The following is a 57,671-nucleotide window of genomic DNA, read 5'->3' as shown; positions in this document are numbered from 1 at the left end:
ATTTAAATCTAAGATATAACAACCAAGCCGTTATGATTAGAGCAAGACATAAAGAAAATAGATAAAACTTTTTCATTTGTGGTGTTAAATACCAAGGGTAAGCTACGTTTATTTCTGCAAAAGCATGGATATCACTCCATTGCCCTAGGCTGTTGGTTCCTTTTATGATTAATTTATATGTACCTGATTGTAATCCTGTTAATGTTAATTGATTCCCATACACATCATTCCAGTCGCCATTATTTATTTGGTATTTGAATTTTTTGGGTTTACCCGAACGAAAGTCTAAACTTGCTAAACTAAAAGATATTACATCGTTTTCGGAGTTAACATTAATGTTTTTATTTGTTAAAGATGTTTGTCCTGAAATAGTGATTTCACTTATAGACACACGTGCATTGTATTTTTTTATATCGGTTAATGGTACTTCTAGCATCCCCCCATAATGAGGTATATAAACATTATCTTTGTGTTTTATAGGGCTATCGGTAAAGGTATATTGTTCAGTGTTTGGCACCAATGAAATAGTGTTATCTTTAGTGTTTATACGATACAACCCTTGCTGAGCAGGAGCCCAAATTTCATTGTTTATTACTGATATCATAGAAAAATCAATACCAACGCCTAATCTAGATAATATATCTCCGTGAAAATTCAATACAAATAAACCATCTCCCTTTGTTGCCGCGTAAACTTTATTATTCAGTACGGCAAATGAAATAACCTTACTTGTACCGGGTAAGTCAATATGTTGATTAACTTTTGTGTAACGATTATATATATCAATGCCTTTAGCTGTTGCTAACCATATTTTATGGTTATCAAGGGTCATAATGTCTATTATTTCAGAGCTACTTATTCCGTTATCTACATCAATATGTTCGATAATGTGTTTAGTTAATAAGTTATAAATATAAAAGCCATCATAATTAGTTGCTATATAAAGTAGGTTTTGATTTTTGGTTATTTTTAATAGCAACTTGTTATTGTGAATAAAATCTACTTTTTTTACTTCTTTATCTAAAAGGTTATAAACCCATAAGCCGTCAAAAGTTGCTATGTATAAATCATCGTTAATCGCTAATAAATCCATTGTTTTTTTAGCTAAAGGAGTTAAAAATGAATTGATTTCTGATGATAATGTTGAGCGTTTATTGTTGAAAACATGAATGCCATCGCCATAACTACCAATCAAAATATCATTATTAAATAAAACGCTTTCGTTTGCGTTAGTGGCCACATTATAGATTTTTGGATGATTTTTTATGGGCGAAGGTGATATAGTTTTGATCCCTTTATTACTACTTATCCATAAGGTATTTGCAGAGTCTTGCATGATGTCTTTAGCAATTAACTGTTCTATATCAGGATAATCATGTTCCATTTTAGTTAAATTATTAGCAGATAATTTTACAATGTTGCCTGCTTTATTAAGTAAAATAAAGTTACCGTCATTAGTTTTAGTACTTATTAATAATTTGTCGTTGTTTGGTATTATTTGACGATAGCCACTATCATCAATATATAAAATGTTATTTTTGGTTATAACTAAAATACCGTTTTCATTGGTCGATACTTGGTAAATATTTTCATTAACAATGGGGGAAAATGTGTTGTTTTCGTATTTAAATAATCCATCTCGACCTGCGGCATATAAATTTTTTGTTGTTTTTTCAAAATAAGCAATATCTATATCTTCAGCAATAAGGTTTGTTGATTTAGTTGATGGGGTATATTGATAAATATCTTTCGGAATATTTAAATAATACTTTCCTTTAAAAATGATAGCATTGTAAATGGTTTTTGAAGGAAGGTTGATTTCTACTTGAGATGTTTTCCTTGTTGTTGGATTAAACTTCCATAATTGATGTGATTCAGTAGAAACAATAAAATTGTCGCCTTCGGAAGTTATGTCATGTATCCAAGTAAAGGGAATATTCCATTGAGCACTTTGGCTTGAAAAGCTAATAATATTAACGCCGTCAAAACGAGATAGTCCTGCTTGCCCCCCAAACCAAATAAAACCATTATTGTCTTGAAGTATATTCTGAGGTTTTACATAAGACGATAGCGGATTTATAGATGATGCGGATATGCTTGAAGAAATAAATGTAAATATCAGGAATATAAGCGGCAAAATAGTATGCCACTTAGTAAACAATGATTTATAAGATGTTTTTCGGTGAGCTGGAAATGTGGTCTTTTCTACCGCAAACCACAAAAACTTTAGGCACCAAATTGGTATCAATAGGTCTTTGTACCAACATATAGGTTGGTTTTCTTGGATCTGAAGGGCGTTCTTTATTCGCCCATGCATGGCGTATTTTATCGGCATGTTCTTTGCCATATTTTGTTTCAAACCCTGTGGCGAGTATCTCTACGCCAAAGTCATCCATAATCATCATCGTGTTGTTATGGTAGCCACTTGTTGAGTCAAAATCTATATCTACAGTTAATATTTTATTATTAGGCAATACTAAATTTGCACGTAAGTTAGCAATTACAGCGCGATCTCTATGGGCTTTTAAATTTGAGTTATTCGGTTTTTCTTTTAAATCGAAAGTTAAGTTAATATCTTCTGCTATTTTTAATTTTTCTTCTATATGGCTCATTGTTATTCCTTGTATAAGTCATTTTAATTGTTTTTATTTTAGTGCTTACTATTTGCTATATATTTGGGACTATGGGATTTCAATCTACAACCAAGGTCAAAATAAAAATATACACACCTAGTATAGAAAAGATATTTATATGTGCTCATATATATCGTCTATTTTTTGTAAATTTGATTACGATTTAATTATCGTATATACAGCTAAGGTTCGTTAAAATAAAACCATATGAAGAACTAAAGAAAGTAATGATGAAAAACTTTGATTGTGTTGTTGTTGGTGGTGGAATGGTTGGTGCAGCTAGTGCTTTAACATTAGCGAACTTAGGATTAAATATTGCGATAGTTGAAGTTAAACCTTGCGAAGCGTTTCAACCTAAATCACCTTTTGATTTAAGAGTGTCAGCCATTTCTGCTGCAACTCAACAATTGCTTGAACAACTCGATGTTTGGAATTTATTATCGAAAAAAAGGATGTGCCCATATTCTAGATTAGGAGTATGGGAAAGTGAATTGTCTTATACTGAGTTTGATTCACAAACGATTAAGCAGCCTATTTTAGGGCATATTGTTGAAAACAGGTTAATTCAACTTTCGTTGTGGGAAGTTATACAAAATCAGCATAATATAACCACATTTTGTCCTAATACACTGTTATCGTTTGAACAATACGAGAATGAAGTGATTATCGAACTTAAAGGGCATACTATCTCGTCAAAGTTACTTATTGCTGCTGATGGTGCTAACAGTAAGGTGAGAACTTTAGCTAACATAGGGGTAACGGGCTGGGATTACGGTCAATCAGCTATGCTTATAAATGTTGAAACGGAACTTTTACAACAAAATATCACTTGGCAGCAATTTTATGAAACTGGGCCTGTAGCTATGTTACCTCTTAGTGGAGAGAGTGAGCTTGGCGGCTACGCTTCTTTGGTTTGGTATCATCGAAAAAATGAAATTAAGCGCTTATCTTCTCTAAGTAATCATCAACTTGAATTAGAAGTCATGAAGCATTTCCCTGAACGATTAGGGGAAATAAAGGTTATCGATAAAGGTGCATTTTCTTTAACACGTAAGCACGCCAATACTTATCAAAAAAATAGAGTGATTTTACTTGGGGATGCAGCTCATACTATAAATCCCATGGCAGGGCAGGGAGTTAATATTGGATTTAAAGATGTTAAAGCACTCCAACATGTCATTGCGGAAGCAATAGGTAACGGAGAGGCATGGTTTGATGTGGATGTACTATCCCGTTACGAGAAACAAAGAAGAACCGATAATCTATTAATGATGACAGCTATGGATGCTTTATACGTTTCTTTCAGTCATCCTTCTATTATTGCTAAAGCAGCTCGTAATTTAGGACTCTTTATAGCGAATAAATCGGGAGCTATTAAAAATAAAGCATTAGCGTATGCATGTGGATTGTAGATTTTTAATTTATAAAATAAAGGGAGAGAAAAAATAAATAGATTTTAATGATTTTCGAGCGTGTATATATTATTACATGGTACGGGGTGAGAGACTTGAACTCTCACATCTTGCGATACTGGAACCTAAATCCAGCGCGTCTACCAATTCCGCCAACCCCGCGCATAATATAATCTTTTTGGAAATATTAAGTTGTTCTAGAACTTGAGAAGTGGCAGGGGTAAGAGGATTTGAACCTCTGAATGACGGGATCAAAACCCGCTGCCTTACCGCTTGGCTATACCCCTGCAGAAAAACTCAAATGTAAATTACATGCAACCATTCTATTAGATGAAATATATAAAGAATTTTCAAAGAAAGTGGCAGGGGTAAGAGGATTTGAACCTCTGAATGACGGGATCAAAACCCGCTGCCTTACCGCTTGGCTATACCCCTGCAATGTAACTTACTTTGCAACTAACGTTGCTTTGAAATGGTACGGGGTGAGAGACTTGAACTCTCACATCTTGCGATACTGGAACCTAAATCCAGCGCGTCTACCAATTCCGCCAACCCCGCATTTCAAAAATGGTGGCTACACCGGGACTCGAACCTGGGACCCCATCATTATGAGTGATGTGCTCTAACCAACTGAGCTATGTAGCCTTACCAACCTGCCTGTAAGCAAGTGGCGCGTATTATGCAAATCTCGTTGACCTACGTCAACCGTTTTTTTATAAAAAAAGAGACTTTTTGACTGTTTGAACAAACAGTGTTCGATTTGCCGTTAAACTGTTCACTCTGTCTACTTATATGTAAACATTTTTTTAATTCTACGTTTGAAAAATATACTAATTTATAATCAGAGTCTTAGCATGGCAATATGAGGGATATTGTCTTCTAAATAGATATCTGAAATACGATTAAAGCCATAAGCTTGATAATAGTTTTCTAAATGCGCCTGAGCTGATATTTTTATACTTTCTCCGGGGAAATTTTCTTCACACGCCTTTAGTGCTTTTTTCATTAATAGATGCCCTAGCTTTTGCCCTCGGTATTCGGGAGCAATAACAACTCTACCTATACTTATATAATCGGTATAAGTGGTGTCTTTCGGTAAAATACGTAAATAAGCGGCTATTACATTGTTGTTATGTTTAATTTCATTAAGAGAATAGGCAAAAAGGTGGACAGTGTCTGAGTGTCTATCATGTTCATCAAGATCAGGGTAATAGCAGGCTTGTTCAACAACAAAAATATCAATACGTAATTTTAAAATATCGTATAACTCATTTGTTGTCAGCGATGTGAATGGTTTTGTGAACCATAATAATTGTTGTGGCATAATTTGTAACCTGAGCTTATTAATATTTAATCGTTATGCTTTTAATCATAATTTGCGCAATGTATTAAATAAAGTATTAAGCTAACGTAATTAAACAGCGCAATAAAAAAGGCACTAAAAAGTGCCTTTCATTAAATAACAAATAGTGTTGATTATTTATTATGTCTTTTTTGTAATATTTCCATGACTTCAGAAAGCTCTACATTTTGATCTTTTAACAGTACAAGCGTGTGATAAAACAAGTCAGCGCATTCACCTAAAAACTCTTCTTTAGTTTCAGCAAGAGCGGCTATTACTACTTCAACACCTTCTTCCCCCACTTTTTGAGCAACTTTATTTGTACCGCGAGATAATAATTTTGCTGTGTAGCTTTCTTCAATAGGATCGTTAGCTCGTTTATCAACAAAGCGTTCTAAGTGGCTTAAAAAGTTTTGTTGGCTAAGTTTCTCTTCAGGAAAACAAGACGTTGTATTTAAATGACAAGTAGGTCCATTAGGATTTGCAGCAATGAGTAAACAGTCTTTATCACAATCAGCTAATACTTGCTTAACGTCTAAGGTGTTGTTTGAGCTTTCGCCTTTCATCCATAAGCGTTGTTTAGAACGGCTAAAGAAAGTGGCTTTACCTGATTTTAACGTTGCCTCTAAGGCTTCTTGATTCATAAAACCTTGCATTAATACAGCGCCGGTTGCAGCGTCTTGAATAATTGCAGGTAATAGGTTATCCATTTTATCCCAAGCAAGTTCTTGGCTATTTTCTAAAGTAACTAACATGTTTTTTCCTCACAAAGTCGGATCTCAACTTTATTTTGTTTGAGCATCTCTTTTAATTCAGAGATAGGGATAATACCTTTATGGAAAACACTAGCAGCTAGCGCACCATCAACATCAGCTTGTTGAAATACATCGCTAAAATGCACCATTTCACCAGCACCGCCAGAAGCGATTAAAGGTACGTTACAAACAGCGCGTGCTTGCTCAAGTTGTTTTATGTCGTAACCTTTACGCACACCATCTTGGTTCATGCAGTTTAAAACAATTTCACCAGCACCTAGTTCTTGAACTTTTTTGATCCATTCAAAAGTAGTCCATGAGGTTTTTTGTGTACGCGTTTCGTCACCTGTAAATTGGTAAACCTGATACTCACCAGTTTCTTCATTAAAAAAACTGTCGATGCCTACCACAACACATTGTTGACCAAACTGATCAGCAAGGCGTGAAATTAAGCTAGGATCCATTAAGGCAGGAGAGTTAATACTAATTTTATCAGCACCCATTTTTAATATTTGCTGTGCGTCTTCTTCGGTTTTTATACCACCGGCAACACAAAAAGGAATATCGATAACTTGTGCAATACGGGTGACCCAGCTTTTGTCTACAACACGACCGTCAGAACTGGCGGTAATATCGTAAAACACGAGTTCGTCAGCACCTGCTTTTGCGTATTGTTCAGCTAGGGGAACAATATTACCGATAATTTCATGGTTACGGAATTTTACGCCTTTAACTACTTTACCGTCTTTAACATCAAGACAAGGGATTATACGTTTGGCTAACATGGTTTCACCATTTTTTTTAACTATTTGATTTGTAATTTTTAAGCATTTTTAGATCTATTAATATTTAGAGTTAATGTAAACAACGCTATTGATTGTTGTAAAATAAATAAATATTTAAATTAAAGGATCTACTTGCATAAGTATTTGTAGAAATAATGAGAAATACAGTAATTCTTGGGCGTAAATATACAGCATTTTTTCACTACAGTTAACATAAAAAATATGTTTGATAGCTATTAGCTATATATGATACTTGATATATAGCTATAGTGTATTAATCGACCTTAACCGTTGAAGCAATAGGTATTATATCTTAAGGATAGACTATTCTCTTTTAAGTCGTAAGGCAGTGTACTTAATTTTTTTATTTTAAAAATAATAAATCAATTATTATTCGATCAGGTGTATCAATTTATTCTAAATGCTGGTTCCAGCATAATTCATTTGGGTGTTTTTTGTTGAACTACTTGCGTTTTGTTTAGTACCCAAATCAATATTACATATATTAATGCTATAGCGATGAAGGCCCACTGCCAATTTAATAAAGCAAAGATTAGTGAACCGATACCAATACCTAGTATACCTCCAAGCTTTATTGCGCTATGACTAATACCAACTTGTTTACCTATATTTCTTATACCACCTAATGCGCTTAGTTGAGCTGATAATAAAGGAAGAATTGCCGCTAAGCATACCCCCCAACCAAAACGTATAGCGAGTGCTGGATAAAAGCTATAAATTTGACTTTGTAATAACATGAGTATTAAAGCTATGAGGCAAACAACTTGTAAAAAATATTGTTTATGTTTCCTTTTTTTTAGTCTATCAAAGTAGAGACCGCTATAAGGAGCAGCAATTAAAATACCAAAACCTGTTGCAGCATATAGAATACCTATCATTAAACTTCCTTGCCCTAAAACAGACTCTCCGTATAAAGCATAAAAGCTTTGTGGAAACCGTTTTGCAAGTTGGGCTAGACAAATACTTGCTAGTAATATAGCAGGTGACCACAAACTATTAGATAGATCTATTTTGGGATGATTACTTTTATTTTTTTTATATATCTCTTCTTTGTTATCTGTTGGTAAAAAATAATATAAAACTACAAAAAGTACACCAAATATAAGAGTTGAACGTTCAAACAAAGTTGTCATTGGTAAGTGCTCTAACCAATAACCTCCAGCTAAAGGTCCAATTAATGAACCTGCTGCAGTCGCACCTTGTATCCTGCTAAAAATTTTTCCTCTATGTTTAATAGGGCTCACTTTAGCTGAATAACTTTGCGTCGCAGCAATGGTCCCTGCGGTAAATCCTTGAATTAATCTAATGAATAAAATCAGTATAGGGTCTTGAATCCAAACAAGTAATAATTGGCAAAAACCTAATGCAAATAACGCACGTAATAGCATAAGTTTGTGCCCGTATTTATCACCAATCCCCCCAAAAAAAGGTGCGCTTAGCATGGCTGCCAATAAAGGTAAAATATAAGCTAACCCCCCTAATATACTAGCCCATTGTTCGGTAATACTTCCTAAATATGTTTGATTTAACTGTTTAAAATAAAGCGGCCAAAAAGGACCGCTCATCTCCATTGTTGCCACGGTAAGTAATTGTATTAAAAATAAAAAAGATAATCTCTTACGCCAATGTTGCAATAGCATTATTATACCTTTTCTAAGGGATTATCGGTTGAGTAATATATATAGCTGTCAGATGACTGTAAACGCATTCGCATTAAAGCTTTCATTGGCCAAGGATCATTTAAAAGGGCATGTTTTTCTTGCTCTAACCATTGATGATCTAATTGATTAGTGAGAGATGATACTATGCTGTTTATTGACTCTTTTACTATTCTCCAAGCTTGGGCTTCTGCTTGTTTAGACTCCAGTTGATAATGATTAATTAATGATTTTATATATTCGCCCAATTGACTAATTAACATCGCATGAACCAATCGATTTCGTGCTTGTGCTGGATCTTTTGTTTGTAGTCTATTGTCGTGGTGAAATTCTAGAGGTAATCCTATGGTATTAAACTGAGGTAAGTAAATTCTAAATGCACCAAAATCTCTAGTTAAACAACGTTTTATATTACCTTGTTGATTACACACTAATACAGTATTTTGCTGGTGTACTTCTAATCCAATTCCTGTATGTAAATAGAATGCTAGTGGCCCATGGCACAATACCTTACTGTATTGTGCTAATTGTTTCATAGCCGCAGACCAATCTTCATTTCCTTGATGTTGTAATATACTTAGCCATAATGGTTTTCCTTGTATATCAGGAGCTAACAAACTTGCTGCAGGTAGCATTATTTCATCAGGCTTAGCTGAATTACATGCATTTTGACGGCAAATATAAGATAAATGACTAGCTAATTGATCATTAGGTTGAGTCGGTGATTGATAATGGAGTCCTATATCTTCAGGCTGTAGGGAAAAGTATTCTTCAACTTGTGGTAATTTATTTAATAGCTGTTTCATTAAACTAGAAAACCTAGGTCCCATATGAGCAGAACGTACCGATAATAAACGTTTAGCACTGGTCATTTTTATTGCTACAGGTACCTTTAAACAAGGAGCACGGTTTGATAATGGTAACATGCTTCTAAAACTTAATGTAGGTAGCGTTTTAATGGTAATATTTTCAAATAGTACGAGTGTTTTTTGCTGAAGTTCGTTATTAAATAATGTAGGCAAAGAATATTTTGCTTGCCACGGGTGAATAGGAATAGGTAAGTAGTTTTGCGCGTTAAGTCCAGTTTTTTTTAATTCTTCTTGCCATATTTTCATTTGAGAAGGAAAATATTCATGCCAGTAAATACGAATATCTGTTGGGCTTATAGCTTCACCTTTAATCATACTATCGGTAGATACATGATCTGTTTTTAGTGCTCCTAGTATTAGATTTACATTGGCATTAAAGTCGGGTGAATAAGATAAAATTTGCGATAAATCTAAATCAGGCTTACTACGATCTGTAGGGTGTGATGGATGTCCAACTGCAGCCCATTGCTCTAAAAATGAATAAGCTTGAGAGATATTGAGTTGTGATAAATAATGCCATAAATTTTTATTTTTTTGATTCTTTGCATCTAACTCTTTGCCCCATACTAAGCGATAGGCTAAAGCTAGGGCTGTATTAAACCAAGTTTGCTGTAGATCTTGCCTAAATTCTTTGAACTTTATCGAATTAAATAACTTACTGAGAGGCGCGATTAATTCGATGCAAGAAATTACCTTCTCTTGAGTGAAAGTGATTACTTGTTCCAAGCTCATTACTTCTCCGCTTGAAAAACATTTTAAGCCATCAATACGCCAAACCCTTTTATCTTGTGGTCCAGTACCATGCCAAATAAGAAGATTGCCCTGTAATTCCATTATCTGTTCACGTAATAAAGCATTTATTAGCTTGTGAATAACTTGTTGATGAGCAATATGAAATTGAGTCATCACTAATGAGGGCTGTAATGCTTTTTTTATTAATGCTTCTTGCTGCTCTGTCTCTTCTAAAAAAGAGATAAATGTTTCTTGGTGTTGCGTTAAAGAGCTTGCACTATAATTTATAGATAACATTTTACTTCCTTATGCTATCGCATGTTTAATAACATTTAATAAAGAGTTATCAGTTAATGGTGCAATAATTGGGTTAATTAAAGGAATATATTCAGCATGCTTATCTGCCTGCTTTTGTACTCTAATTAATAAATTCCCTTTATTGGGCAAATACTGTCCATTCAGTAAATGACTAATCTTTTCTTTAGCATCAGAGCTAGGGTATGTTTTTAAATAATGACTGAGAATATCTCCTAATTTAGCCCATAGTTGTTTTGTTAAAACAGGATCTCCTCCTGATATATAAAAAACGCATTGGCAAAGATTATTCACGAAAAGGCAGTAAGACACTCTATTCCAGCCTTTTTCAGCCGAATAATATACGGCATTATGAGCTGTACTTGATAGCTGACTGACATCCTGTTTTATTTTATGATCTTTAACTAATTTAGTTCCTTCCATATCTCGCATAAATATTTGAGTGGGAAAATGCTCTTTAAAACCAATGAGTACATTTTGTAAATGTGGTTCAAAAACTAATCCACGTTCAAAGTAAGAAAATAATACCGTATGTGTTAACTGCTTTGTGTAAGCACCAAACCATAACAATGCTGCTTGATGAAAGCTCTTATCAGTGTTTCTGGCATATTGGGCAACTAAACTACGAGCACGATTAGGTCCAAAAGGGTTCTCAGAAAATAAAGCTCCTGCTACTTTAGGTTGATATAAATCTAATTGAGACTTGGTAAAGCTTTCACGAAAAATCATAGCAAATGCTTCTTGTATGATTTTATTATCGTCAGCATTTTTTAATTTTAAATCAACAGTAATGTATGCGGGTTCTTGTAATAGCTTAGAGTTTGGGAAGTTCTGTTTTAGTGCTGTTTCTTTAGTTAAAATATTACTTAGCGTAAGGGCGGTATCTAGTTCATAAATTGCATTTTTACGTAGACAGTTAGTAAGTCTTATATGTAAGGAAGCTTTATAAAAATAGCGACTACTCGGGCTATATAAAGTTCGTACTGAAGAGGTTGCATAAAAAAACTTTCCTAAACAACCTAAGTCTTTTATTACTTCTTTTTTAATGAGTTCTGACACCTGAGGTAGTCGCTTTATGTATTGCGCTTGCCATGGATGACAAGGAATTATTTGCTCATTATTACTTAGTTTTAATGTTAATCCTTTTGGCAAATCATCATTAATAATCGTTTTAGCGCAAATATCAGATAAGCCTTTTTGCTGAATAAACTCAAGTGGAATGGCAAAGTAATGAAGCTGAAAGCCAGTACCAAACTCAGGTGAATACTGTCTTAATTGAGTGTCTGAAAAACCTAATCTTGCTTTAGGGGCAGGATGAAAAGCATGGCCTAATGCCATTTGTTGTTCGCTGCTTAAATAATCTTGGCTTACCGATGTCATACGTTGGCATGTTGGTGCGGAACTTAATAGTGTGAATAAAAATTCTCGACTGTTAGTTATTTGGTCTACTAGCTCCTGATTAAAGGGTTGTTTAAAATCAATACATAATTCTTTGATCAGTATTGAAATAATTTTATTACTTGTCGTTTTTTTAGGTAATTCCCCAAGGTAGCAATCTGATAAGTAACGTAAATTAATTTGTGGTTGATTATTATCGACTAATAATAAAATTTTTTTCTGCTGTACAGGTAAGTTAATAGTGAGCGTATATCCTGCACATTGATTCCATTGCTGATGCAATGATAATGGCCAGTTATTTTTCTGTGGGTTTTGGGTGAAAGTTAGTAGATTTTTTGGTTTGGCATATTCTCGTAAATAACAATTTAAAAAGCTTTGTAGAGTAAATTGATCTGCTCTTTCTGAAGCTGATGCTAAATGTGCAATAGGCATAAAATGATCCTTATAAATGATTTACTAAAGTGATGACTAGTAATAAAGCGTCCAATAAATTTATTGCTCAATCCTTAAATGATAATGATTATCATTTGTTTTTGGTTTTATTTCAAGGGTAATTTAAAATAAAAAAATATTGAAATTGATATTGGTAATCATTATCATTCGCGTTTGTTTTTATCGTTGAATTTTTAAGGATATATTTCAATGGAGTTTTTAAATTACTCTTTATTAGCTATTGCTATAAGTACCAGTTTTTCAGCAGCTGCCAATAGCATGGAAGCATTATCGGATGATAATGTTGAGCGAATGATTGTTACGGGCAGTCGTATGCAAGAAAATATTGATGAAGTACCAGCTTCTATTTCAATTATTGATAGTAAAACTATTAGCCAAGATTTATTAACTACAGCTGAATTACAGACTATGCTTGCTCTTCATGTTCCTGGTATGGGAGCTGATACAGGGACTAATAGTAATTCGGGGCAGTCATTACGAGGACGTAATGTTTTAATAATGATTGATGGAGTACCTCAGTCAACGCCTTTACGTAATGGTAAGCTAGGTATTCGCTCATTAGATCCAAGTGTTATCGAACGTATTGAAGTAGTTAAAGGTGCAACATCTATCTACGGTAATGGAGCTGCTGGTGGAGTTATTAATTATATAACTAAACAAGCAACTAGTGATAAAGCTTTATCTGGCAGGGTAGCAGTTAATAGCAATTTTTCAGCGGTGAAGCTTGAAGATAGCGTTGGCCGTCGGTTAGATGTAGCAATAGACGGCACTGTTGGGAAACTTGATTATGTTGTTAGTCTTGTTAGTGATGAAAATGGTGTAATACGTGATGCTGAAGGCGATGCTTTAGGCTTACAATATGGTTTATCAAATTTTAGATCTGACAACTTATTTACCAAATTTAATTATTATATTGATAGCTCCCGTTCGGTCCAGTTTACCTATAATTATTTTGAAGGCCAGCAGCACTCTGATTATATTGCGGTTGATAGTAATCTTAATACAGGCATTAAAAGCCAAGCAATTAAAAATGTAAACAACCTTGACGTGGATGGTGATCCTCAAGGTCCGCGTGGTAATCATAATGTAAAACTACAGTACCGTGATATGGAGCTAACAAATAACACCGATTTTACTGCGGATGCTTATTGGCAGCGTATTGAAAATGTATTTTTTTATTCGACCAAATTTAAAGATGAAAATTTAGGTTTAGTTGGCGGTCAGTCGATGATCACTTCGGAGAAAAAAGGTTTACGCCTTAACTTTAATAGTGTTTTTGATTTTAATAATGTTGAAGCAAAACTTATTTATGGTGCTGATATCTTAAATGATCTCACAGCGCAGCCGTTAGTTGATGGCAGAATGTGGACCCCTGAAATGGATATGAGTAACATTGCAGGATACGTACAAGCAAAGCTAATATTTTCTGATAACTGGGTTCTTAAAGCTGGAGTACGTCAAGAGTCTATAGAAATTGATGTTGATGATTTTAGTACTTTAATGATTTGTAAAGAAGGTAAGCAATGTACAGTACCTGTAGCAGTTACAGGAGGAATGCTTGATTATGACGCAACAACTTATAATATTGGCTTACGTTATAGCAATAATGAATATTTCAGCCCGTTCATTAGTTATTCTGAAGGATTCGATATTGCCAATATAGGCAGTTTATTACGTAATGCTAAATTTAATGAGCTAAGCGGATTGGATACTGAAGCCTCTATCGTTAAAAACTCTGAAATAGGTTTTAGTAGTATTTTTGATAATGTTCGTTTAGAAATGGCTGCATTTTATTCTACAAATAACTACGGCGGTAATTTAGTGGCAGACGAAGCTACTGAAACTTATGTTTTAGAGCGAGCGTCACAAAAAGTTTGGGGATATGAGATAGCCGTTGATGTTGATTTTACTGAACAGCTTGATGCTGGCATAAGCTATAGTTGGTCTGAAGGTAAAAACAAAGAAACGGATAGTTACCTTGATGCGGGTTCTATTAATCCACCCAAAATTACGCTTTACGCTAATTATCAGGCGAGTGAAAATTTACGTTTAGCGATTAATTATATTAGTGTACAAAGTCGAGATCGTTTCGAACCTAAAGATGGAAAATATAGTGGAAAGACAGCCCCTGTATCTTCATATAATGTGGTAAATACATCAGTCAGTTATGTAGCGAGTAAGGCCGTGAAATTATCTGTTGGTATAGAAAACTTATTTAATAGTGATTATTACCCACACGCGAGTCAGTCTCATGCTTTAGACGGGTGGAATGTGAAAGGTAAAGGGCGTACAGCTAATATTGGTTTGTCTTACAGTTTTTAATAAGTTAGCTATTAAAAAAATGGACTCTGTAAATAGAGTCCATTTTATTTTGAATAAACAAGCACCGTAATATTATTGTTTAGGCCAACAAGCTATTGCTTCTTCCAATGTAAACTTACCTTCAAGTAATGAACGACCTAAAATTACGCCGCTAACACCTGTTGGGATTAAGGCTTTAATATCGTCTAATGAACCAATGCCGCCGGATGCTTGCCAATCAAGTTCAGGGTATTGTGCACATAATTCAGTGTACATAGTAACGTTTGAACCCGATAGCGTACCGTCTTTACTTATGTCAGTACAAAGTACGTGTTTTAAGCCTGCGTCTTGATAGTGCTCTAATAACTCTTCTAAGTTAACGCCACTGTCTTTTATCCAGCCATGAGTAGGTAAGGTTTTATTAGCGTTTTCATCAATTTTAACATCAAGTGCTAAAACGATTTTTTCGCCGCCAAATTCCTGTATCCATTGTGCAACAAGTTCAGGTTGTTTAATGGCTAACGAGCCGATAACTACGCGGTCAGCGCCTACCGCTAAAAGTTGTTCAACATCTTCTTTACAACGAACACCGCCACCCACTTGAATGGTCATAGTGTCGTGATTGACTAATGTTTTAAGTAGCGTTAGCTGGCGTTTAGTTGAATCTTTAGCGCCGTCTAAGTCAACAAAGTGCATTACGGTTGCACCTGCTTGTGCGTATAAATCTTGACGTTCTTTTGCTGTATAGTCGTAATTTGTTTTTTGTTCGTAATCGCCTTGATAAAGTCGAACTACTTGACCATTTATAAGGTCTATTGCTGGGATCATCATGGCTTACATCTCCAAAAAGTTTTTAATAATTTTACTACCGGCATTACCTGAACGTTCAGGGTGAAATTGACAACCAATAAAGTTGTCTTTAGCAATCGCGGCTGAAAACTCAGTGCCGTATTGGCAAGTAGCCGCAGTAAATTCACCTACAGGTACAGCAAAACTATGTACAAAGTAAAAGTATTCGCCCGTGTTAATACCTTGAAAAACAGGGTGCTCGATTACCGAAGTTAAGGTATTCCAACCCATATGAGGCAAGCGTAAGCCATTAGCTGCAAGTGGTTTTACTTGTGTGGGTATTAGGTTTAAGCAATCAATTATTTCTAACTCGCCAGAAAAATCTCCTTCATGAGAGCTTTCTGTCATTAATTGCATACCTAAACAAAAACCTAAAACAGGTTGAGTTAAGCTTTGAATCGTAGGGGCTAGATTTTTTTTATGGATGTTAGCCATTGCATGTTTAGCATTACCAACACCGGGTAAAATTACTTTATCAGCAGATTTTATAATTTCAACATCATCTGTAATGAGCGCTTTTAAACCTATGCGCTCAACAGCAAATTGTACTGAAGATAAGTTGGCACAACTGGTATCAACAATAACGTTTAGTTTTGAATTACTGCTCGACATTACAATGACCCTTTTGAGCTAGGTAAAACATCGCCTTTTACTTCAATTGCTTGACGTAATGCGCGGCCAAATACTTTAAATAAACTTTCTACTTGATGATGACAGTTACCGTCGCTTGTTGATAAATGTAACGTAACAGCCATAGCTTGTGATAACGAATGGAAGAAGTGATGTACCATTTGTGTAGACATACCACCTACCATTTCGGTGCTAAAGTTTGCGTTAAACTCTAACCAAGGGCGACCTGAAATATCTAAGCTACATTCTGCACGGCATTCGTCCATAGGTAATACAAAACCAAAACGGCCAATACCGCGTTTATCACCTAGCGCTTCTTTTAAAGCTTGGCCTAAAGCAAGGCCAGTATCTTCAACGCTATGATGATCATCAATATGGTAATCACCATCTACTTTAACAATCATTGAAAATCCCGCATGGGTAGATATTTGATCTAACATGTGGTCAAAAAAGCCAAGGCCAGTATTAATGTCTGAAGCGCCTACTTTATCTAAGTTTATTTCAATATTAATGTCGGTTTCTTTAGTGGTACGAGTTACTTTAGAAGTACGTGCTTTAACAAGTAACTGCTCAGCAATGTCGTTCCAATTTAGGGTTTCAGGATTATATTGAATACCTGTAATCCCCATATTTTCAGCTAATTGAATGTCAGTAATTCTGTCACCAATAACAAAAGAGTTAGCAAAGTTAACTTTACCTTGTTGTAAGTACTCGCTTACCAATCCTAGCTTAGGTTTACGGCAAGAGCAGTTGTCTGAATCAAAGTGAGGACATAATAAAACGTCATCAAAAATAACACCTTGAGAAGCGAAAATATCCATCATCTTGTTATGAGGTAAATCAAAGTCGCTTTGTGGGTAGCTGTCGGTACCTAAGCCATCTTGGTTTGATACCATTACTAAGCGATAACCTTTGCTTTGTAATTTTAGTAAAACAGGAATTACATTAGGTTCAAAAACAAGCTTTTCTAAGGTATCTACTTGTTTGTCGCTGATCGGTTCTTCAATTAAGGTGCCATCGCGATCAATAAATAATATGTTTTGCTGTGCCATTTTATTTCTCTGTAGTTTGCTTGTTTAAGATTTTAAGTTAGAAAATGCTGTTTCAATAACTTGTTTTAATGAAGCTAATTCTGACTTACTGCCAATACTAATACGTAAACAATCGGCTAGTTGCGGTTGTTTAGATTGATCTCTAATTAATATGTTTTCTGCTAAAAGTGCTTCAAAAACAAAAGCTTTATGAGGTGTTTTAAATAACACAAAGTTTGCATCCGTTGGAAAAACTTGAGTACACCATTGTTGTGCTTTTAACCAAGTAGACAGTTCTTTAGCAAGCGTGTTGGTAGATTTAACACGTTCGGTCATTACCGTTAAGTTATCACCTTTTAACGCTTTACTTGCTATTTCTGCAACAGGTGCTGAAATAGGGTAAGGCGCAATGACTTTACTTAACATCGCAATAACATCACTATTTGCTAAAGTAAATCCGCAGCGTAAACCAGCTAATGCAAAAGCTTTAGATAAGGTTCTTAAAACAATTAAATTATCGTACTGAGGTAACCAGCTAGCAACCGATTTATCTGCACTAAATTCGATATAAGCTTCATCAACAACTACCATAGCGGTGTCTTTAAATAGCTCAAGTACTTCTTTAATTTGTGCGTGAGGTAATAAATTACCTGTAGGATTGCCCGGCGAACATAAAAACACAACTTTTGCATTACCCACTTGTTGCTTTAGCGCGTTAATATCTAATTCGTTGATACCTGTTTCACTTTGCAAAGGTACTTTAACAATGCCAGCACCGTGATTTTCAGCACTAATGGCATACATACCATATGTTGGTGGGCAAATAAGAATGTTGTCTTCATACGCTTTACAAAACGTACGAATAATTAATTCAATACCTTCATCTGCACCACGTGTTGCAAGTATATTGCTTTTAGGCTGTTGGCTATATTCACTGTAGGCGTTTATTAATGAGTCAGGTTGAAAGTCAGGGTAACGATTTATACAGTCAGCGCTGATCTCATAATTTCCTAATCCTGCAGCTTCGTTAGCGTTTAACCAAATTTTATTGTTAAACTCACCATTGCCAGCATGTAAGCGACGAGCTGACTCATAGGGGAGCATGTCTACCAGTTCAGCTCTAGCGAGCTTGTTTACTATTGAGGGTACGGTTGAATTAGAATTACTCATATTACTTTGCATCCTCTAAACGAATAGTGACAGCACGTTGGTGAGCATCTAATCCTTCAGCATCAGTAAGTTCGATAATACATTCAGCTAAACTTGCTAAACCAGAGCGTGTAATTTCTTGTACAGTAAAACGTCGTGAAAAATCGGCTAAAGATAAGCTGCTTACCACTTTTGAATAACCATAAGTAGGTAATACGTGGTTTGTACCACTTGCATAATCACCAGCAGATTCTGGTGTAAAAGCACCTACAAAAATAGAACCTGCATTACGTAACTTACTTACTAAGCTACTCGCGTTATCGGTTTGTATAATTAAATGTTCTGGACCATATTCGTTCGATACTTCAATGGCTTGTTCAATAGACGTTGTTAAAATTAAACGACAGTGTTCAAGAGCGGCGGTAGCTATATTGCAACGGCTTAATAAAGCCACTTGCTTTTGTAATTCAACATCTACAGCGGTTAATAAACTTTCGCTGTTTGACACTAAAATAACTTGGCTGTCTGGACCGTGCTCTGCTTGAGATAATAGATCTGATGCGATGAAAGCAGGGTTACTGTTTTCGTCACCAATCACTAATACTTCAGAAGGGCCAGCAGGCATATCAATGGCAAAACCAGCGACTTGTTGAGACAGCTGCTTTTTAGCTTCAGTTACAAATTTATTGCCTGGGCCAAACACTTTATTCACCGACTTAATGGTTTCAGTACCAAAAGCTAACGCGGCACAAGCTTGTGCGCCACCCACTGTGTATATTTCGGTAATGCCACATAAATTTGCAGCAGCTAAAATTTCGTTAGCTAATTTGCCATCTTTGTCTGGTGGGCATACTAATACTGATCTTTTACAACCGGCAATTTGTGATGGTACACCTAGCATTAATACCGTTGAAGGTAATGGCGCACTGCCTGCTGGTATATATAAACCAACACTTTCAATGGCTTCAGACTTTAAAACACAGTTAACGCCGGGTGTTGTTTCAACGGCAATATCTTGATGCTTTTGTGCTTCGTGAAAACGTTTAATTTGACCATAAGCCGTTTCAATCGCTTTTAAGCGTTTTGGTGAAAGTGCTTTTACAGCGGCTTCTACTTGCTCTTGAGAAACGGTTAAGGTTTTTAATGCAATACCATCGAACTTTTCAGTTAAATCGTATAATGCTTTATCACCTTGTGTTTTTACCAAGTCAAGAATGCTCGCTACTTGCGCTGATAGCGTGGCACTATCAGCAATAGCAGGGCGTGCTAACGTGTCTTGTTTAGCTTTTTCGTCGAGTAACGACCAATTAACTATAGGGTATTTCATTGTTTAGCCCATCATCTTTTCAATTGGCATTACAAGAATTGAGTGACAACCTAAATCTTTTAATTTTTCCATAGTTTCCCAGAAAAATGTTTCTGTAGCAACAACGTGTACGGCAACCATGTCTTCACGGCCCGCTAAAGGTAAAATTGTTGGTGTTTCAGTTCCCGGCATTAAAGTGCTTACTTCAGCAATTTTGTCTTTAGGTGCGTGTAGCATAATGTATTTGCTTTCTTTGGCTTTCATTACGCCGTGTATACGTGGCAATAAGGTATCTAAAATAGCTTGCTTTTCTGGGTTTAAGGTATCTGCACGTTGTATTAATGAGGCTTTTGAACGAAATACTTCAGCAACTTCTTTTAATCCGTTGGCTTCTAAAGTAGCGCCTGTTGACACTAAATCACAAATACCGTCAGCTAAACCTACACGAGGAGCCACTTCTACCGAACCTTTTAATAAACAAAACTCAACGTTTATGTTATTTTCTTTGGCAAAACGAGTTAATAATTGTGGGTAGGTTGTTGCAAATCGTAAACCGTCTAAACATTTAAGGCCGGTATATTCAAACTCTTCAGGCATAGCGATAGAAAAACGACAGCCACCAAAATCTAATGGTGTTGTACGAATGTATTCATTTTTGCTACCAATTAAAGCGCGTGCTAATTCTTCTTCTTCAAGCGTGTTGTCGCCAACAATACCTAAATCACATACGCCATCCATAATTAACCCAGGAATATCGCTGCTTCTTACACGCATAATATCAATAGGCATATTAGCAACATGAGCGAGTAATCTTCTATCTGTAACGTTGATTTTTAAACCACAACGTTTAAATAGAGCTTGTGTATCGTCGCTAAGACGACCTGATTTTTGCATTGCTATGCGTAAACGTGTTTCAGTTGTCATGCTTAATGTCCTATTAATTTTAAAATTTTAAATTTGATCATTCTTGTTTCGTTAAGCTGATAGAGCTAAACGTAAAAACCCCCGAGAGAGATGACTCTTTCGGGGGTTTTAGAAAATTCTATATTTCGATTACCACTGAAAGGTCACAGCCCCTCAGCGAATAAACCTGAGCAGCTAATCCGTATGGTGATGATGATGTAAGTTCAGGTTTAAATTCATTATTTTCTCGTTTTGGAAAACGTGTCGTTTTCTGTTTAATATTCATTACGTAGAAATTTCAGTACAGAAATATTTTTAATCTGTTTAATGGAGCGTACAATACTGTTTATTTGCTTTTAGGGCAAGTATTTCTTAACTATTTAATATGAAATATTGATCTAAGATAGTAAAGGTTTTCTCTTACAAGCCGATAATAGAGCTATTAGTATTTAATGTTAAATTGCGGAGGGCAGCATGATGGATATTTTTACCACTCAGTTGAGGCGTGTTGTTCAAACGCCAATAAAACCCGCAAACTCTAAAGTTAAGGGACCAGCTAAAGAACCAGCAACAGCTGAATTAACAGAAGATTTTGATCACCTAGAACAGCATGCTGAATATGTAGAGAGTGATTTAGAAAAAGAGCAAGCTAAGCAAAAGCAAGCAGATAAGCTTAAAAAAAATGATGCTGAAGAAGAAATGCCTGATAGCGTTGATTCTAAGCAGGATGAAGATAAACCTCCACATTTAGATATATATGTGTGATTAAGTATGTCTCCGCGGTGATTTTTACTTCAACGCTATTTTTTCTCCTTCATTTCCTTATAATAGAACGCAATTAACTTAATCTAAAAGAATCCTGCTGTAGATGACTCCTGTTGAGCATGCTTTTTCTGAAAATGGCGCATTAGCTAGCGCTATTTCAGGCTTTTCACCACGCCAAGCCCAAACTGATATGGCCATTGAAGTGGCTAATTCAATTAAAAATAAGTCATCGTTAATTGTGGAGGCTGGAACAGGTACAGGTAAAACCTTTGCTTATTTAATTCCTGCACTCATTGCTAATAAAGAAGCAGCAGTGAAAGAAGAACCTCAAAAAAAAATCATTGTTTCTACAGGGACTAAAAACCTGCAAGAACAGTTATTTCATAAAGATTTACCTCTTATTAAAAAGTCTCTTGCGACTCAGGCACAAGTTGCTTTGTTGAAAGGTCGCGCTAACTATTTATGTATTTATCGACTTGATCAATATAAAGAATCGCGAGGGCAGTTAGATGCCGAAAGTTTAGCTGATTTTGTAAAAGTAAGAGAATGGGCAAATGTTACTCATACGGGGGATACGGGCGAACTGGTTAATGTTATTGAAAACTCTCCGGTATTTCCTTTTGTTACCAGCACTGTCGATAATTGTTTAGCAAAAGATTGTCCTAATATTGAAGACTGTTATTTGGTAAAAGCACGACAGAAAGCGATTGATGCTGATTTGGTTGTGGTGAATCATCATTTGTTTTTTGCTGACATGGCATTAAAAGATAGCGGCTTTGGTGAGCTAATTCCTAAAGCTGATATTATGATTTTTGATGAAGCCCATCAAATAGCCGATATTGCGAGTGAGTATTTTGGTGAGGCATTTTCAACTCGCCAATTATTAGACTTATGTACCGATGTTATTCAGGTTTATAAAACCAGCTTAACGGATGTTAAACAATTAGGAAAAGCGGCTGAAAAGCTATTAAAAACAAGCCAAGAATTTAGACTGTTATTTAATTATGATCCTGAACGCGGTAACTGGCGAGAAAAACATCACCAACAACGTTTTGGTCAAGCGTTCGCTTCGTTAAAAGTAGATTTGGATTTTTTGTATCAGGTGATCAAATTGTGTGTATCGCGTAATGAAGCGATTGATCATTGTTTTGAACGCGCCGTTAATTTATTGGCACAGTACGATATTATGGTGGATGTTGATGCTTTAGGCATGAGCTTTTGGTATGAAACAACACCTCGACATGTTGTGCTTCATAAAACGCCATTATCTGTTGCTGATAAATTTAGTGAGTATGTTAAAGAATCAGGTGCTGGTTGGATATTTACATCAGCAACGCTGGCTGTGGACGGAAAGTTTGAACATTTTGCTCAGCATTTAGGCTTAACTAGCGCTAATCATTTATTACTTGAAAGCCCTTTTGATTATGAGCAACAATCACAACTTGTTGTACCGCGTTATCTACCTGAAGCTAATGATAAAAGCCGTGCAAATGCGTTAGCTAATATTGCTTTACCGCTAATTGAAGCAAGCCAAGGAGCCTGCTTTATGTTGTTTACTAGTTATCGCGTAATGCATCAAGTTGCTGAACTGCTTTCAGAGCAAATAGAAAACCCGTTGTTAGTACAAGGGCAAATGGGAAAAAGAAAATTACTTGAAGAATTTATTGAACAAAAACACGCAGTTTTATTAGCAACGGCAAGTTTTTGGGAAGGTATCGATGTAAGAGGAAGCAGCTTAACTTGTGTTATTATTGATAAGTTACCTTTTGCTTCGCCAGATGATCCCTTATTACAAGCAAGAAGTGAAGATGTAAAACGCCGTGGTGGCGAACCTTTTTCGCAAATACAACTACCTCAAGCAGTTATTGCTTTAAAGCAAGGAGTAGGGCGTTTAATACGAGATGTAAGCGACCAAGGTGTTTTGGTTATTTGCGACAATAGACTCGTTAATAAACCGTACGGGGAAGTGTTTTTAAATAGTTTACCTGCGATGAAGCGCACACGAAATATTGAACAAGCAGCTACATTTTTAAAAAGCTTGAACAATAATACAGAAGAACAAAAGTTAGAAACAGAGACAAAACTTACATGAGTAAAGCAAATTATTTGGTTATTGATGCATCAACAGAAGCGTGTTCAGTAGCTCTACAGTATCAAGGTAATATCACCAGTTTATATGAGTTATGTCCGCAATCTCATAGCTTACGTTTATTGCCTATGATAGATGAATTACTAAAAAACGCAGCGTGTTCTTTAGATGAATTAGACGGCATTATTTACGGCCAAGGCCCAGGTAGTTTTACTGGAGTACGTATAGGTATTGGTGTAACACAAGGCTTAGCTTTTTCAGCTGAATTACCTGTCGTCGGTGTATCTACTTTGCAGGCTATGGCGCAACAAGCCTTAACTACTTATGGTGAAACTCGTGTTATTTCAGCGATTGACGCGCGTATGAGTGAAGTTTATACAGGCTATTACGAAGCTGACGATAATAATATTATGCAACCTAAAACTGCAGAACGTGTATTACCACCAGCTACGGTTAAACAACATTATATTGATACGGTAAGTCTTGATATGAATAACTTACCTTATGGTGTAGGTACAGGTTGGGAAGCTTACAAGGCCGATCTTGAGCAATTAAAACATAATGAAGGCGAACCCGAACTTTTATTTCCTCATGCACAAGCTATGTTAATTATTGGCGCAGTGGCTTTTAGTCAAAATAAAGGGGGTGAAGCTGAAAACGCTCAACCTGTTTATGTGCGAGATACCGTTTCATGGAAGAAATTACCGGGTAAATAGTCTATAATTTATACTTTACAGTAATCTCAATCGTAATTTTATTGCTGTGGCACTTATAAATTCAGCTAAAATAAATTTAGTTTTAACCTTTATCATTATTTGTTAAATTACACTTATGAACATAAATGACTCAACATATTCAAACCAAGCTTTACGTGCCGTACAAGGTACACAAGGTGTTGGTAAAGCTAACGAACAGGTTAATGTTAAGCCTGTTGTAGCACCTGTTGATGAAAATAATCAAAGTAGTAAAAGCAAAAATTTAGAGAAAGATAAATCACGGTTTGATGTTAGTGAAGAAGCTATTGCACTACTTGAACAACAAGCTGAGCTAAACTCAGCTCAATCAGGTACAGGCCTTGTAGCTCGAGGAGAAAACTCCTCAACCAATAATTCAGCAAGTGATCAGCAACAAGCTAAAAGTTCTCAGTACGATAAACCTTCTCAGCAAAACCTTTCAGCAGTTGCGGCCTATCAATCGGTTGATAACATTGCTCAGAGAGAAAACATAAAACAATTCTTTGGCGTTAATCTATTTGCCTAATATTCAAAAAAGTTCGGTTGGTTTTTTAAATAAGCACCAGTTTTGGTTGTTTATTGTTGCCGCTATTATATTTATTCAAATTCCTATTATTTCAGTACCATTTAAATGGTTAGAAAGCTATTTTCATGAAATTAGTCATGGCCTTGCTGCTTTAATTACTGGCGGTAGTGTTGTTCAAATAGAGCTGTTTCCTAATGGCGCGGGTTTATGTACAACTCGTGGTGGCTTTACCTTGTTAATTAGTTTTATGGGGTATGCTGGCGCAATTATATGGGGATATTTAATTTATTCAATTGCATCTATTAATCAAAAAATAGCTAAGGTTGTTACAGGGGGAATTATTTTACTTATTGTTTGTTCTCTCATTTTTTGGGTACGAGATTTATTAACCTTATTTATTTTGTTGGTGGTGCTGGGTATTTTTTTCTTACAATTTAAATTACCAAAATTAGGCTATTTGCAAAAATTATTAAAATTTACCGGTATTATGGTGTTATTAAATAGTTTGTTAAGCCCATTGTATTTGCTGGATGGACGCTCTATTGGTGACGGTGCTCGTTTAGCAGAAATAACATTTATTCCTGAACTTATTTGGGTAATAATCTGGTCTATTATGGCTATATTGGGTTTATTTACATTAAGTAAGCGATCTAAATTTCCCGTAAGATAGACATCACAATCTATTGTCAGTAGATTGTAATTAAATTGCAGTTAAGTAAAGCATAGGAGAGTTATCATGGCAAAATACTGGCTTGTATCGTTCGTTTTATTATGTACAGCATGTGCGTCTGTACCTAAAAAATTAGAGTTACCTGAAAATACCCAAACGGTAGAGTTTTCAAGTGCAAAGTCACCTACGGCTGCTATCATTGGTCAAAAAGCTCGTTGGGGTGGTGTTATCGCAGCGATAAAAAATAATGCTGATAATACGATGTTAGAAGTTGTTAATTTTCCGTTGAACTATAAATTACGACCTAATAAAAGCGATGAAACACAAGGGCGTTTTAGAGTGTATTTTAAAGGTTTACTTGATCCTGTTATTTATAAAGTGGGTAGAAGTATTACTGCTTTAGGTAATGTAGCTGAACTTGAAAGTGGCGAAATAGGCGAGCATAAATATGATTTTCCTGTATTAAAAGACGCAAGCGTTCATCTATGGAAAAACATACAACGTGTTGATATTAATTTACGTCAGTCACCTTATTATTATCACAACGATCCGTATTATTGGTCAGGATCTCATATTAATTACAGCAGACCTGTTGTTATTCGTTCGTCAAGCTCAAATAATAAGCAGTCGAATAAATCGATTATGCCACCAGTTAAAAAACGATAACTATACGTAAGTTAAATGAAAATCCCAATGAAGAATATTGAAGAGGTTGTTTTTAAAACAGCCTCTTCTCAAATTAGTGCCCTTAGTTTTAATAAAAACGCAAATAATATAATACTCTGCTTACATGGCTGGTTAGATAATGCAGCTAGCTTTATGCCTTTATTTGAACATTTAGACGGGCATTCTGACTTTAATGTTATCGCCATTGATTTACCTGGACATGGCGCATCATCGCACAAAAGTGCAGACGCTCATTACCATTTTATTGATTGGGTTTATGATATTTTGGTGTTATTTGAATCTAACAAGTGGAGTAACATTCACATTGTAGGCCATTCAATGGGAGGAATGATCGCCTCAGCTTTTTCTGCGGCATTCCCTGAAAAAGTGAAGTCTTTAACCTTAATTGATTCAATTGGTTTTATGTATGGTGACGAGAAAGAAAGTACATCAATATTGCGTAAAGGCATGTTAAGTCGAATTAAAGCGAGTTCTCGTTCGACTCAAAGTAAAAAATCATCTTCATTATCATTAGATGTAGCGACAAGAGCAAGGGTACTCATTTCAGATCTGGAGTACAGACATGCTGAACTTATTGTTGCTCGCAATTTATTAAATACAGGGGAGAATTGGAAGTGGCGCTCAGATCGCCGATTAAATACTATTTCTCCCTATCGACTGAGTTTAGCGCAGTGTCAGCAGTTGATTTCTGATATAAAAGCACCTGTACAAGTTATTTACGGTAGTAAAGGTTTAGACTTTGTGAGAAAAGGAATTGAATTCTTTGGACCTTTAATGTCTAGTCAAAAAATAGTTGAATTGGAAGGCGGGCATCATGTGCATATGGAAAAACCTAAAGAAACAGCTAAGCTTATTAATGAGTTTATAACATCAATCTAATTTTTTGTGTGACAGAGGTTTAAGTAAGGTTACGTTGAAAATTAGAGTAAATAACCACTTATTCTCTAATTTATTGGGTATTTTGAAATAAGATGATGAAATTACTGGAATGACCAGTTGTTATTTGATAAAACTTATTTTTATAAAACCTACATAAAAATATTACTATAATAGGGTGAACATCGTGAGCAAAATTTGGCTTGAAAAAAGTTATCCACCTAAACTTCCATTTGAAATAGATCCTGATAAATATTCATCATTGGTACAAATGTTTAATAAGTACTGCGGTATTTATACTGATCGCACAGCATTTATTAATATGGGATCTGAAATATCTTATAGTGAGTTAGCTTCACAAGCAGAAGCGTTTGCTGCTTATTTACAACAAGATCTGGGCTTAGTAAAAGGCGATAAATTTGCCATAATGGTTCCTAACACCCTGCAATATCCTATCGCGCTATTTGGCGCCTTAATGGCAGGTTTAACGGTTGTTAATGTTAACCCTTTATATACCGCTCGCGAATTAGAGCATCAATTAAAAGATTCTGACACAAAAGCTATACTTATTATTGAAAACTTTGCTAGTACCTTAGCTAAAGTACTCGATAAAACCGATGTTAAACACGTTATTTTAACTTCGCTAGGTGACCGTTTAGGCTTAGTTAAAGGCGCTGTGGTTAATTTTGCGGTTAAATACGTAAAAAAAATGGTACCTGCTTTTAAACTTTCTAATACCATTCGTTTTAATACCGTATTAACTGAAGGTGCGAAAAGAACATTTAAACCTGTAGATATTACAGGACAAGACTTAGCTTTTTTACAGTACACAGGAGGAACAACAGGTGTGTCAAAGGGGGCAATGCTTACACACCGCAATATGGTAGCAAATTTAGAACAAGCCAAAGCGGCTATCAAACCATTGCTTAATGAGGGTGGTGAAATTATTGTTACCGCACTTCCTCTTTATCACATATTCGCTTTAACAGCTAATTGCTTAACGTTTGTAACGCTTGGTGGTACTAACTTATTGATTACTAACCCTAGAGATATGGCGGGTTTTGTAAAAGAATTAGCCAAATATCCTTTTAGTGCTATTACGGGGGTAAATACTTTATTTAATGGTCTTATTAATACCCCAGGATTTAAAGACTTAGACTTTAGCCATTTAAAGATGGCGCTTGGTGGGGGCATGGCGGTACAACGACCTGTAGCTGAAAAGTGGCAACAAATTACATCTGTTTTATTGTTAGAAGGGTATGGTTTAACTGAATGTGCTCCTTTGGTTACTTTAAGTCCTTATACGCAAACGGAATATAATGGCACAATTGGTTTACCTGCTTCATCTACAGATATAAAAATTATGGGTGATAAGGGTGAAGAAGTTGCTATAGGCGAGCCAGGGGAGATGCGGGTTAAAGGACCACAAGTTATGGCAGGTTATTATAAACGTGACGATGCGACTAACGAAATATTAAAAGATGGCTGGTTAGCAACGGGAGACGTTGCATGCATGGACGAAAATGGCTACTTCAAAATTGTTGATCGTAAAAAAGATATGATTATTGTTTCGGGGTTTAATGTTTTCCCTAATGAAATTGAAGAAGTTGTGATGATGCACGAAGGTGTTCTTGAAGTTGCAGCGATTGGAGTCACTGACGATAGTTGTGGTGAGATTGTTAAAATATTTGTGGCATTGAAAGATAAAAATGTAACAGAAAAAGAGCTTATTGCCCATTGCCGTGAAAACCTAACAAATTATAAAGTCCCTAAATTAGTTGAGTTTCGCGATGAATTACCAAAATCTAACGTAGGTAAAATTTTAAGAAGAGAGTTACGTTAATTTATTGATTCAGAAAAAAACAGTTGTAGTTAACATATTTTAAGCCCACGTAGAGTGGGTTTTTTATTGCCAAATATATTTGTGGATTGTTGATAAGTATGCTTTTTTAACGCTTTTAATCGTATTAATCTTTTTGCTTAATGAGTATTAAGATAAAAGGTTGGCAAGGGAAGCTCAATTATAAAAAAGGTTCTACACCTTAACTTTAGGAGTAGAACCTTTAACATTAGATTATTAGTTTGCAGTACCTGTTATTGAAATTTCTTGTACTCCAACCTGTTGACCATTAGGAGCTTGGAATTGAAGTCTTAAACGGTTTGAAGCAATACCATTACCTATAGGATAAGTTTTAAGGGTTGCATTGTTACTTGTTTCCCAATTATCAGGTAAGTTTACCCAATTACCAGCTTGGAAACGTTGAACTCTCCAGCGTGAAACTTGATGAGGATTAGCGTTATCTTCTTTCATCGTTACGGTAAAATTGGTGAATGAACTACCAAAATTAAAGTCGATAAAAACTAAGCCGCCCCCGTTATTGGTTCCTCTTGATGATGTGGTAGCAATATTATTTAAATTTCCATCGTGGACCCTGTTTTCATTCGACCAATTCGAGCTAAAAGTAATATTAGTAGCTGAAGCTGAGATTAAATTTACGGGGCCTGTTCCTGAACTTGGAGGAGGTGTTGATGTACCAACACTTGACGGTAAAATAATGTTATCAATTAAAGTGCCGTTTGGTCCTGCATTGAAAGCTGATATTCCGCTACCCAACCAATTGTTAGGGATGTTACCGTATACTCTTGCTTCTGGTTGCATAGGCTGGCGACGATCATCGTTAGGAGCTAGTACACCAGCTCTTCTTGTTAAGGCACCAAAAGTTAAGCCACTATTTGTTGGAGCATCAGCAACGTGACAGCCTAAACAGAAGGCATTGTTACGTGAGTTAGGCCTAGGCTGATCTCTCAATAATGGCCCTTCTGGAAAGAGTAAGTCGTCACGAATTCCAGTTAATCCATTAGGAATATTATTGAGATGGGCCGCTAAATCATCACTGTAATCGTGATAACAAACATATTCACTGTAAGTTGTTTTATTATCAGCACTTAGAATGTTAGTTATTTCGGTATGGGCTCCAGGGTCAACATTATTAGCCCAAGCTGTATCCCAATGGTTTGGAGCTGCACCTGCATTAGATATACCTGCTAAAGTGCCACCTGCAGCGTTACACGCTAACTCAGGCGTAATATTGCCAGCAAATACTTTAAATTCATCTATCCAACCTCTCAGGTCGCCAGATCTAGGGCTTTCACCTACGGTTAGTGTGCCATTTTCTTCAAGTTGGAACAGTTGAGTGTTTTCTGTGAATTGATTAACTCTATAGCCATTTAAATAAATGGTGACTGTTGTTCTATTATTTGAAGCATTGTAGTTAATGTTAAAACCGTAATGTACCCAGTTATGAACATTAAGAGGTTCATTACTTGTGTATGTTTCTACTAAGTTACCACCGGTATTAAAGAAGCGGATACTGTTGTTATTCCCTAAACGAATTTCACTGCCATCAGGAAAATGAATAAGCGATCTATCAGCATTAGTAGGGCCTCTTGCATCAACGTACATTCCATAAAACCAGTTGAAATCTTCAAAATTTAAGGTTTGATTGGGGATGTTATATTCAATACCGGCACTGTTACCATCAAGCCATAACCCTTTTCCGTTTATACCGCCATTAGCTATTGGTTCTACGCGAGTGTCGCCAATTAGGTTACCTTGTGCTGGTATATTCCAAGTTCCGTTTGCGAGTACAACATTATCATTGGCTTGAATGTTAAACCTTCCACCTACAGCTGAATTTCCTACGGTACCTTCAACAATATCACGCTGACCATTTGGTGTTCTTATGCGAATGGTTTGAGCCATATTTGAATTAATAAAGCTGTTAGGATTTAAGTAGTCATCAAAAGTAACTTCAGCAGTTCCTCTACCTGAGCTCATATGCCAAACAACATCTGCTGGTGTAACTGGGCGTAAATTAGGTTGATAGTTAAATCTATGTTCGTTTGAATCTAAGAAACGGTTGTTACCCCCATTACCTGCGGGTAAGCGTTGCTCTATATTGTCAGGGCCATTACCTATACGTTTAAATGTTGGGCCTGTATCGTATAGTCTAACTTCACGATGAGCACCGTCATTGCCATGCAAGGTAAAATCAATGTTATTGATTATGTCGTCAAGTAATACCATTTTCCCACGTGTCCATAAGCCGATAATAACGCGACCCGTTAAGGTGCCGCCATTTTGAGCGCCAGGTGCATTAGCATTTGCTTGAACGTCAGGATCACATGTAATAGTGCCATTACCTCCGGGACAATCAGGATTGTTTCTTGGGTTTAAATCCATTCCTGTAGGACCATAAGCTGCTGATAATACACCGTTACCTGAATATAAATTTTCACCTATAGTTGTTATTGAAACAACGTCGGCACCGCGATCAATCCAAGGGTAGGTTCCAAGCGGTATGTTTTTAGGAATGATGTTGTTTTGACCATCACGAAACGGCTGCATAGCAAAACCATAACGGGTATTAATAGTTTCATCGTAAGGTGCAAAACTTAAAGGTCGAAGGAAGTTTGTATTAGAAATAACATTTCCTGAACTATCTCTACGAGGACCTTCCCACTGAGCAACATCACAGGCTTCAAAATTATCAGGGTTATTATTAACCATATAAAAAGCATCAGAATTCATTGCTGGTTCACCTTCGTATGAAGGTATAGTTGTTGGGTTATTTGCTCTACCGACTAAAAGACGCCCATCACCAGGGAACATAGGCTCAAAAGAAGCACTCATAGTATGAGGACGAACTGTTTTAGCGCGTTCGGTAATGGTTACTTCTGCAATGCTTGCATTAGGTGTTTTAGGGTTTTCTACACGTACGTTTACTCGTGTGCCATGTAGTACTCGTTGGTTGCTTCCGGTTTGAAGAATTTCGAAGCGCATTACCCATAAGTCGTAACAATCATCGGCATTACCAGCACCACAAGCTTGTGGGTTTTTAATTGATGAGTCTTCATCAAAGCTAGGATCGCATAAGCCCATATGTGAATTAGGTACGCCTCCTATAGAGCCACTTAAATCATTAAGATTAGGTACTCTATTTAATGCATTACTTAAGCGAGCAGCCACAGGCGTACTTGCGTTTGGTCGATCTAAAATAAAAGTACCATTCGCTGAATCTTTAAATAGTACGTTATTAAATTTTTCAGGCTTTTGGAGTCTAAAGCCAACATAATCAGGCCCACTCGTGTTCTCTTCAGGTTTATGAGAGAGCGCAATACGTCCATCATAACTAGTTTGAAGTGTAGGTAATGTAGGGCGAGTATATCTTGGTTTCGCACTTTGGTTAGCTTGAGTCGACATATGTACGTCACGATCAATAGTTGGAGCATCAGGTCTAACGGCTAATGCGCTATTGCTTGTTATTATAGTGAAGGCCCCGAGTCCTATTAATATGCTTGATAGATTGTGTTTAAACATTTATATACCTCTGTTTGAATGATATCCGTATGTGTTTTATCTATTCCGTATGAATAAATAATTGTTTAAATGCGCATTTTTATAGTTATTTTTATGATTTTTATTATTATTGTATTTTCAAAGTTCAGTTGAAAAGTAAAGCAATATTTATCGCTTATCAATGTATCCAATACCCGACACTGATCTCTAGAATTAGTCTTATTGTTGTTAATTAGTTTTTATTGGTTTTTTTGTAAGGTGTTCATATTGTTTTTAATAAAGCATATATGAGGTTTTTACTTTTTAAATAATGTTTTTATTTATTTATCTTTTTGTTTTTTAATGTTTTTATTTTTGTTTTTGTCTGTTTGGTAGGGAGGGGGTTCTTAATGAGGAATTGATATCTCTTTAAGGTGTTTTTTTTATTTTTTTATTCTAAAACAATCTAAAAATAATCTTTTTTTTTACATGATAATATAATTTTTATCATTTAATTGGTTTTAATTAGTTTAATTGGTTTTTTTATAGTGAATATTTTAAGTGTTAATTAAACATTTGGTATAACAATTTTTTATATATATTTGTTTGTTAGGCTTTCATAATTTTTTCTATAACTTACGGGGTCGAAACAGGGCACATTTTTTAAAATACGAGTGAGTAAAATAAGAAAGAATGTCTTGGTAAAATTATTTGGTTTATTAAAGTGGTAAGCTAAACTAGGAGAAATAAGAGAAAGTTTTTTGATATTAAATATCAGGCTTTAGGTCTTTAAATTTCAGAACATATGCTAAGAAATAGCGATAGTCATAGTCTTCAGTTGTTTGCGGTCTATTACTATAGGTAAAACGATATTTTTAGCTTGGGTGACTCAGGCGTTTTTATACACGAGAGTCATACATTAAAGTTTTATAAATGGTAATTAATTTACATTAACACGTCTTATTATTGACCATTTACTTTCACTTCCTTGGTTGATTCGTTTTAATTGAAAAAATATTTGTTGTGTTTTAGGAGCTATATTTGCGGTGATCATTCCTCTGCTCGTTGTAGTTTCATTTAGGTTTAACATATCTTTTTGGTAGCCATATCTTACCTGGTAACTATCATCCCCAGCAGCCCCTGAAAAACCAACAATAAGCTTATTATCACGACTCATCGCTTCCCATATAATAGGAGGTAATGATTTACCATTAGGGCTAACCGTTACTGAGTTGGAAGGCTTACTTTCTCCTAAAGCGTTTATTGCTATTAATTCAACTTGATAAAGCTGATTTGAATCTAAATTAGTAACGTCAATATGGTTGTTAATCGTTTTAGGTGTAATGCTTACTTCGCCCGTTTTAGTTCTGTATTTCACATAATATTCTTTACCACTAAATTCTTTATCGAATATAACTCTGAAGGTTTTATCGCCAGTGATAACTGCTTTGATTTTAGGTGTCGAAGGTAAATTAAATACATGTGTATGAGTAGAGCGTGTGTAACCATTTGTTGATAGTACTTGCACAAGTAGTTCATGAGCCTTACCTTTGTTACTGTTCCACTGAATACTGCCTTCCCATAATTTTGATTGAGGCGTTAAGGTGGGTAATAATATTGTATTTTTATCAATAACATTGCCTTGAATATCCTTAATCTGCCATTCTAAATGATAGCCATCCATGGTGTAACTTGGATAGTCTTGGATATCACGTACAAGTATGTTGACCTTAGCGTAACCTGTATTTTTATTAATGTTTGCTAGTGTTAATGATTTAACAGGGCTAAGTTCTTGTTGAAAAGTAGTATATGCTCGGCGTTTTTTACGCCAATTAGTAATTAAACCCCATGCGCGATTTTCTTCTTCTAGTGTTTGTGAGTAACCACTACGATAATCGTTAAAAGACCATTGGGAGGTGCCTATAACATGTGTATTTCTGCCTCGTATCATTTCATGCCATTGTGCAAAGTTTGTATAGTCGTTATCTAAACTTGCGTTGCTAAAACGTCCTAAGCCATATTCTGAAATAAAGAGAGGTTTATTAGGCCAGCGCTCTGTAATGGTGGTTATAACTTGCTCTGGATCTTTTTGATAAATGTTTTGCATCATTAAGTCGCTAAAACCAAGAGGATCATTTTCAGGTGAATCATTTTTTAGGTAACCAGTATTACTAACAGAGGTTACCAAACGATAAGGATCAAGTTCTGATTTTACATAGTTAATCATCTTTTTAGCATAGGTGTAATGATCTGTTAATTCATTACCTACGCTCCATCCAATAATGCTAGGATGATTAATATCACGCTCTATCATTTCGCGGATCCATTGCTTATTCATGGTATATTCAGGCGCTACAAATTCTGGGTTAGTGAGTTCTCGTATATTGGCTTCTTCGAAGATTAAAATGCCTTTTTCGTCACAAAGCTCTATCAATTTTTTATTTTGGGTACCGTGCATAATACGCATAAAATTAGCACCTGCATTTTTCATTAAATCGATGTCTTGCTCTAATAACTCTAGTGGTTCTGAAGACCCCCAGTATCTATGGTCACTAATACGGTTATAGCCACCAATTCTTACTGGTTCACCATTTAATAACATTTGGCTGTCAGTTAGACTTATTTTACGAATACCAAACCTTTCTTTGCTGCTATGTAATATTTTACCATTTTCAGATATTGTGCTTTGTAAGTTGTATAGGTGCGGTCGATCAAAGTGCCATAGTTTTACTTGTTGTTTATTGAGTTGGCTCGTAAGTTCAAATTCTTGAATTGAATTAGCGGGTACACTGAAGTTATGTTCCAAATGAGTAAGTATTTCTTCTTTGTTTACATGTGCATTAAATGTCAACTTACGATCAATTTTAGCGCTATTTTCTACTCGTACTCTTACTGTTAGTTTGGCTGTTCCTGATTCAAGATCGGGCTCCGCATGAATATATTGATATTTAATACGTACATCTTCATTTTTAATCAATGTAACGTCTCTAATGATGCCTCCCCAATTCCATGTTGCTCCTACTATGGCACTGTTATCTGCTTCAACAGCTAATATATTGTTTTCTTTAAAGTTAACTTTATTCGTTACATCAAATTCAAAAGGAGTAAATCCACCTTGATGTCGTCCTAAATATTGGCCATTTAAATAAACATTCGCTATATGGTAAACGCCATCGAAGGTTAATCGCAGTTTTTCATTTGGCTTGGCTTGCCAGTCACTTGGGGTTTTAAATGCTTTTCGATACCACCCCTTACCTGTATAGGTGCTGTATTGATTAATCATTCCCCAATGACCTGGCACTTTTAGGTTATGCCAGTTATGGTCTTGTGTTGTGACGAGATGAGCTGATTTTTTATTTTTTTCTGCTTGTAAAAAAGCAAACTGGCTTATGGGTCTTAACATCACAGCGTCAACGGCTACACTTCTTTTATCTATTCCGGTAACTTCTATGTAAGGATCTTGTGCTGAGTCTAGTTTGAATATGCCTAGGCTTATCCAGTGACCTGGTCTATTACGTTGACTGATATAACGTGTTGTTGTGCCTTCGAGGTGTTTGATATTTATTTTACTATGTAAACTTACTTTAAAAGGGTAATAAATGAAATGTTCATAATAACCCGTAGTCAGCTTGGGATAATGAAATTGTACATTTTTACTAAGATCTACATCTTTAAAGTAACGAGTTAAATAATTACTTCCCCAAAAGCGAGACTCCCTTTCTGCAGTGGTACTCAATTCCCAATTACCATTAATAACGAGTAGTTCGGTATTACTATTATCAATAATAATGTCATTGTGAGTAGGAGAAATATCTCGATAATTTGAGCCATCACCTAAAAAGGTATTGAATTTCCAATTACCATTGAGTGATAGTTTTTGATCTGTTTTAGAGGGCTTATTGTTACTGGGTTTGTCGTTTAACGCGTTGCTGCAGCTTACTGCAAATAACATGACGAAAGATAGAGTCCAATAAATATGTTTATGCATAATAAATACTTTTGGTTGTGTTACGTTAATTGTTAATGAACCTGCTTAATGTTTTCTGTTTATTTTTTCGTTGTTCTTTACGCTCTTTAGTGTTTTTACAATATTCACTGATAAAGCTAGGTTCATATAAGCTTCTTGGCTAGATAAAACTATCAATCCTTTTAAATGGTTGTCGTAAGGTTTCTGGGTACTATATTTTTCATTATGGATTTCTACAGGTTATGTCAGTAGGTGTACGAATCTAGCTTGTAATATGCTTTGTAATTCTATTATAGATATATCATTTTTTGTTTTATAAGTAAAAAAGTATTTTTGTATATGAGTGTTTTACTTGTGAATAATGGCTGGTTCATTTTATTTTGATTGTTAGGAGCGATTTTTCAGGAAGGATGGATCTAGGTGTTATGTGTTAGAAAAATTATTTTGGATTATATTTAACTATTGTGTATCTATAATAGTTTTTATTGTTAAGTGTAGTGAGAGATAATTCATGAATGGTTGTACTCATGATATAAGGTTAGTTAATGTTAGTGGAAACTTAATCAGCTCAATAATGGCTATTATTGAGCTGATTGAAAACATTTAATAAAAGACTAGATTACAAATGAGTATATTTTTTAAGTATATAAAAAGTATTTCTAAAAACCACATTGCTGCCCTTGGTTTTTCTCTTTCAACCATTTTTGTAAAGGTGCAAAGTAATCTAAAACGGCTGTAGCATCCATTTGTTCTGTACCTGTTAGTACTTTGTAAGCTTCTTGCCATGGTTTACTCGCGCCCATTTCTAATACGGTATTTAAAGCGGCTCCAGCTTCTTTACTATCGTAGATGGAACAACGGTGAATAGGATCGGTATTACCTGATATTTCACATAACGCTTTATGAAATTCAAATTGCTGAATATGCGCTAAAAAATAACGTGAGTAGGGTGTTCCACCGGGTATATGGTATTTAGCACCTGGATCAAAGGCATCTTTATCGCGTTCAACGGGAGCTGCAACACCTTGGTATTTCTCACGTAATTCCCACCAAGCGGTGTTGTAGTTTTCAGGAGTAATCTCGCCTGAATACACTTTCCAACGCCATTGATCAACTAATAAACCAAAGGGAATAAAAGCGACTTTATCTAGCGCCATCTTAAGTAACAATCCAATATCTTTAGATTCATCAGGGATGGTATCGATTAAACCAATCTTTTTTAAGTATTTAGGTGTTACAGAAAGCGCTATAGTATCGCCAATCGCCTCATGAAATCCGTCATTTGCACTACCTTGATAATATGTCGATTGATTTTTATATGCGCGTTGGTAAAAGTTGTGTCCAAGTTCGTGATGAATTACCGCAAATTCTTCACCTGTTTTTTGAATACACATTTTAATACGTATATCGTCTTTAGAGTCTAAGTTCCAAGCGGAAGCATGGCAGATAACATCTCTGTCTTTCGGTTTAGTAAATAATGAACGTGACCAAAAGGTTTCTGGTAAAGGATCAAAGCCTAGAGAAGTAAAGAACTTTTCAGCACCTTTTACCATTTTTATTTCATCGTAGTTTTTCTTTTCAAGTTGTTCTGTTAAATCGTATCCAGGGTCGGCATCTTCAGGTGCAACTAAGTCGTAAATATTACCCCAAGATTGTGCCCACATATTTCCCAAAAGGTGTGCAGGAATAGGTTTGTTTTGTGGAACTTTGTCTTCTCCGTATTCTTTACCTAATTCAGTTCTAACATAACAATGTAAATCATCGTATAAAGGCTTAATTTGTCCCCATAAACGATCGAGTTCTTTAGCAAAGTCATCAGCAGGCATATCGTATTTAGAACGCCACATAACGCCTAAGTCTTTATAGCCCAAACTATTTGCACCTTCGTTACCTAGCTCTGCTTGTTTTACGTATAAGGGTTTCATTGCTGGGCTAATGGTGCGCCAACCTTCCCATATTTCTAATAATTCATCATAATCGCGAGATGTAGCCATTGTTGTTGTCATCTCACCTAAATCAAGTGTTTGTCCGGCTTTATTCGTGTAAGTACCTTTACCGTACATGCCATTTAACTGTGAACCTAGTTGGGCTAACTTAGCTGATTTTTCTGGATCTTGTGGTGCAGGCATCACTAAACCTAGCTTTAACATGTCTAGCTTTCTTTTTTGATCTGCAGACACATCAACATTATCGAATTTAGCTGCTTCTATCGCATATTGAACACTGGCTTCGGTTGTTTTTTGGCTAACTCTTGCAGACAAAGCTTCAGTATCTTCAGTGATAAAGTTGCTATAAATCCACTCAGCTTGATTGGCTTCTACACCGAGTTTTATTAACTCTTGCTCTACATTATTTAAAAATGTTTCAGCATCTTTTGCTGTTAATGCTTGGTTGGCTTTTTGAGGTGTTGGAGAAGGTGATTGAACTGAAGCTTCTTCCATACAGCCATATAATACTGTAGACATAACGAGTGCAACGGCTGATAGCGTAAATGATTTATTCATTTTTATAGGATGCTCTTTTGTTTAAAATTATAAAATCAGTATATAAAAATACTTTTCACAGTAAATTAAAATAGTATGAGAAGAGGATTTTCCACGTTAAATAGCGTTCAATAATAAGATTTTATCTTGATCATTAAAACATAACCTTAGCCTTGAGCTGCTATCTAATAAACTTATAGTATAATGTTGCAGCGTTAATAAATGAGTACAAACGTATTTCATTTTACCTTTGTTTATTCAAAACATTGACCTATGCTAGTGTTATACGGTAGTTTAAACATCTGTTTAAACTGCTTGTTTGAAAAATTCAGTTTACTTATTTCAATAAAAAATTTGATCATATTATGAGTACAAAAAATAAGATATTAGACGCCGCGGAACATTTATTTGCTGTAAATGGCTTTAATGGAACATCGTTAAGAGAAATCACTAGCCAAGCAGAAGTTAATTTAGCTGCCGTAAATTATCATTTTGGTTCAAAAAAAGAGCTAATTAAAGCGGTAATGTCTCGTTATATGAATGAACTGTCTCCTCGTTTAGAGAAAACGTTAAAGCAAATTTGTGACGACGATAAAAAACCTACCTTAATTGAAGTGTTCTCTGCTTTTGTTGAACCGCTATTGTGGTTAAATCAATTTAAAGAAAACGGTACGAGTAACTTTTTACAATTACTTGGGCGTGGTTATACCGACAGCCAAGGCTTTTTACGTTGGTTTTTAACCACTCAATATCCGGGGGTTATTTCTAATTTTGTAGAAGCTGTTTACAAAGCTTATCCTGAATTAACCGCTGAAGAAGTGTTTTGGCGGTTACACCTTACTATGGGCACTGTTATATTTACTATGTCTTCAAGCGGCGCTTTAATTGATATTGCTAAAAGTGATTTTGATAAAAATATTGATATTTCAGGTGTTATTCAACAGGTTATTCCTTATATTGCTGCTGGTGTAGCGGCTCCAATTATTCCTTCCAACGCTTGATTAAATCCTATTAAACAACATTTATACCCGTTACCAATCAAGAGGCTATTTCAGAGCGCTTGAGCGATATCAATTCAAGGCAATGCTTTGTAATAATGGTCGTTCCCTTATAAAAAGCATTAACGAAGAAGTGATTTTGCTCAAGCGCTTCTTCGATGGGTCTAAAAACAATTTATGCTTCGTTATTAACTTTAGTAAGGGAATAACCATGACGTAAACTTAATGCCTTGCCTAAATTATTTTTAGTTCCCACTGAAACCTGCATCTTGAATGATAACGGGTATAAACCAAGCTTTAAATGTTGTTTTAATGCGCTTTATCTAGATAAGCCTAATCATTTATATTCTTTTAATGTTAATCATTTATAATCTCTGTATTCATATATTACAGTTAAAAGATGGTTTACATGGGCCCTATAATGTTAGATGTACTGGGTACATCGCTCACTCAAGAAGATAAAGAATTACTGCAACACCCACTTGTGGGGGGGCTTATATTATTCACGCGTAATTTTGAATCTGTAGAACAGCTGTCTGATTTAAATGATCAAATACGTAAAGCAGCCAAAAAAGATTTTCTTATTGCGGTTGATCATGAAGGGGGCCGAGTACAGCGTTTTAGAAAAGGCTTTAGTTTGATCCCTGCAATGGGCTCTCTTATCACCAAAACACAACAAAATGTTTCAAAAGCAAAAGAGTTAGCCACCCATTGTGGTTACGTTATGGCGACTGAAGTGCAAGCCTGTAATATTGATATTAGCTTTGCCCCTGTTTTAGATGTAAACGGTATTAGCGAAGTAATTGGTGATCGCGCTTTTGATTCTCAGCCTGAAGCGATCATTCATTTAGCTAATGCGTTTATTGAAGGTATGCATTTGGCTGGTATGAAAGCAACAGGTAAGCACTTTCCGGGGCATGGCAGTGTTAAAGCTGATTCTCACATAGATTTACCTATTGATTACCGAAAAAGAGCTGAAATAGAAGCATTCGATATTTTACCTTTCAAACACCTTATTAAAGCCAATAAAGTGGATGCGTTAATGCCTGCGCATATTATTTTTCCTGAAATAGATAGCCAAGCTGTTGGTTTTTCATCGTATTGGTTACAGCAAATATTACGCGAATCGCTAGGGTTTGAGGGCGTTATTTTCAGTGATGATTTATCTATGGAAGGCGCATCTTGTGTTGGCGGTTATGTAGAAAGAGCTGAAGCGGCACAACAAGCAGGCTGCGATATGTTGTTATTATGTAATAACCGCGAAGGTTGTATTAGTGTTATTGATAACGCCAATATCAACATAAATAAAATAAGTAACCAACGTATTCAGCGTTTACTTAAAACAACGCATCATAGCTTTAAACAATTAAGTCAAAACCCGCAATGGAATGAATCCATTAAATTTATTGAGCAGTATACTTAATACTCAGCATCTCTTGTTTGTTTTCTATACGAGTATTGTTTAAATTAAATATTATTTACCATGAGGACATTACCTAAAAAATAGCTTGTAAAATTTGAATTTATCACTAAAATTCACCAACTTTTTTTTAGCGTATGTGATTTTAAAATGACTAAAGTAATGATAATTGGCGCTGGCGGTGTAGGTAACGTAGTTACACAAAAGTGCGCTCAACAAAATAATGTATTTACCCAAATTGTATTAGCTAGCAGAACGCTAGCTAAATGTCAGGCTATTGCAAATAGCGTAAAAGAAAAAACAGGCGTAACCGTTAATACAGCGCAAGTTGATGCTGATAATGTTCCTGAACTTGTTGCATTACTTAAGCAAGAAAAACCATTTTTAGTCATTAACGTGGCACTGCCTTATCAAGATTTAACCATTATGGACGCTTGTTTAGAAGCTGGCGTACATTACATGGATACGGCTAATTATGAGCCATTAGATTCTGCAAAATTTGAATACAAATGGCAGTGGGCTTATCAAGAAAAATTCCAAAAAGCAGGATTAACCGCGCTTTTAGGAAGTGGTTTTGATCCCGGCGCGACTAATATGTTTACCGCTTATGTTGCTAAACATTATTTTGATGAAATTCATTACCTAGATATTATTGATGTAAATGGCGGTGATCATGGTTACCCGTTTGCGACTAACTTCAATCCTGAAATTAATATTCGTGAAGTAACAGCAGAGTGTCGTCATTTTGAAAATGGTGAGTTTGTAACCACACCTGCGATGAGTAAAAAAGCGAAATTTACTTGCCCAGATGGTGTTGGCGATTTTGATATTTACCGCATGTATCACGAAGAATTAGAATCATTAACGGTACATTTTCCTACGTTAAAACGTGCACAATTTTGGATGAGCTTTTCAGACAATTATCTTAAGCACTTAGAAGTGTTAGGTAATGTAGGAATGACAGGTATTGAGCCAATTGAATATGAAGGACAGCAAATTGTACCTATTCAATTATTAGCTAAATTATTACCTGATCCTTCAAGCTTAGGACCAAGAACAAAAGGTAAAACTTGTATTGGTACCGTTGTGCGTGGCTTAAAAGACGGTAAAGAAAAAATAGTTTACTGTTACCAAATTTGTGATCACGAAGCTTGTTATAAAGAGGTAGCGTCTCAAGCTATTTCATATACAACTGGCGTTCCAGCAATGATTGGCGCCAAAATGATGGTTGAAAAAAACTGGTTAACACCAGGCGTTTTCAATATCGAGCAGTTTGATCCGGATCTATTCATGGCTGACATGAATGAATTTGGCTTACCGTGGAAAGTTATTGAGCTTGATCAATTCAACCTTGACCAATAAGTACAGCGTCTTATGCAATTTACTGACTTTGCTCAGCTTGACTTAACCCGCTTACCGTCGCCATGTTTTGTGGTAGATGAAATCGCTGTTGAACGTAATTTAAACATATTAAACACCGTTCAACAGCAAAGTGGAGCTAAGGTTCTGCACGCGTTAAAAGCTTTTTCTATGTGGTCGTTAGCGCCGTTAACAAACAAGTACCTTAGTGGTACTTGTTCAAGCGGTTTACACGAAGCTAAATTAGCAAAAGAGTTTTACCATGGCGAAATTCACGTGTATTCAGCTGGCTTTAGTGAAGCTGATATACGCGAGTTAGTTACCTTTGCGCATCATATTGTTTTTAATAGCCCAAGCCAGTTGCTACGTTTTGAAAGCATATGTCGCGAAGCGTTAACAACACGAGACGATTTATCGTTCGGTTTACGCATTAATCCACAACATTCAGAAGGCGAAGTTGCTCTTTACGATCCGTGCGCTAAAGGCTCTCGTTTAGGTACACCAGCGTCTGAGTTGGAAAAATATCTCGCGTTACCTGAATTTCAACAAGCGTTCACGCTTATTTCTGGTCTGCATTTTCATACGCTATGTGAGCAAGGTTTTCTGCCTTTACAGCGTACCTTAGCGAGTGTTGAAGCTAAGTTTTCTCATTTATTTACTACGCTTAAATGGATTAACTTTGGTGGTGGTCATCACATTACCGCACCTGATTACGATACCGAAAGCCTAATTACTTGTATTAAAAGCTTTATGAGTAAATACGCCTTACAAGTTTATATTGAACCCGGTGAAGCCGTTGCGATTGGTACAGGTATTTTAAGTTGTGAAGTACTTGATGTGATTCATAACGACTTTCCGCAATTGATTTTAGATACATCCGCTACATGCCACATGCCTGATACGTTAGAAATGCCATACCGACCTGACATTTCAGGAGCAGGGCAGGCGAATGAAAAACCGCATACCTATCGCTTAGGTGGTTTAACGTGTTTAGCTGGCGATGTAATAAACGACTACAGTTTTGATAAACCTATTCAAGTGGGTCAACGCTTAGTGTTTGAGGATATGGCGCATTACACTATGGTAAAAACTAGTACGTTTAACGGTACGCAATTACCTTCAATCGCTATTTGGAATTCAAAAACTGATAAACTAAATGTTGTAAAATCATTTGGTTATGAAGACTTTAAACAACGGTTATCTTAATACTTTTAGCTTAGCTTTTATCAACGTGGCTTTTATTGATTTTAGCTAAGTTACATAACATTTTCTCTATAATGGCTGCATTATCATGACAAAAAACTATCCTATTTTTCTCGCGTCTGAAATAGAACAATCACCTATCGAACAAGCTGCTTTTTCGGTATTGCCTGTACCTTACGAAAAAACCGTGTCGTACAGTGGCGGAACAGCGCAAGGGCCATTAACTATATTAGAAGCGTCAGAACAACTAGAAACGTGGGACGGAAAATCGAACCCTTCAGCGTTAGGTATTCATACCTGCGATGTGGTTGATTGCACGGTTGACCCAGAGCAAGTGATTGAAAATATCGCCAATGCAGTCACAAAAATACTTAAAGCAGGCAGTATGCCCGTAGTTTTAGGTGGCGAGCATACGGTTACCTACGGTGTTATTAAAGGCTATTTGGATGCAGGTATTACAGATTTTGGTGTTGTGCAAATAGATGCACACGCTGACTTACGCGATGCTTACGAAGGCGATAAGCTAAGCCATGCATCCGTAATGAAACGTTTGGTTGATTTAAACATTCCTCTTTATCAATTAGGTATTCGTGCTTTTTGTGAAGAAGAAATAGCAACACGTGAGAAACACGGCGTTTATTTTCAAGATGCTGACGAGCTCGTACCTCAAAATATTCAAAGCATAAACTTACCAGAAAGCTTTCCTAAAAACGTATTTTTTACGGTAGATATAGATGGAATTGATCCTTCAGTATTTCCTTCTACAGGAACACCTGTGCCGGGCGGTTTATCTTGGTATCAAACTCTGAATTTATTTGAATCGGTAGCGAAACAGCGCAACATTATTGGCTTCGATATTATGGAATATGCGCCGATTGCAGGTTTTCATGCTTACGACTTTTCAGCCGCATTATTAACCTATAAATTGATGGGGATTGTTGAAAGGAATAGTAATACTAAGCTTTCTGTAAGTTAATAATTTGTTATAATAATTGTTTGCTGAAACAAACAAATGGAGTGGGTAAGTTTATTTCTCTTCTTCTTATTTGTCTTATGTTTCCCATTAAACCTTCCAACCTAACCTTTACTATTTAATGCAGTAAAGGTTTTTTAATTTTATTATAAGGATATAAATGACATTTTTTTGTAAGACGTTTATAGGTGCATTAACGCTATTTTCATTTCATGCCGCTGCTAATAATACGGATAAATTCGATTATTTAGGATTGTCTTTGCAGCATAACAGCTATGACGAACTTAACTTTTCCCCGCAAATAGATACTTCTAAATTAACCCCTTTAGATTATAGCTCAAGTTCATCTTCTATAGGTTTTAGAGGATTTGTTGGTCATCAATTCAACCGTTACATTGCTATGGAGGCCGGTGTTACATCATTTGGCAAAGGGGAATTTAAAGTTACTGAAGAATCAACTGACTCAGCTGGTGAAGTAATAAATAACGTTTTATATAGCGGTACATTTAAAACTTTAGCTGGCGATATAAGAGCTATTGGCACATACCCTTTAAGTGATCGTTTATTTTTAAAAGCTCATGTAGGTATTTTAGTTTGGGATAATGAGTTTTCTTACTTAAGCGGTAACGTTTCAGAACTCAACACTCAAGAAGTTAGTGATACAGGTATTACTTTACTAACGGGGCTAGGTATTGGGTATGGTTTTAGCAAAGATTTTGCCCTATCTTTAGATTTTGAAAAAACAGAGATAGCAGATATTACAGCTCAAAATATCAGCTTATCATTACTTATACGTTTGTAAAAACGTATATAAGATCTAGGTATTACCTCACAATGAATTGTTGTGAGGTTTTAAAGCGAGCATAGCTTACTTGTGCTTATTTATCATAACGCTCGTAGGGAATAACCTATGCATATGCTATGATGAGCTTGTTATTACTATTTAAATTTTCTCGCCTGTTATGTATAAGTGCATTTTTAGATTGTTACTTTAACAATACATATCCGAAATCATCTACTTCAATAATATATAGAAGTAATTAAACAGCCTATGCTAGTAGGTTGTTTCTCTTAAATATTCTGAAATTCATACCATTATCCATAGTGGTATTTTTCTTATCTTGCAGAGCTTTGCTTAGCAAACTCTAATATTCCAAAACTCTTAACATAAGAACAGAGCAGACTCTATCAAACTGGCCTATTGGCGAAGCTTTTATACCCATTTGATTAAATAAGTGATCTACTTTTTCATGAGGAAAAATGAGCAGTTAATTAATCTACTTGGTATTTCATTCGTTTATGACGTCGTATTCATTTTATAACGAGGAACAGTTACATGAGCATACTAAAAGTAGGAGTCATAGGGACTTCAAAAAAAGAAGACGAACGTAGATTTCCTATTCACCCTCGACATTTAAAGCGCATTCCTGAAGCACTCCGCAGTCAACTTATATTTGAAGAAGGTTACGGAGAACCTTTTGGTGTTTCAGATGCAGAAATAGCGGATTTAACAGGCGGTATTGCCACACGTCATGAATTATTGGCCGAGGTAGGTACGGTTATTATTGCTAAGCCTGTATTAGCTGATTTAGAAGAACTACGTGAAGGTGGAACATTATGGGGTTATGTACATTGTGTTCAGCAAAAAGACATTACACAGGCGGCTTTAGAGCGTAAACAAACATTAATTGCTTTTGAAGATATGTTTGTTTGGTCGCCAAGTGGTCAAGTTGGGCGTCATACTTTTTATAAAAATAACGAAATGGCAGGGTATTGTGGTGTTTTACATGCGCTGCAATTAAAAGGTATGGATGGTCATTATGGTAATCAACGTAAAATCATTATTTTCGGTTTTGGTGCGGTAAGTCGTGGTGCAATATATGCTTTAAAAGCCCATGGTTTTAGAGATATTACTATTTGTATTCAACGCCCAGATCACGAAGTACGCGAAGAAGTACTTGATTGTAACTATGTTCGAATTCGCGCTGGAGCAGCAGACGAAGCGCGCATGATGGTGATAGAACATGACGGAACAGCAAGGCCGCTAACTGAATTAATCAGCGAAGCAGACATTATGGTCAACGGAACTTTTCAAGATACGGCAAATCCAATCGATTTTATTATTGAATCTGAAAAGGCATGCCTTAAACCTAATGGTTTAATTATTGATGTAAGTTGCGATGAAGGTATGGGCTTCTTTTTTGCTAAACCAACAACCTTTAAAGCACCTATGTTTAAGTATGAAACCATTGACTATTACGCGGTAGACCATACACCGAGTTACCTTTGGGAAAGTGCCACACGTTCTATTTCAGCGGCACTTATTGTTTATTTACCTGTGGTATTAGCCGGTCGTGAGCGTTGGTATGAAGACGATACAATTAGAAAAGCGATCAACCTTGATGAGGGCATTATCAAAAATCCTGCTATCTTGTCATTTCAAAATCGTGCCACTGATTTTCCGTATGCTTATATTGAATAAATTTTATCGGGCGTAAGTTAACCCAACAGCTGTAGAGGTAAGTTATTGCCTCTACAGCTGTATTAAAAAAGTTAAATGATGAGTGTTCTTGATAGGGAAACTGAAGTTAAGTTTATAGTTATCGTCCGGTTGATGTTACTTTATGATAGCTTTGCATTGCAGACATAACAGGTGATTATGTAAGTTATAGTCACCAGTTAATTTCGTTGTAAGTGCCTTATAAACTTCTAATTATTGAAAACACCAAGATAATTAAGTAACACAAGTAAAGCGCCGAATAGACCTGAAAGTGTTAGTAACCAGTAAAATATACAACCAAGAATTCGATCAAACTTAGTTGTATTATCAAATAAAACTGTTGTATTAGCATAAATGAACGAAAATTTACTATTTTCAATTTTACGAGTCCACGCTCTTGGAAGCGAAAAGGCTTGAGCAACATTAATTATATCCCAACCACTAACAAAACCTAAGCCAAGTACATTTTTAGTTTCAGGATTCTTCCTTAACTTTCGCACCGTAATTTGGCCAAAAGCTACATAAAAAATACCCGATGCAATCGAGGCTACAATTAAGATAGCAATCCAAACTTCCCTATCACCCATAATTAATTATCTTGACGATATTCCATTATCGTTTTTATAAAAATATTTTACAGCATGAAAAATCATCATTCTATTGGCGTAAACTATCGTTTATTGCTTAATTGACAAAGTGAGGTAGATGAACTTGTGAGTTGGCTCAACCATTAGTTGTCTGGCGGTAATTAAATAAGCCCTATTGACGGCAATAGGGCTCATATATGCTAGAGCTTATCAATCATTCACTGTCAATTTTTTCACGCTCTTTTTTTTGTTCATTAAGAAGTTTAACTATGTTCGACTTTCCTTTCATTTGTTTTAGCTCTTTAAGTGATACTCTCACTTTCCCTGATTTTTTTTGCATTTTATTTCCTTGATAAATTAAATTCAGCTAGCTCTTCATCTGTAAGTTCATAAAGTTCAGGATCTTCAGATATTTGTTTTTGTATATCTTCTTCGGTTGTTTCATTGAATTTTTTTGAATTAGTTAAACTTTTTAGTTTTCTAATCTGATTTAATGATAAACGCGTTGTATTACTTGTCATTGTTGAAGCCCTTTTGCAAAAGTTCTAGACTCATATTGTACAATTTCTTTTTTATTTGCTCTACGAACAGAAATAAGTCTATTAATAGGTTTACCTAATTCATATATCCTAACAGTATAAACTACGAATAATATTCCAACAGGGCCTTTTCCTATAGTTTGATATCGTGGTTCCCCATAATCATTTCGTGTATCCGTTCTTTCTTGCTTTAAAGGATCATCCCACACTAAAGCAGCATCGATAAAATCAATGCCGCGCTCAAATAGTGTTTTTTGTCTTTTATTTTCATCCCACTCAAATTCCATTTTTTTCTCCTTGTGAAAAACTAAACTTTTATTATATTACTATTAACAAATTATTGTTTAGACGCCTCAATAACGCCCACTTCAATATTGAATAATTTACCAGAAAATACAGTAAACTCAAACTGTTAAAACCTATCTAAACATTCAACTATAAAAAAGCCTATGTTATATAAACACAGGCTCTATTATTTTTTACCCATTACCCTAATTGAAGTAGGGCAATCTTTTATGGTTTAGCAATAAACTTAATTTTATACAGTCTTAATTTTGTACTGCCTTGATTTTATACAGTACGGTAAACAGCACAGGTACAACAATTAACGTTAGTATGGTGGCAAAGCCTAAACCAAACATTATTGTTACCGCCATTGACTCAAAAAACACATCGAATAGTAACGGTATCATACCTAAAATAGTGGTTATTGCGGCCATAGCTACAGGTCTTACACGACTTACGGCAGAATCAAATACGGCGTTGTAAGGCTCTTTTCCTTCGCGAAGTTCTAGGTTTATTTGATCAACCAGCACAATGCCATTTTTAATTAACATGCCTGATAAACTTAATAACCCGAGCAATGCCATAAAGCTAAACGGGGCGCCCATTACAAGCAAGCCTGTTGAAACACCTATAAGTGCAAGTGGTACAGTTGCCCAAATAACAAGCGGCGCTTTAATTGAATTAAACAGCAACACAGTAATAGCAAACATAACTAAATAGCCTAAAGGCAGGCCACCAAATAAGGCGGCTTGTGCTTTTTTAGAAGACTCATGCTCACCACCCCATTCAAAAGAGTAACCTTGAGGTAATTTAATGGCTTCAATTGGCGCCCTAACTCTATTAAATAAACTCGCGGCTGTTTCGTCACCTAAAACATCGTGGTCAGCCATTACGGTAATGGTACGCTTTCTGTCGCGTCTCATTATCAGTGAATCCTCCCAGTCGGTTTCAAAGCCGTTGATGACTTGCGTAATAGGTACGTGCTTACCCGACGATGCGCTGTAAACTTGTAGTTCAGGCAAGGTATCTATGTTTAAACGCTCTTCTTTTGGCGCTCGCGCTACAATAGGGAGCAGCTTAGTACCTTCACGATACAAACCTACTTGCTGACCAGAGAAGTTGGTTAACAAAAGTTCGTCTATATCATGTTTACTTACGCCTACTCGTCGGCCCATAGCTTCGTTAAACTGAGGGCGAATAACTTTAGTGCGCTCTCGCCAATCATGTCGAATATTAAAAGCTTTACCGTCATCTTTTAATACTTGAGTGGCTTGTAATGCTAAATTTCGAAGTACATCAGGATCGGGGCCAGAAAAGCGAGCTTCAATTTTAGCGTCTGTTGTAGGGCCTATTTCCATCGCTTTTACTTTAAACTGAGCTTGCGGATAGTTTTCACTCACGTAAGTACGTAAATCTCCCATAACCTCGGGTAATGCTTCTCTGTTTTCAACACGAATAATTAGCTGTCCAAAAGCAGGATACGACTTTTCAGGCGCATATGTCAGCATAAAACGTGGTGCACCACGGCCTACCGTAGAAGTAATTTGAGTAACCTTATTTTGCTTTAATAAGTAAGCTTGTATCGACTCAATATCTTTTTGTGTTTCTCTGATATCAGAACCTTGAAAACGCCAATAATCTAGGTAAAACATAGGCGTGTTCGACTTAGGAAAAAACGACTGTTTTACTTGACCAAAACCGATAACAGACATGACAAATAAAGCAAGCATCATAAACAAAGTAATGGCTCTGTGTTTCATACATAAACTTAACAAGGCTTTATAACCAGTAAATATAGCGCCTTTGTAATGATCTTCATTTTGATTGTTTGGCTTGGTTTCATCGCCTTCAATATTTTTATTCGTTATTGTTTCTTTAAACATGATATGAGCAAAAAAGGGCGTTAAGGTTATGGCGGTTACCCAGCTCAGCAGTAGTGAAATAAGAAGTACCCAAAATAAACTACCGGCAAATTCACCTGTTGCGTCTGACGATAAACCAATAGGGGCGAATGCTGCAATGGCTATTACCGTGGCACCTAAAAGAGGGAGGTTAGTTTGCGAAGTAATATTTAACGAGGCTTGTAGCTTGGTTTGGCCTTTTTTCATGCCGATGAGAATGCCTTCGGTGACGACAATGGCATTATCAACCAGCATACCTAAAGCAATAATTAATGCACCTAATGATATGCGTTGTAGATCAATACTAAATAAATTCATGAAAATGAAAGTACCTAATACGGTAAGCAGTAATATTACACCAATGAGAATACCAGTTTTTACACCCATAAAAATAAGCAGTACCGCAATAACAATAGCAACGGCTTCTATTAAACTTACCATGAAACTTTGCATGGAATTGTCAACTTCCGCGGGTTGATTATAAACGTTAGCTACCTCTAAACCTATCGGGCGAAAGTTTTCTAATTCGCTAATACGCTCTTCAATATGTTTGCCTATTTCTACAACATTAACACCTGATGAAAACGACACCCCCACTAATAAAGCTTGTTTGTTGTTGTAGTTAGTTATATGGCTAGGCACTTCGGCATAATCGCGACTGATAGTGGCAACATCACCTAAATAAACCAGTTCAGACGCCCCCGGATTTGAAATAATTAAACCTTCTAGTTCTTTAACGGTTTGAAATTCGCCTGTGGGGTGTAAGCGAATGTATTCGCTACCAATTTTAACTTTACCTGAGTTAGATACTTGATTTTGAGTTTGCAGTAATTGATAAATTCTACTGGGTGGAATACCTAACGCTGCCAATTTATTTCGTGTTATTTCAACCACTATTTGCTCTTGTTGTTCACCCGAAACATTAACTTTGCCTACGCCTTTCATTAACACGAGTTCGCGACGTAAATAGTCAGCATAATCTTTTAGCTCTTCGTAAGAGTAACCATCACCGCTAATGGCAAGTAATACGCCAAATACATCACCAAAATCGTCAATTACGGTAGGAGGATAAACGCCGGGAGGAAGCTTTGGTGTGAGGTCATTAATTTTGCGTCTTAATTCATCCCAAATTTGCTTTAAATCGTTTTTACGGTAAGTGGGTTTCATCTCTACCACAATTTGAGAAAACCCTGCACTTGAAATAGAGGTTACAAATTTTACATAAGGGAGTTGTTGAATGGCATTCTCAATGGGGTAACTTACTTCTTCCTCAACTTGGGTAGGTGAAGCGCCTGGGTAAGCCGTAGTGACCATTGCCATTTTTAAGGTAAATTCAGGATCTTCTAAACGTCCTAAACCGTTATAGGCAATAATGCCACCAAACAGTAATATAAACACAAACATCCAGCTGGTTACGCTGTTTTTTATAGAATACTCGGTAAGTTTCATTTATAAGCCCTTTTCACGATTCCAAGGACGAATCTGCATGCCTTCAGTTAAAAAGTTACTGCCTGCTGCAATAATTTGGTCACCTGCACTTAGGCCTGAAAGCACTTCAATACCCGTGCTTTTTACTTCTCCTACTTCAACTGGAACGCTATGTACTTTCATGGTATTTGGATCAACTTTCCAAACAAACTTTTTCGGGTGATTAAGCGGTTTATCTTCAGGTGAAAATACGGCGCTGATAGGTAAAATAAGTGCTTGTGATTCTAAGTGAGTTATTTTAGAAAGGTCTATGCGAATATTGGCAGACATACCGGGTAGGGCATTAAAATCTTTAGGAGTGGGTAAAGAAAAAACAACTTTATAAGTAAGCGTAGAAGGATCTGCTTGTGTGTCCCATTCTTTAACGGTAGCTAAAAACTCTTGATCAGGGTGTGAATCAAAAATAACCGTTGGTTGATGCTTAGAGCCTTTTTTAACACGTGACGCGATGTTTTCAGGCATTTGTATTGAAATGTCAATAATGTCTAGTGTTTGTAAATCTATAATGGTTTGTTTAGCTTGAACATGGTCAAAGTTTTTAATAAATACTTTAGAGATATTGCCCGAGAAAGGCGCGTGTAAATAGGTGTATTCTAAATTGTTTTTAGCCACGTTAAGAGACGATAGCGCAACCCCTAAATTAGCTTTTGCTTCGTCAAAACCTGATTGAGAGCCTAACTTACGTGCTAATAAAAGTTTAGCTTGTTCAAATTGAGATTTAGCTAAATCATATCGCGCTTGTCTATCGTCAAGTTGCAGCTCAAAGTCTGTAGGATCTAATCGTGCGACCACATCGCCTTTTTCAACTGTATTGCCCGGTTTTACTGGGAAATCGATAACTTGCCCACTTACTCTAAACGCCAGTTTAGATGTGGCATTTGCTTCAACTTCTCCAGGGAAATTACGTATCGCCTGTTCAGAAGGATCTACTACCGTAAATATTTTAGCTGGGCGAATAAGTTTTTCTTTATCAGGAGCTGGTGTTGAATTATCGCAACCCGATATCAGCAATATTACGGGTATAAATAAGGTTGAAATAATGTAGTGAATTTTATGAGCCTGTAAAAACATATGAGCCTCTAGATAATAGATAGAATAAATCCGTTTTAGTACAACAATTATAGCTTGAGAATACTAATAAAAGTATTGATATAAATTAATTAACTTGTTCAATTTAATTTATACTCTTTGATAGCTATTATTTAGAACCGTAAGTAAATGACCTTAGATCAAATTAGAACATTATGCCGCATTGTTGAATGCGGAACTTTGCAAAAAGCCGCAATAAGTTTACATAAAACCCAACCAGCATTGTCTATGGCATTAAAAAAGCTAGAGGCAGAATATGGTTTTCAAATTTTAACCCGAGATAACTACCGATTAACCTTAACCGAAGCTGGTAAGTTGTTTTATCATAAAGCACAAGAGTTACTGCAATCTGCTTCGCAGCTTAATTCTTTAGGGCAACATTTAGGTGAAGGGAATGAAGCTAAAATAAGGCTAGGTTACGACGCTATATGCCCGCTATCGAATATATTATCGGTGTTAAAACGCTGCCAAACTCAATTTCCCTATACTGAAATTGAATTAATTGGTGAGTCTCGTTTTGGTTCTTTAGATTTACTCAAAAAAGAAAAAATTGATTTAGCCATTAGCCCATGGTGGCCAACTCTATATGCTTTAGGTGACTTAGAGTCATTACCTATCAGCCATTTCAGTATTATTTTAGTGGCAGCACCTCAATTATTTCCTACTTTTAAAAACATTAATATTAATGACTTAAAACAAGAGGTGCACATTAATGTGGAAGAGAGCGATTTAAGCTTTGACACTCACGATCTTATTTTACTTAAAGGTTGCAGACAGTGGCGAACCAAAGACGCTTACACCCTTAAAAATATGCTCGTTGAAGGGTTAGGCTGGGGTTATATTCCTGAATTTATGGTGGAAGAAGAGCTTAAGTCAGGCCAACTTATTAAGCTACAACCTGCTGAACTTGAATACAGCATAAGTGGTGAGATACGTTTAATTAAACGACAAGAAACTTCATTAGGGCCTGTTTCAAGTATGATTTGGAATGAGTTTTCATAAGAGAGAGAAGGTTTCATCTTAAATTCTTTAGTTTATGCACATTACTTGCACATTTAATTGCTACTCTTTTTTTATGAAATGGTTGCTTGCTCAATAATATTAAGGTTAATTGTTGGTTTATGAATATTCAAAAAAAGTTTTTTTTAATATTTTTTGGCTTTAGTTTGGTATTGGTTTTATTCCTTGTTTTACTTATGCAGTGGAGCCTTGGCAAAGGCATGATTGAATACGTTAATACTAAAGAAATAGAAACACTTACCCCGGTAGTAAAAGAACTCGCTACAGAATATCAAAAACATGATAATTGGCAGGGTATGAGTGGAAAGCATAAAAAATTACGATACTTAATTTCAGAAAGCCTTTCGAACAGTGACTTTTCAAACAGGCCACCCGCTTTAGGTTTTCAGCATAGAAGGCCTTCAGAGTTACCGCCTCAAGATCGTGAGCATAGCAGAGCAAGAGATGGTTTTGCTTTAGGTGAGCATTTACCGCCACCACCGCACCCTTCTGGTAGCGAAGCACATTATGCTTTATTTGACAGTAATAACGTACTTATTGCAGGCAAGGCTTTCGAAAACTTGGAATACAGCAAGAAAAAGATCCTTGTTAATAATAACACGGTAGGTTTTTTAGCGGTGTCTAAACGTAATCAATTAACCCAAGGTTACGAGCTCGATTTTATAGAGCAACAACAGCAGTATTTATGGCTGATCGGGATTCTTTTAATGGGGTTAGTGGCTTTAGTTGCTTTACCTTTAGCAAGGCATGTTGTTGAGCCTATTCGCTTAATTACCCGAGGTGTACATAAATTAACGCAGGGAGATTATCAACATCCTATTCATTTGAATCGACAAGACGAACTCGGTGAGCTGAGTCGCGACTATAATGAATTAGCGCTTACCTTGTCGGAAAATGAAATAGCGAGAAAACGCTGGTTAGCTAATATCTCTCACGAGTTACGCACGCCTATTGCAATTTTAAGTGGCGAGCTTGAGGCGATGCTTGATGGTATTAGGCCATTAACGCAAAGCAATATTTCTTCTGCAAATGACGAATTAAAACATTTAACACATCTTATTGAAGATTTACAACAACTTACTAGCGCTGATATTGGCGGCATGCGCTACCGTAAAAAGCATGAAAACTTAGTCGAGTTATTACAAAGTGAAGAAGACAAATATCGTAGTTACTTGTCTGATGCTGGCATGACACTGAGTGTAGATGTTAAGGATAAAAACATTGCTATTTATGTTGATAAAACAAGGCTGTATCAATTGTTTGAAAACATTATTAATAATGCCATTAAGTATTCAAACGGCACTAAATTTAAAATATCGTTAGGTGTTGAAGCAAAGGCTACAGAGTCCTTAGCGTTTATTACTTTTGAAGATAATGGATGTGGAGTTGACGATAAGCACTTAGGTAACTTATTTGAACACCTATACCGTGTTGAAAACTCTAGAAATCGTAAAACAGGTGGTTCAGGTTTAGGTTTGTCTATATGCCGTCACATTGTTAATGCACATCAAGGTGAAATATTCGCTGAACATTCAAGTTTAGGCGGCTTAGCTATCGTGATTAAATTACCAATTGCCTAAAATAATGAGAGAACGTATATGACAAATTCAATATTAATCGTAGAAGATGAAGTAAAACTTGCAAACTTGTTACACGACTACTTTGAGAATTCAGACTTTATACCTCACTTAATTCATCATGGTGACGAGGTGATACCATGGGTAAAAGAGCATAAGCCCAGCGTTATTTTACTTGACGTTATGTTACCCGGTAAAAACGGTATTGAGCTTTGCAAAGAAATTCGCCAATTTTCAAATATTCCTATTTTAATGGTTACTGCAAAAACTGATGAAATAGATCGTCTTTTAGGGCTAGAGTTAGGCGCTGATGATTATATTTGTAAGCCTTTTAGTTTTAGGGAAGTGGTTGCTAGAGTGAAGGCCGTATTACGAAGAATTCAGCATGTAGATAACAAACTTAATATGTTGCAGCTTGATGAACATCGTTTTACGGTTACGTTGAATCAGCAAGAGGTCACATTAACTTCAGTTGAGTTTCAATTACTGAAGCCTTTAGTGAATAAGCCAGAACGTATTTTTACGCGAACACAGTTGATGGAAAATATGTATTCAGATCACCGTATTGTTAATAATCGTACTATCGATAGCCACATAAAAAAATTACGTAAAAAGCTCTTAAGCATTAGTGATGGTAAAGATTGGATTGAATCAGTATATGGTACAGGTTACCGTTTAGTTTTATAAAATATCGCTCGTTTTAAACTTCCTTTTTTTGTGCACATTGTTTGCGAATTCTCTTGTTACCCTTAGCTTGAAAGTTAAATTAACAAGTACAGGAGATTCTTATGAGTATTTATAGCAAATCAATTATTGCAATTACGCTATTAATTGCAGCAACGGCCTCTGTTCAGGCAAATGAGGCAATGCAAAAAAAAATGGGAGGACATCAACGACCTAGTTTTGAATCGATAGACGCTAACGCAGATGGAGATATTGATTTTGATGAGTTTTCATTACAGCAACTTCCTCATGGTGATCACCGAACGGTGTTTACTAGCATAGACACTGATAATAATGGTGTTATAAGCCAAGAAGAATTTGATAACCATAAACCGCCACATCCTAAACATGGAAAAGGCAAGCATCATGATTAATTCAATAAATTCTGGTATGTCAATGCCGCCACCGCCACGTTCAGATCAAAAGTTAACAGAAGAGCAGCAAAGCTTGATCTCTGAAACTTTGTCAAAATTTGACGCTGAAAATATTAATGAAACCGATGCGCTGAGTATTATTGATGCATTTTCTCAAGCTGGAATTCAACCGGGTGAAGCGCTTGAAAAAGCAATGTCATCATTTGGTTTTGATGCTAAAACATTGGGTGATCTTGCTGAGGTAAAAGGGCAAGGGGGAATGCCACCGCCACCACCTAAGCAAAGCACTGAAGAAATAACGTCTATGGTAGATTATCTAAAAGAGCTTTTAGATGAGAAGCTAGCAACGAGTAGCGACAGCGTACTCAGTGATGAAGATAAGCAGTCAATTTTGGCTCAAGTCTTTGAAAAATTTGGTATAGAAAGCGACGAGTCTATTATTAATACCACAGCATAAAACTTGATTACTGATATATGGTTATTAAACGTATAAAAACGAGAGCCACTTTTTAATAGGAAGTGGCTTTTTTATATTCCTTATTTTATGCACATTGTTTGCACATTAACCTATTAGTATTACCAGCATAGTAATAGTTGGTATTACCCAGTTGGAGTCGATATAACAATGAAACATTCACTTTTTTCCACTAAAAATAAAGCCAGTTTTCAAAACAGCGTAAGCTTCACCTTATCAAGTTTAGTTCTAGCTTGCTTACTTGCTGCTTGTGGTGGCAGTAGTACGAATGAAACGCAAACGAGTGTTGAATTTAATACTGCACCTGTTGCTAATGCGGGGGCAGATCAAAAACTTTTTATTGGAAGTACGGTAACGCTTTCAGGTGCACAAAGTACTGATGCAGATGACGATACATTAAGTTATTCGTGGAATTTATCTACTTTACCTAATGGTAGTGTTTCTGAATTGTCTAGTGATACTGAGTTTTCTACATCATTTATT

Annotated in this window: 46 protein-coding genes, 5 tRNA genes and 1 other annotated feature (2 of these 52 running past the window's edge); of the genes, 23 read left to right on the top strand and 28 right to left on the bottom strand. The window is 35.9% G+C overall.

Annotation, left to right across the window (positions count from 1 at the left end; genetic code table 11):
• On the bottom strand, window positions 1-2,137 hold the 5' portion of the coding sequence (locus tag B0X80_RS02985) for a ligand-binding sensor domain-containing protein (RefSeq protein WP_077338315.1). 620 nt of this gene lie to the left of the window's left edge; 2,137 of the gene's 2,757 nt are visible here — the first part of the coding sequence; it begins with the start codon at window positions 2,135-2,137; its stop codon lies off the left edge, out of view.
• Window positions 2,138-2,165: 28 nt separating this feature from the next.
• The gene (locus tag B0X80_RS02980; protein WP_077338314.1) at window positions 2,166-2,612 is read right to left on the bottom strand and encodes a hypothetical protein; all 447 of its coding nucleotides are present in this window, start codon (window positions 2,610-2,612) and stop codon (window positions 2,166-2,168) included.
• A 248-nt stretch (window positions 2,613-2,860) separates the two neighbouring features.
• On the opposite strand from B0X80_RS02980, the gene B0X80_RS02975 reads away from it, so the two are divergent.
• Window positions 2,861-4,045, top strand: coding sequence for an FAD-dependent monooxygenase (locus B0X80_RS02975; protein ID WP_342743267.1), 1,185 nt, complete (start codon window positions 2,861-2,863; stop codon window positions 4,043-4,045).
• 77 nt (window positions 4,046-4,122) lie between these two features.
• On the opposite strand, the gene B0X80_RS02970 is transcribed toward B0X80_RS02975, so the two are convergent.
• From B0X80_RS02970 to B0X80_RS02920, 11 genes are all read right to left on the bottom strand, one after another.
• Window positions 4,123-4,207 (bottom strand) — tRNA-Leu (locus B0X80_RS02970).
• Window positions 4,208-4,257: 50 nt separating this feature from the next.
• Window positions 4,258-4,332, bottom strand: a tRNA-Gln gene (locus tag B0X80_RS02965).
• A 73-nt stretch (window positions 4,333-4,405) separates the two neighbouring features.
• A tRNA-Gln gene (locus tag B0X80_RS02960) sits at window positions 4,406-4,480 on the bottom strand.
• Window positions 4,481-4,518: 38 nt separating this feature from the next.
• Window positions 4,519-4,603: transfer RNA gene (locus tag B0X80_RS02955), tRNA-Leu, on the bottom strand.
• Window positions 4,604-4,613: 10 nt separating this feature from the next.
• Window positions 4,614-4,690 (bottom strand) — tRNA-Met (locus B0X80_RS02950).
• Between the two features lie 196 nt (window positions 4,691-4,886).
• Complete coding sequence (locus tag B0X80_RS02945; RefSeq protein ID WP_077338312.1) at window positions 4,887-5,369, bottom strand: GNAT family N-acetyltransferase; 483 nt, start codon at window positions 5,367-5,369, stop codon at window positions 4,887-4,889.
• A gap of 152 nt (window positions 5,370-5,521) precedes the next feature.
• On the bottom strand, window positions 5,522-6,142 hold the full coding sequence (gene hisIE, locus B0X80_RS02940) for a bifunctional phosphoribosyl-AMP cyclohydrolase/phosphoribosyl-ATP diphosphatase HisIE (protein ID WP_077338311.1): 621 nt from the start codon (window positions 6,140-6,142) through the stop codon (window positions 5,522-5,524).
• Window positions 6,136-6,927: an imidazole glycerol phosphate synthase subunit HisF gene (hisF, locus tag B0X80_RS02935; RefSeq protein ID WP_077338310.1), complete on the bottom strand. Its 792-nt coding sequence runs from the start codon at window positions 6,925-6,927 to the stop codon at window positions 6,136-6,138. The genes hisIE and hisF overlap by 7 nt, the downstream gene beginning before the upstream one ends.
• A 440-nt stretch (window positions 6,928-7,367) precedes the next feature.
• Complete coding sequence (locus B0X80_RS02930; protein ID WP_077338309.1) at window positions 7,368-8,588, bottom strand: MFS transporter; 1,221 nt, start codon at window positions 8,586-8,588, stop codon at window positions 7,368-7,370.
• 2 nt (window positions 8,589-8,590) lie between these two features.
• Window positions 8,591-10,504: an IucA/IucC family protein gene (locus B0X80_RS02925; protein ID WP_077338308.1), complete on the bottom strand. Its 1,914-nt coding sequence runs from the start codon at window positions 10,502-10,504 to the stop codon at window positions 8,591-8,593.
• A 9-nt stretch (window positions 10,505-10,513) separates the two neighbouring features.
• The gene (locus B0X80_RS02920) at window positions 10,514-12,352 is read right to left on the bottom strand and encodes an IucA/IucC family protein (RefSeq protein WP_077338307.1); all 1,839 of its coding nucleotides are present in this window, start codon (window positions 12,350-12,352) and stop codon (window positions 10,514-10,516) included.
• Window positions 12,353-12,562: 210 nt separating this feature from the next.
• Here B0X80_RS02920 and B0X80_RS02915 point away from each other — a divergent pair, with 210 nt between their 5' ends.
• A complete protein-coding gene (locus tag B0X80_RS02915) occupies window positions 12,563-14,695 on the top strand; it encodes a TonB-dependent receptor (RefSeq protein ID WP_077338306.1) in 2,133 nt (710 codons plus the stop codon).
• Between the two features lie 72 nt (window positions 14,696-14,767).
• Here the strand turns inward: B0X80_RS02915 and hisA are convergent, their stop codons facing one another.
• Genes hisA through hisG form a run of 6 tightly spaced genes read right to left on the bottom strand, consistent with a single transcriptional unit; the run spans window position 14,768 to window position 20,563 of the window.
• Window positions 14,768-15,505: a 1-(5-phosphoribosyl)-5-[(5-phosphoribosylamino)methylideneamino]imidazole-4-carboxamide isomerase gene (gene hisA, locus B0X80_RS02910; protein WP_077338305.1), complete on the bottom strand. Its 738-nt coding sequence runs from the start codon at window positions 15,503-15,505 to the stop codon at window positions 14,768-14,770.
• Between the two features lie 3 nt (window positions 15,506-15,508).
• Window positions 15,509-16,135 carry an imidazole glycerol phosphate synthase subunit HisH gene (hisH, locus tag B0X80_RS02905; RefSeq protein ID WP_077338304.1) on the bottom strand — a complete coding sequence of 209 codons (627 nt, stop codon included), beginning with the start codon at window positions 16,133-16,135 and terminating at the stop codon, window positions 15,509-15,511.
• Entirely contained in the window at window positions 16,135-17,205 is a 1,071-nt protein-coding gene (gene hisB, locus B0X80_RS02900; RefSeq protein WP_077338303.1) for a bifunctional histidinol-phosphatase/imidazoleglycerol-phosphate dehydratase HisB, read from the bottom strand. The genes hisH and hisB overlap by 1 nt, the downstream gene beginning before the upstream one ends.
• A gap of 24 nt (window positions 17,206-17,229) precedes the next feature.
• A complete protein-coding gene (gene hisC / locus B0X80_RS02895; protein ID WP_089024825.1) occupies window positions 17,230-18,354 on the bottom strand; it encodes a histidinol-phosphate transaminase in 1,125 nt (374 codons plus the stop codon).
• A gap of 1 nt (window position 18,355) precedes the next feature.
• Window positions 18,356-19,660 (bottom strand): histidinol dehydrogenase, encoded by a 1,305-nt coding sequence (gene hisD / locus B0X80_RS02890; RefSeq protein WP_077338302.1) that lies wholly within the window; start codon window positions 19,658-19,660, stop codon window positions 18,356-18,358.
• Between the two features lie 3 nt (window positions 19,661-19,663).
• Entirely contained in the window at window positions 19,664-20,563 is a 900-nt protein-coding gene (gene hisG / locus B0X80_RS02885; RefSeq protein ID WP_077338301.1) for an ATP phosphoribosyltransferase, read from the bottom strand.
• Window positions 20,564-20,632: 69 nt separating this feature from the next.
• Window positions 20,633-20,762, bottom strand: a sequence feature (His leader region).
• A 254-nt stretch (window positions 20,763-21,016) separates the two neighbouring features.
• Between hisG and B0X80_RS02880 the strand changes: the two genes are divergently transcribed.
• The 8 genes from B0X80_RS02880 (at window position 21,017) to fadD (ending at window position 28,732) form a co-directional block, all read left to right on the top strand.
• A complete protein-coding gene (locus tag B0X80_RS02880) occupies window positions 21,017-21,307 on the top strand; it encodes a hypothetical protein (protein WP_139345284.1) in 291 nt (96 codons plus the stop codon).
• A gap of 103 nt (window positions 21,308-21,410) precedes the next feature.
• Window positions 21,411-23,399 carry a DNA repair helicase YoaA gene (gene yoaA / locus B0X80_RS02875; RefSeq protein ID WP_077338299.1) on the top strand — a complete coding sequence of 663 codons (1,989 nt, stop codon included), beginning with the start codon at window positions 21,411-21,413 and terminating at the stop codon, window positions 23,397-23,399.
• Complete coding sequence (tsaB, locus tag B0X80_RS02870; protein WP_077338298.1) at window positions 23,396-24,112, top strand: tRNA (adenosine(37)-N6)-threonylcarbamoyltransferase complex dimerization subunit type 1 TsaB; 717 nt, start codon at window positions 23,396-23,398, stop codon at window positions 24,110-24,112. Before yoaA ends, tsaB begins: the two co-directional genes overlap by 4 nt.
• Before the next feature lie 115 nt (window positions 24,113-24,227).
• The gene (locus B0X80_RS02865; protein WP_077338297.1) at window positions 24,228-24,656 is read left to right on the top strand and encodes a hypothetical protein; all 429 of its coding nucleotides are present in this window, start codon (window positions 24,228-24,230) and stop codon (window positions 24,654-24,656) included.
• A complete protein-coding gene (locus B0X80_RS02860; protein WP_077338296.1) occupies window positions 24,649-25,326 on the top strand; it encodes a M50 family metallopeptidase in 678 nt (225 codons plus the stop codon). The genes B0X80_RS02865 and B0X80_RS02860 overlap by 8 nt, the downstream gene beginning before the upstream one ends.
• Before the next feature lie 66 nt (window positions 25,327-25,392).
• Window positions 25,393-25,992 (top strand): Slp family lipoprotein, encoded by a 600-nt coding sequence (locus B0X80_RS02855; RefSeq protein WP_077338295.1) that lies wholly within the window; start codon window positions 25,393-25,395, stop codon window positions 25,990-25,992.
• Between the two features lie 15 nt (window positions 25,993-26,007).
• On the top strand, window positions 26,008-26,892 hold the full coding sequence (locus tag B0X80_RS02850) for an alpha/beta fold hydrolase (protein ID WP_077338294.1): 885 nt from the start codon (window positions 26,008-26,010) through the stop codon (window positions 26,890-26,892).
• A gap of 184 nt (window positions 26,893-27,076) precedes the next feature.
• Complete coding sequence (gene fadD, locus B0X80_RS02845) at window positions 27,077-28,732, top strand: long-chain-fatty-acid--CoA ligase FadD (RefSeq protein WP_077338293.1); 1,656 nt, start codon at window positions 27,077-27,079, stop codon at window positions 28,730-28,732.
• Between the two features lie 234 nt (window positions 28,733-28,966).
• On the opposite strand, the gene B0X80_RS02840 is transcribed toward fadD, so the two are convergent.
• From B0X80_RS02840 to B0X80_RS02830, 3 genes are all read right to left on the bottom strand, one after another.
• The gene (locus B0X80_RS02840) at window positions 28,967-32,269 is read right to left on the bottom strand and encodes a LamG-like jellyroll fold domain-containing protein (RefSeq protein WP_077338292.1); all 3,303 of its coding nucleotides are present in this window, start codon (window positions 32,267-32,269) and stop codon (window positions 28,967-28,969) included.
• An 898-nt stretch (window positions 32,270-33,167) separates the two neighbouring features.
• Entirely contained in the window at window positions 33,168-36,215 is a 3,048-nt protein-coding gene (locus tag B0X80_RS02835) for a glycoside hydrolase family 2 TIM barrel-domain containing protein (protein ID WP_245825370.1), read from the bottom strand.
• 638 nt (window positions 36,216-36,853) lie between these two features.
• Window positions 36,854-38,698: a M2 family metallopeptidase gene (locus B0X80_RS02830; protein ID WP_077338291.1), complete on the bottom strand. Its 1,845-nt coding sequence runs from the start codon at window positions 38,696-38,698 to the stop codon at window positions 36,854-36,856.
• 344 nt (window positions 38,699-39,042) lie between these two features.
• Between B0X80_RS02830 and psrA the strand changes: the two genes are divergently transcribed.
• The 7 genes from psrA (at window position 39,043) to B0X80_RS02795 (ending at window position 47,112) form a co-directional block, all read left to right on the top strand.
• Window positions 39,043-39,678 carry a TetR family transcriptional repressor PsrA gene (gene psrA, locus B0X80_RS02825; RefSeq protein WP_077338290.1) on the top strand — a complete coding sequence of 212 codons (636 nt, stop codon included), beginning with the start codon at window positions 39,043-39,045 and terminating at the stop codon, window positions 39,676-39,678.
• Window positions 39,679-40,084: 406 nt separating this feature from the next.
• Entirely contained in the window at window positions 40,085-41,098 is a 1,014-nt protein-coding gene (gene nagZ / locus B0X80_RS02820) for a beta-N-acetylhexosaminidase (protein ID WP_077338289.1), read from the top strand.
• Window positions 41,099-41,245: 147 nt separating this feature from the next.
• On the top strand, window positions 41,246-42,457 hold the full coding sequence (locus tag B0X80_RS02815; RefSeq protein WP_077338288.1) for a saccharopine dehydrogenase family protein: 1,212 nt from the start codon (window positions 41,246-41,248) through the stop codon (window positions 42,455-42,457).
• Window positions 42,458-42,469: 12 nt separating this feature from the next.
• Entirely contained in the window at window positions 42,470-43,660 is a 1,191-nt protein-coding gene (gene nspC / locus B0X80_RS02810; protein WP_077338287.1) for a carboxynorspermidine decarboxylase, read from the top strand.
• An 85-nt stretch (window positions 43,661-43,745) separates the two neighbouring features.
• A complete protein-coding gene (speB, locus tag B0X80_RS02805; RefSeq protein WP_077338286.1) occupies window positions 43,746-44,633 on the top strand; it encodes an agmatinase in 888 nt (295 codons plus the stop codon).
• 157 nt (window positions 44,634-44,790) lie between these two features.
• Window positions 44,791-45,432: an outer membrane beta-barrel protein gene (locus B0X80_RS02800; RefSeq protein ID WP_077338285.1), complete on the top strand. Its 642-nt coding sequence runs from the start codon at window positions 44,791-44,793 to the stop codon at window positions 45,430-45,432.
• Window positions 45,433-45,966: 534 nt separating this feature from the next.
• The gene (locus tag B0X80_RS02795) at window positions 45,967-47,112 is read left to right on the top strand and encodes a N(5)-(carboxyethyl)ornithine synthase (protein WP_077338284.1); all 1,146 of its coding nucleotides are present in this window, start codon (window positions 45,967-45,969) and stop codon (window positions 47,110-47,112) included.
• Between the two features lie 227 nt (window positions 47,113-47,339).
• Here the strand turns inward: B0X80_RS02795 and B0X80_RS02790 are convergent, their stop codons facing one another.
• From B0X80_RS02790 to B0X80_RS02770, 6 genes are all read right to left on the bottom strand, one after another.
• Window positions 47,340-47,717 carry a hypothetical protein gene (locus tag B0X80_RS02790; RefSeq protein ID WP_077338283.1) on the bottom strand — a complete coding sequence of 126 codons (378 nt, stop codon included), beginning with the start codon at window positions 47,715-47,717 and terminating at the stop codon, window positions 47,340-47,342.
• A 214-nt stretch (window positions 47,718-47,931) separates the two neighbouring features.
• Window positions 47,932-48,057: a hypothetical protein gene (locus B0X80_RS20625; protein ID WP_281252983.1), complete on the bottom strand. Its 126-nt coding sequence runs from the start codon at window positions 48,055-48,057 to the stop codon at window positions 47,932-47,934.
• Window position 48,058: 1 nt separating this feature from the next.
• Complete coding sequence (locus B0X80_RS02785; protein ID WP_077338282.1) at window positions 48,059-48,238, bottom strand: hypothetical protein; 180 nt, start codon at window positions 48,236-48,238, stop codon at window positions 48,059-48,061.
• A complete protein-coding gene (locus tag B0X80_RS02780) occupies window positions 48,235-48,543 on the bottom strand; it encodes a BrnT family toxin (RefSeq protein ID WP_077338281.1) in 309 nt (102 codons plus the stop codon). Before B0X80_RS02780 ends, B0X80_RS02785 begins: the two co-directional genes overlap by 4 nt.
• A 261-nt stretch (window positions 48,544-48,804) precedes the next feature.
• Window positions 48,805-51,891: an efflux RND transporter permease subunit gene (locus B0X80_RS02775; RefSeq protein ID WP_077338280.1), complete on the bottom strand. Its 3,087-nt coding sequence runs from the start codon at window positions 51,889-51,891 to the stop codon at window positions 48,805-48,807.
• On the bottom strand, window positions 51,892-53,001 hold the full coding sequence (locus B0X80_RS02770; protein ID WP_077338279.1) for an efflux RND transporter periplasmic adaptor subunit: 1,110 nt from the start codon (window positions 52,999-53,001) through the stop codon (window positions 51,892-51,894). It abuts the gene before it with no gap.
• Window positions 53,002-53,148: 147 nt separating this feature from the next.
• On the opposite strand from B0X80_RS02770, the gene B0X80_RS02765 reads away from it, so the two are divergent.
• The 6 genes from B0X80_RS02765 to B0X80_RS02740 form a co-directional block, all read left to right on the top strand.
• Complete coding sequence (locus B0X80_RS02765) at window positions 53,149-54,021, top strand: LysR family transcriptional regulator (RefSeq protein WP_077338278.1); 873 nt, start codon at window positions 53,149-53,151, stop codon at window positions 54,019-54,021.
• Window positions 54,022-54,140: 119 nt separating this feature from the next.
• Window positions 54,141-55,619, top strand: a complete 1,479-nt coding sequence (locus B0X80_RS02760) for an ATP-binding protein (protein WP_077338277.1) — start codon at window positions 54,141-54,143, stop codon at window positions 55,617-55,619.
• A gap of 18 nt (window positions 55,620-55,637) precedes the next feature.
• The gene (locus tag B0X80_RS02755; protein WP_076418386.1) at window positions 55,638-56,303 is read left to right on the top strand and encodes a response regulator; all 666 of its coding nucleotides are present in this window, start codon (window positions 55,638-55,640) and stop codon (window positions 56,301-56,303) included.
• Between the two features lie 101 nt (window positions 56,304-56,404).
• A complete protein-coding gene (locus B0X80_RS02750) occupies window positions 56,405-56,713 on the top strand; it encodes an EF-hand domain-containing protein (protein ID WP_077338276.1) in 309 nt (102 codons plus the stop codon).
• Window positions 56,706-57,170: a hypothetical protein gene (locus tag B0X80_RS02745; RefSeq protein ID WP_077338275.1), complete on the top strand. Its 465-nt coding sequence runs from the start codon at window positions 56,706-56,708 to the stop codon at window positions 57,168-57,170. The genes B0X80_RS02750 and B0X80_RS02745 overlap by 8 nt, the downstream gene beginning before the upstream one ends.
• A 168-nt stretch (window positions 57,171-57,338) precedes the next feature.
• Window positions 57,339-57,671, top strand: the 5' portion of a protein-coding gene (locus tag B0X80_RS02740; protein WP_217697124.1) for a YHYH protein. 960 nt of this gene lie beyond the right edge of the window; 333 of the gene's 1,293 nt are visible here — the first part of the coding sequence; the start codon lies at window positions 57,339-57,341; its stop codon lies beyond the right edge, outside the window.

The sequence above is a fragment of the Pseudocolwellia agarivorans genome, from assembly GCF_002000085.1.
Lineage (GTDB): Bacteria > Pseudomonadota > Gammaproteobacteria > Enterobacterales > Alteromonadaceae > Pseudocolwellia > Pseudocolwellia agarivorans.
Note: the sequence above shows the minus strand (reverse complement) of the source record. Positions and strands in the feature narration are given on the sequence as shown.

What these genes read in the sequence shown, in the direction of transcription:
- B0X80_RS02980 (WP_077338314.1), bottom strand. Translation starts at nt 2,612, where the DNA reads ATGAGCCATATAGAAGAAAAATTAAAAATAGCAGAAGATATTAACTTA.
- B0X80_RS02975 (WP_342743267.1), top strand. Translation starts at nt 2,861, where the DNA reads ATGATGAAAAACTTTGATTGTGTTGTTGTTGGTGGTGGAATGGTTGGT.
- B0X80_RS02945 (WP_077338312.1), bottom strand. Translation starts at nt 5,369, where the DNA reads ATGCCACAACAATTATTATGGTTCACAAAACCATTCACATCGCTGACA.
- hisIE (WP_077338311.1), bottom strand. Translation starts at nt 6,142, where the DNA reads ATGTTAGTTACTTTAGAAAATAGCCAAGAACTTGCTTGGGATAAAATG.
- hisF (WP_077338310.1), bottom strand. Translation starts at nt 6,927, where the DNA reads ATGTTAGCCAAACGTATAATCCCTTGTCTTGATGTTAAAGACGGTAAA.
- B0X80_RS02930 (WP_077338309.1), bottom strand. Translation starts at nt 8,588, where the DNA reads ATGCTATTGCAACATTGGCGTAAGAGATTATCTTTTTTATTTTTAATA.
- B0X80_RS02925 (WP_077338308.1), bottom strand. Translation starts at nt 10,504, where the DNA reads ATGTTATCTATAAATTATAGTGCAAGCTCTTTAACGCAACACCAAGAA.
- B0X80_RS02920 (WP_077338307.1), bottom strand. Translation starts at nt 12,352, where the DNA reads ATGCCTATTGCACATTTAGCATCAGCTTCAGAAAGAGCAGATCAATTT.
- B0X80_RS02915 (WP_077338306.1), top strand. Translation starts at nt 12,563, where the DNA reads ATGGAGTTTTTAAATTACTCTTTATTAGCTATTGCTATAAGTACCAGT.
- hisA (WP_077338305.1), bottom strand. Translation starts at nt 15,505, where the DNA reads ATGATGATCCCAGCAATAGACCTTATAAATGGTCAAGTAGTTCGACTT.
- hisH (WP_077338304.1), bottom strand. Translation starts at nt 16,135, where the DNA reads ATGTCGAGCAGTAATTCAAAACTAAACGTTATTGTTGATACCAGTTGT.
- hisB (WP_077338303.1), bottom strand. Translation starts at nt 17,205, where the DNA reads ATGGCACAGCAAAACATATTATTTATTGATCGCGATGGCACCTTAATT.
- hisC (WP_089024825.1), bottom strand. Translation starts at nt 18,354, where the DNA reads ATGAGTAATTCTAATTCAACCGTACCCTCAATAGTAAACAAGCTCGCT.
- hisD (WP_077338302.1), bottom strand. Translation starts at nt 19,660, where the DNA reads ATGAAATACCCTATAGTTAATTGGTCGTTACTCGACGAAAAAGCTAAA.
- hisG (WP_077338301.1), bottom strand. Translation starts at nt 20,563, where the DNA reads ATGACAACTGAAACACGTTTACGCATAGCAATGCAAAAATCAGGTCGT.
- B0X80_RS02880 (WP_139345284.1), top strand. Translation starts at nt 21,017, where the DNA reads ATGATGGATATTTTTACCACTCAGTTGAGGCGTGTTGTTCAAACGCCA.
- yoaA (WP_077338299.1), top strand. Translation starts at nt 21,411, where the DNA reads ATGACTCCTGTTGAGCATGCTTTTTCTGAAAATGGCGCATTAGCTAGC.
- tsaB (WP_077338298.1), top strand. Translation starts at nt 23,396, where the DNA reads ATGAGTAAAGCAAATTATTTGGTTATTGATGCATCAACAGAAGCGTGT.
- B0X80_RS02865 (WP_077338297.1), top strand. Translation starts at nt 24,228, where the DNA reads ATGAACATAAATGACTCAACATATTCAAACCAAGCTTTACGTGCCGTA.
- B0X80_RS02855 (WP_077338295.1), top strand. Translation starts at nt 25,393, where the DNA reads ATGGCAAAATACTGGCTTGTATCGTTCGTTTTATTATGTACAGCATGT.
- B0X80_RS02850 (WP_077338294.1), top strand. Translation starts at nt 26,008, where the DNA reads ATGAAAATCCCAATGAAGAATATTGAAGAGGTTGTTTTTAAAACAGCC.
- B0X80_RS02840 (WP_077338292.1), bottom strand. Translation starts at nt 32,269, where the DNA reads ATGTTTAAACACAATCTATCAAGCATATTAATAGGACTCGGGGCCTTC.
- B0X80_RS02835 (WP_245825370.1), bottom strand. Translation starts at nt 36,215, where the DNA reads ATGCATAAACATATTTATTGGACTCTATCTTTCGTCATGTTATTTGCA.
- B0X80_RS02830 (WP_077338291.1), bottom strand. Translation starts at nt 38,698, where the DNA reads ATGAATAAATCATTTACGCTATCAGCCGTTGCACTCGTTATGTCTACA.
- psrA (WP_077338290.1), top strand. Translation starts at nt 39,043, where the DNA reads ATGAGTACAAAAAATAAGATATTAGACGCCGCGGAACATTTATTTGCT.
- nagZ (WP_077338289.1), top strand. Translation starts at nt 40,085, where the DNA reads ATGGGCCCTATAATGTTAGATGTACTGGGTACATCGCTCACTCAAGAA.
- B0X80_RS02815 (WP_077338288.1), top strand. Translation starts at nt 41,246, where the DNA reads ATGACTAAAGTAATGATAATTGGCGCTGGCGGTGTAGGTAACGTAGTT.
- nspC (WP_077338287.1), top strand. Translation starts at nt 42,470, where the DNA reads ATGCAATTTACTGACTTTGCTCAGCTTGACTTAACCCGCTTACCGTCG.
- speB (WP_077338286.1), top strand. Translation starts at nt 43,746, where the DNA reads ATGACAAAAAACTATCCTATTTTTCTCGCGTCTGAAATAGAACAATCA.
- B0X80_RS02800 (WP_077338285.1), top strand. Translation starts at nt 44,791, where the DNA reads ATGACATTTTTTTGTAAGACGTTTATAGGTGCATTAACGCTATTTTCA.
- B0X80_RS02795 (WP_077338284.1), top strand. Translation starts at nt 45,967, where the DNA reads ATGAGCATACTAAAAGTAGGAGTCATAGGGACTTCAAAAAAAGAAGAC.
- B0X80_RS02790 (WP_077338283.1), bottom strand. Translation starts at nt 47,717, where the DNA reads ATGGGTGATAGGGAAGTTTGGATTGCTATCTTAATTGTAGCCTCGATT.
- B0X80_RS20625 (WP_281252983.1), bottom strand. Translation starts at nt 48,057, where the DNA reads ATGCAAAAAAAATCAGGGAAAGTGAGAGTATCACTTAAAGAGCTAAAA.
- B0X80_RS02785 (WP_077338282.1), bottom strand. Translation starts at nt 48,238, where the DNA reads ATGACAAGTAATACAACGCGTTTATCATTAAATCAGATTAGAAAACTA.
- B0X80_RS02780 (WP_077338281.1), bottom strand. Translation starts at nt 48,543, where the DNA reads ATGGAATTTGAGTGGGATGAAAATAAAAGACAAAAAACACTATTTGAG.
- B0X80_RS02775 (WP_077338280.1), bottom strand. Translation starts at nt 51,891, where the DNA reads ATGAAACTTACCGAGTATTCTATAAAAAACAGCGTAACCAGCTGGATG.
- B0X80_RS02770 (WP_077338279.1), bottom strand. Translation starts at nt 53,001, where the DNA reads ATGTTTTTACAGGCTCATAAAATTCACTACATTATTTCAACCTTATTT.
- B0X80_RS02765 (WP_077338278.1), top strand. Translation starts at nt 53,149, where the DNA reads ATGACCTTAGATCAAATTAGAACATTATGCCGCATTGTTGAATGCGGA.
- B0X80_RS02760 (WP_077338277.1), top strand. Translation starts at nt 54,141, where the DNA reads ATGAATATTCAAAAAAAGTTTTTTTTAATATTTTTTGGCTTTAGTTTG.
- B0X80_RS02755 (WP_076418386.1), top strand. Translation starts at nt 55,638, where the DNA reads ATGACAAATTCAATATTAATCGTAGAAGATGAAGTAAAACTTGCAAAC.
- B0X80_RS02750 (WP_077338276.1), top strand. Translation starts at nt 56,405, where the DNA reads ATGAGTATTTATAGCAAATCAATTATTGCAATTACGCTATTAATTGCA.
- B0X80_RS02745 (WP_077338275.1), top strand. Translation starts at nt 56,706, where the DNA reads ATGATTAATTCAATAAATTCTGGTATGTCAATGCCGCCACCGCCACGT.